The following is a 57,671-nucleotide window of genomic DNA, read 5'->3' on the forward strand; positions in this document are numbered from 1 at the left end:
CTCGAAACCGACATGACGGTTTTTGAAATCGCACTCGACATGGGGCTGACCGACAGCAAGAACATCGCGCGCCAGTTCCGGCAGGTGAAAGGTTGCACCCCCATTGAATTCCGAAACCGCTACCTGGCGGGGAAATGAAAAGCGAAGTGGAATGACGATTTACGGTATACGGTTTTCAGTGTACGGTAGCTTTGTTAGAGCCCTAAACTCCGTGAAAAGAGCTTTATATCTATTTCATAATCGTAATCAGAGCCACCGTAAACGCTATTCCTGTTTCAACAACCACACGTCCGAGATTTTCGAGCGTTTCCGCCAGTTCAGGTGCGACTCTTCGGGTTCGTCGAAAGTGACGGAAAGGCGACCGTCCTGCGTGAGCGACAGCGGCACAATCCACTCTTTGAATGTTTCCAGTTCTTTGTGGTAAACCGTCGGATGAATGCGTTGGCCATCGACCCGTAGCAACGCATCGCCTTCACCCGCAACGCGGATAATGTAGCGAGCGCCGGGGTCGAGGTTGTCGTACTCCAACGTGGGGTTGTTCTGAAACGTCTGCGTTGAAAGGCGCGCGCGGCTGGAACCGTTGTCCCACCAGGCGATGTCAGTGGCATCTTCGGAAATTGTTTTAACCCGCGGACTTTTGCTGCCACTGGAAACATCATCGTAAAAACTGCCCAAGCCGGGGTCCTCCCAGTTGCCGATCACCGATAGCCGTTTCAGCTTTTCTTCCGGCGTTTTCATCGCCCGAACTTTCTGGAATTCGTCGGCCAGCCACCAGCGGTTGTTGAGCGGATAGTCGACAAAATCGAGCAGACAACCGCGTTCTGGCCCTTTTGCGCGGTATTTCGGAACGCTGGTCTGCAAACCGATGGATGCGAACAAATCAGCACACAACGTTTCAATTTTTTTTCGCAATTCGGGCGAAACAGGTTTCGTGTCGGCCCGGTTGATGGTTGCTAGCGCCTGGGTCATCGCTTTTTCCAAATCCGCTTCGCGGGCGGTGGTCAGGATAGAATTGGCTTCTTTTTCAAGTCCTTGTTCGTAAATCAGCCGACGGCGCGTGTAGGCGTCGTAATAAGCGCGCAACAGCAGCATTTGCCAGCGCCAGTTGGCTTTCAGTTGTGGCTGAGTGGCTTCCAGATTTTTCCAGAATGCCAATGTGGCTTCTACGCCCCCGTTCTGGGCCAGGGGGCCTTTCCAGTTGTTCTCGAGGGCCAGAATGCCGTCAGCCGCTGCGTTTTCGAGTGGCCAGCCAAAGAAAAACCGGGTGTATTCGTTCAGAATTTCGTTGACGTTCTTGGTCGGGTCCCAACCCCGCATACTCCAGACAGCCTTGTTGATATCGTCGTGGCACCCATCGGAATACGATACAAAACCGTCGGTGAACGGGGCATATTTGCCGTGGATTTCCGCAAAGAAGAACGGACGCGGGTTGATGGCCTCGCGACCTAGCGTCAAGGCATACGCCTGGTCCCAGCGCTCAACCGGAAACTCGCAACGGACGTTGTGTGTAATGTCGGGATATTCGCGGTGCTGGTAGTTTTTGGGCAGACGGTACCGGGTCTCGGCCATTGGGGGGCTGCTCGGCCCCGATACCACGCCCTGCAACCAGCTGGGTTTGTATTCGGTCAGGTAACGATAAAAGTAGTCGATTTGCTCGGTATCAAATCCTTGGAGCGAAATCCAGATTTTGGCTTTGGGGTGGTGTTGAACCAGTTTGCCGTGCAGGTCTTTGAGAAATGCCATCACCTCGCGCGGATGGTTGTCGCCGGGATCGCCCCCGGGGAAGAAAATATGATCCAGGCGGGGACAGGCACGGTAAAAATCTTCGTGCCGCTGGAGTTCCGCCTTTCGTTTGGTTTCATCGGTCAGCTCAAATGTGGCCGGCGTCCAGACCCAGTAGTCCATGTCATATTTCTGACAAAGTTCGCTCATGCGAATCTGCATTTCTTTCGGCGCAACCGGAAAGTGTGGACTTTTGGCTTCGCCTTCATGAAAGGGAATGCCTTCCACCGCGTTGGAGCCGAAAATGGTGAGGTCGCGGTAATACTGCTCAAACTGCGCAACCGTCCAGGCATCGTAGGAGTTGGCGGTGGTCCGATAGCCCAGCTGATGACCGCGAATCGGATACGCCGGTGCCGTTGCCACCTCGACCGGTCCGGCTAGTTCCAGCTGTTTGGAATCCATTTTCAAATTCCGCAGCAACCAGCCCGAACCAAACAGAATACCGCGGGCATCGGCCCCCAGAATCCAGAGCGTATTGCCCTCCGAGACGATTCGAAAGCCTTCCGGTTTCTGCTCGGGTGCATGGGCGATGGTTCGGTGAGGAACGGTTTTTCCGGCCAGGTCTTTATCCGAAGCCAGCGCCAGGGCAATCGTGACGGTTTTGGCGTTGGGCCAGTTCGGCACCTGCTTCAACGTTGTGTTGGTGCGTTTCGCGATTTCTTCCGTCAACATCTGGGGCGCCGTTGTCCGCATTGGAGCCGGAACAGAAGGCGACACCAGAATAACCGCGTTTTTCAGGTTGATGGGCTGCGCGTTAAGGTGTACCGTAACAAGTACGAGTAGGAGGATAGTTAAAAAACGATAAGTCATTGGGTTAGGGGAGAGGAGTTGTTTGGCAGCGTTAATCAGAAAATCTCTGGTTAACCGCCGGGCGGCCCCGCCTGATAGGCCAAGGATCAACTTTGTGTAACAACCCGTTGAATTTTGCGAATGGCTTCGGCAAAGGATTTCATGTCATCCCGACTGCCCAGCATGGCGTGCTGAAAAATCCAGACTGCTTCCTCGCTACAGGCCCGTTCGGCGACGGGGCAATGGACCAAGGTGTAGTCTACCGATTCTGGAATAGCGTAACACATGAAGTTCTTGTTTTGAAAAACCGGCTGTTTGTAGAGCGGGTGCGGATAACCCGTCGAACAGGGAACCCCTTCAGCGGCCAGCCGGGCCACAAAATCTTTGCGGGAAAGTTGTCCGAACGCTGCGGCATCGTACTTGAACATGTAGAGGTGGTAGCAATGTCGTACTTCATCCTCACCCTGGCTCAGGGGCGTGATACCGTCGATGTTGGTTAGTAATTCGCTTAGATACAGGCCATTGTTGTTTCGCGAAACCGTTTGGTCTTCCAGGCGGTTGAGTTGCTGAGACAAGAGAATGGCCTGCATTTGGGTGATGCGGTAATTGCAGCCGGGGTTGAAATGGTCGTACCACTGGTGACCTTCCATCCGCCCCACGTTGCGCAGTGATGCCATCATCCGGTACAGCTTCTCGTCGTTGGTTACCACAATACCGCCTTCGCCACTCGTCAGGTTTTTGGACGATTGAAAACTGAAGCTTCCGGCATCACCAATGGAGCCGAGCTTACGCCCTTTGTACTCGGCGCCGTGCGCGTGCGCGGCATCTTCGATAACTTTCAGGTTATTCCGGCGGGCAATATCCATAATAGCGTCCATGTCGCAGGCCAGCCCGGCAAAATGAACGGGAATAATTACTTTGGTCCGCTCCGTAATGGCGGCTTCGATGGCGTTCGGATCAAGGTTGTAGGTTTCGGGATCAATGTCCACAAAAACCGGCACGCAGTTGACTTCCAGAACCGTAGAAGCCGTTGCAATAAACGTGTAGGGCGGCACGATCACTTCGTCGCCGGGCTTTACTCCGCAAGCCATCAGGGCCAGCCGAAGCGAAACCGAACCGTTGACGCAGGTAACGGCGTACTTAGTACCGCAATAGGCCGCAAACTCCTGTTCGAAAGCCGCCACATAATCTCCGCAGTCGGGGTTGCCCCAGCGTCCGCTCCGCACCACCTCGGCGACGGCCTGTACGTCGGTTTCATCGTAAATGGGCCAGGGGAAGGTTTTTTGAACGGCTTTTTCGCCACCGTCGATGGCCAGAAGGTCACTCGCTATTGTTTTTTTCATGTTGGTCGGGGATCGGGCCGGAAATACGATTGAGAAGTTTGCAGGGCATGAATTCATCAACCGAAAACCGTATGCTGGCTTTGGTACAGTACGATCAGCAGCGAGTTTCAGGCTATTGGATCGTTGTAAAATTTCTGACGAATAGCCCGTTTTGCGCCCTGAAACGTATTACGCCCAAACCCTTATACCATTATGAATACCAAGTCATTATATGGCAGTTTGCTCGTCGCAGGCATGGCGATGGGAACGGCCTGGGCCATCCGTGGCCAGTTTGGGCACGAACAGGGAGCCGCCTGGGCGGGTGCCATTGGTTCATTGGCCGTCTTGCTGGTGTCCAAACGGGGCGATTGGTACGCCCGGGTGTTTCGTGTCGCCCTGGCCGGTGCCATTGGCTGGGGAATCGGTGGCATTATGAGCTACGGCGTGGTGGTTGGCTATGGTCGCGGCAACGATTTTGTGAATGTGTATTATGGGTTGCTGATGCTGTTTGTGATTGGTGGGTTGTATGGTTTTATCGGGGGCGGTTTGTTCGGACTGGCCCTGGCCGACTCGCCCAAAAAGCGCGTCCGCTGGAATCAGCTTATGGTGGAGATGGTGACTGGCGCGGTGATTACCTATTTTTTTCTGATTGAAGAATGGAGCTGGCTGATGACGCCCCCGCGTTCGGAAATGTGGGCCGCCTGTTTGGGAATGGCCCTGGCACTGACCTGGTTTCTGTACCGTACCGAGCAATATTCGGCCTTGCGGGTAGCGGTTTTTGCCGGCCTGGGGGGCGGTTTTGGATTTGCCTTTGGCAATTTTTTGCAGGTAATGGGCAACGTCGCTCAGATCAAGTTTAATTTCTGGAACGTTATGGAATATACCCTGGGTTTCTGCGGGGGGGTGGGGATGGCCTATGGTACATTTACCTCAACCTGGGAACCCGTGGAAGACCGGCAACAGCGCAGCAGCGTCTGGTTCCCGCTTCTGGTGCTGACCCTGTTTATTCCGTTTGTGGTCTGGGACCAAACCTTTACGTGGAAAAAGCTACAGGAAACGTATTCCCAGCTAGTTTTCGGTGACATTCAGAACCTGGTTCGCAGCGTTCAGTTGCTTGCACTGGCTTTGATTCTGCTCACCAGTACGGTCTGGTTTGTATGGTTCTATCGAAACAAACCGACGAAATTGGTCAATTACGATTACCGTGAAATCCGGACGTTTTTTATCGGGCACTTGGGATTATACACGGTCCTGAGTTTTTTGACAACCGGTGCGTTGCTGAGCACCTACCGAATCGAGCAATATTTATATGCGGTTAATCTGCTGGTGATTTCGGTGCTCATGGGCCGCGCCAAGCCGGATTTTGCCGGGCGAGGTCTGTATGCCAAACGGTGGGCAATGGGGTTCGCTCTGGTCCTGGTATTCATGGCGCTCATCACGCTGGTAGCCATCAATTCCCACGGTGAACTGAAGGGCGCAAATCGGCGGTTTGAATAAGGCAGAGGTAGCCGAAAAGGAGGGCGGCAGATCTGTTTGTGAGCAAGCGCGCTTGTCTTTTATCGCTTCAGGTCCCGGGGCAAATACCCGAATTTTTTCTTGAAAGCAACCGTAAAATGCTGGTGATTTTTGTAACCGATCAGGTTGGATACTTCGGCGATGGTTTCAAATCGGCCATCCAGGATAAGTTCTTTGGCCTGTTCCATTCGCTGGTCGGTCAGGTAGCCGAAAACCGTGGCCTGAAATAATTCCTTAAAGCCTTCCTGGAGTTTCGTGCGATTTAGCCCCACCATTCGGGCCATTTGTTCAATGGAATACGGGTTGGTGAGGTTTTGATCCAGCAGCGCTTTCACTTCGTAGAGTTTGTCCACGTCGTTTTTCTTTAAGCTCAGTTGCGTGGCTTTATCGGCCGTGATCTGATCAATTTGCAGCGTAAGCAGTTCGCAGATTTTGGCCTCCAGAAATATTCGCTTCAGGGTTCCGGCGTACGTGCACGTGCGCATATCGGCCAGAATTTCCTTCATACGGGGCGTAATCGGAAAACTTCGGTTGCCCATGAGGGCGGGTTGATTTTTTTCGATCTTCTCCCCAAACTCACCCAGCAATTCGAGGTCCTGATGGAACAGCTGGCGCAGGTAATCGAGTGATAATTCAATTTCAACGCTCGCAGCCAGCGACGTTTTAAAGTACGTAAGATTCCCGTTGAGAACCGGGTAGAAAAGCAACGAATGCTGACCGGTGGTAATGTGCGTTTCCGGCTCAAAACGGTCCCGGGGTTCGTACAGACAGCCGCCGGTGGTGAGTTCAAAATGCATTTGCAGGTACGGAAAGTCGCTTTCGATGAACTGCGTAAAGCTGCTTTCGTGCTCAACCTGAAACATCGCCATGTAAATACCATTGAGATGAATCCGGTGTGAGCGGGCGTAAATACCGGGATACGTCGCTTCGCCTTTGTATTCACTCATTCCAATTTCAGCCGGAACGTTATACCCATCGGTATACTCCCGGACATGCTGGAATTCGAGAAGGTCGCCTGATTTAAATACAATTTTCATAAAATTCTGCTTCTGGCGTCATCAATATTGCAAATGACGTTAGTTTCCGCCCACAATTAACGGCTACTTTTGCCAATTATTAAGAATTAGTCTTAATAATTCAAAGATAATGATCGCTACTTTATTGACAGACAATGAGTAAAAGATTTTTCTTCCTCCTTCTTTTGCTTATTGCTCACATCGCTGCTGCACAAACGCGCTTGACCGATTGGAGAGGAACGGTTCGGACTGTGAAAGGGGAGGCTTTGCCCGGGGCCACAGTCCGTATTGTGGAATTACAAAAATACACCACAACGGATACGGACGGAGGTTTTGTGTTTTCTGGGGTGACGGCGGGAAATTACCGAATTCAGGTCACTTATATGGGCTACCGGCCCTTGCAGCAGGAAGTGAATTCAGGGGGTCAGAAAGCGATTCGTTTGAATCTGGTCCTGGAAGAAGAAAGCAGCGAGTTATCGGAAGTGCAGGTTCGGGGCAAATCGGAAACCCAGCAGGCGAAGGAACTTCCCATCAAAGCAGAAATCATCAACGCCAAAGCCATTCAGGAACAGCCGTCTACGCTGGTTGAGTTGATGAATCGTTCGGCGGGTATCCGCATTCGGCAAACGGGAGGACTGGGGTCCAACGCCGGATTGATGATGAACGGTTTTCAGGACCGGGCCATCAAAAATTTCAAGGACGGTATTCCGCTGGATTACCTGGGAGCCGGTTATAACATTGGGCTGGTTCCGGTCAACATGCTCGAACGGGTTGAAGTTTATAAAGGCGTGTTGCCAACCGGACTGGGGGCTGATGCGCTGGGCGGGGCCGTCAACATGGTGACCAAGAAATCGCTCTACCGCTACGCCGAAGCTTCCTACGAAATTGCGTCGTTCAATACGCACCGGGCGTCGCTCAACGTATTTTATTCCGACACCACCCGCAAGTATTTCGTAGGGGCCGATGCTTTTATAAACCGTTCTGACAACAATTATAAAGTTAATGTAACCGTAACCGACCTCGAAACAGCGGCTCGCAGCAATGCTACCGTACGGTTGTTTCACAACCGGTTTACCAACTATTACGCCGAAGCGTACGGCGGAGTTGCCAATACCCGCTGGGCCGACGAACTGCGCCTGGGTGTGACCTGGTTCCGGATCGACCGGCAAAATCAGTACGGATCGACCATGGCACAACCGTTTGGGGCCTCGGTGAGTCAGCAATATTCGGTTATTCCGACGCTGCGGTACCGCAAAACGTTTCGGAAAGTTAGCGTCGATCAGTTCCTGACGGCTAGCACGATTCACGTTGCGCAGGTCGACACGGCCCGCGGAATTTACGACTGGTACGGTAATTTCCGCCCCAGCCCGTCGCGCAACGGAGAAGCTTCCACGCGCGGTTCGCTGGCCAACATCGGTTTTTCGTACTTCACCGCCCGAACCAATCTGGCGTACCAGTTGAATAACAGCAATAAGCTGGAATTGAACATTGTATCGGCCAAGATGACCCGCCAAGGCAATGACCCGCTGGGCCTTACGTTCAAAAGTGGCGTGGATATTCTGGCACCGACGGCCCACTACTACAAGCTGATTTCGGCTCTGGGGCTGGAATCTAAATGGTTGGACGACCGGCTCGCCAATACCCTGATTGCCAAGTTTTATCACTCCAGCGTTCGCGCAACGGACACCGATTATTACGGAGCTGAACTGCCACGCTCGTCAACCAGTAACCGGTTGGGCGTGGCCGAAGCCGTCAAGTTTTCGGTAAGTGCCCATTCGTTCGTTCGGGCGTCGGCGGAGGTGGCTACGCGGTTGCCGGAACAGGACGAACTCTTTGGCGACGGGAATTTTCACCGCTCCAATTTTGAACTAAAGCCCGAACGGAGTACGAACTTCAACCTGGGTTTCCGCACCGAAAAACCGGGGCGTTATACCGTGGAGCTGAACACCTTTTACCGCATTACCCGGGATTTGATTCTGCGCGTTCCGATTGATATCTTTTTCACGCAGAACCAGAACGTAAACAACGTGCGGGGGCTGGGCGTGGAGGCCGATGCCGGTTTGTCGCTGACGCGCTGGCTGCGGGCGAATGGGAATTTTACCTGGCAGGATTTCCGGCTGTTTGCGACCAATAACCAGAATCTGGAAGGATCGCGCTTACGCAACACGCCATACTTTTTCGCTAACCTGGGATTTAACGCCACCTTGCCGCGGGTGTTTGCGGGCCACGACCGGCTGAACATGTATTATTACTTCATGTTTGTCCGGGAATACTACCTCGATTACATCCCGAAAGCACTGGAACCGTCGGGCTTTCTGGGGTTGTGGGGGCGGGCCCGCTTCGACGCGCCAAACATCATTCCCAACCAGCAACTGCATTCGTTAGGACTCACTTATAACCCGGTGAATGACCGGTTTTCGATTGGTTTGCAACTTAAAAATATCTTCGACAAACCCGTGTACGACAACTTCCGGATTCAGAACGCCGGTCGGAGTATCCATTTGAAACTGAATTACATCCTGAAATAAATCGCTTACTTATATTGAACCAAATCATGAAGAAAGTACTCACCCGAATTGCATTTTCCTGCCTGACAATTGGCCTGTTGGTCGGTTGTTCAAAAGACAATACCGACAATACACCAACCCCAACCGAGGAGGCTAAATACGTGTTGATGACCGATGTGGTGCAATTTCAGGCACCGGGCTACCTGACGGCTTTCAGCGGAATGCCTTCCGGAACCATCACCGACATTCAGCCGAAATCCTTGCAGTTGACGCAGGCATTCGGGTTCCGTACGTTTGGAAAATGGCTGTTTAACCGCGCCAATGCAGCGGGTGAAGTAGGCTTGCAAAAATACACCGTAACCGCCGACGGAAGCATGAAGGACGAAGGCTTCATTGCCGGTTCGACGCAGTATCTGGTGGTTTCGGAAACCAGCGGCTATTACCTGGACGAAACCCGGGGAACGCTCAAATTGCAGAAATTCAACCCCACGACCATGCAGCGCACGGGCGAAATCGATCTGTCTTCCCTGCAAAAAGCGGGCGTTGAATACCAGGCCATTGGCAAGCATACCATCGCAGCCAAGGAAGGCAAGCTTTACGCCGGTATTTCGTACGGAACAAAAACGCAGCAGGGCTTTGGCGACGATCTGTACAACTATGTGGAGTTCGCGGTGATCGACATGGCCACCGACAAGCTGGAGAAAACCATCAAGTACGAAGGCCAGCGGGGTATCGGCTGGGGGTCGTCGGGCAACAAAATGTGGACCGTCGGTGATGATGGGGCGCTCTATCTGTACAGCTCCGGCCTGGCCGACGGGTTCACGAACGCGGCTGTCATCCGGATTAAAAAAGGAGAAACAGATTTTGACCGTACCTGGAAATTGAAAGGCACGGATTTTCAGAAATCGACCGCTATCTCGACGGCTCTGGTGAAGGGCGGAAAAATCTACATGGAATTTCCGTCGGAACCGCTCAAAGCCGATTATAGCAACCTGCAGTCAATCATCTGGGAGTATTACGTGGTGGATATGGCAACGATGCAGAAAACAAAAATCGAAGGCATGCCGCTCCACCATTACAGCTTTGCCAATGAACAGGCTATTACCGAAATTGACGGCAAGATTTATTTTTGGGTAAAGAATAAAGACCAGAAAATCGACGGGTATTACGTGCTGGACGGCACCAAGGCCACGCAGGTCTTCAACAACCCGCACGCAGGCTTTACCTGGGGCTTTGCCAAATTGCAGTAGCCAGCTTCCCTCATGACGCGAATCCGGGCGGGATTGGCCCGATCGTTGACGGTTTTTGTAGAAAGCCGGTGGGCAATTGAAGCAGACGAAAGCGCCAATAACGAGTAAATCTTTTACACAATGAGCAACGTAAAAACCATTCAAACCTGGTTCCAGATTCACAAATGGACCAGCCTGATCTGCACGGCTTTTCTGCTGATGCTCTGTCTGACGGGGCTGCCGCTGATTTTCCACGAGGAAATCGAAGAGCTGGAAGGCAAGCAATTGGCCGCGGAGATGCCCGCCAACACGCCCAAAGCAAGCCTGGATAAACTGGTGGAAACGGGGCTGAAGGCGAACCCCACGAAGGTGATGCGGTTTTTGTTCTGGGACGAACACCAGCCCAATACGGTTTCATTGAGTTTGTCGGATTCCGTTGATGCCCCGCCGGACAACTACAAAATCGTCATCATGGACGAACGAACTGCCCAAGTACTTGAAGAACCGAATTACCAGGAAGGATTCATGTACGTGATGCTGCAACTGCACATCGATATGTTCATGGGCATCGGCGGGAAGCTATTTCTGGGTCTGATGGGCATTCTTTTCGTGGTTGCGATCATTTCCGGGATGATGTTGTACGGGCCAATCATGAAACGGTTTGATTTCGGAATGGTCCGGACGGAAAAATCAACGCGGCTAAAATGGCTCGATCTGCACAACCTGCTCGGTGTGGTCACCATTGCCTGGGCAACGGTGGTTGGTTTTACGGGTGTCATCAACACGATGTCAGAAATCGTGCTCGGTCTGTGGCAACTGGGGCAATTGTCGGAAATGACGGCCCCTTACAAAGACGCGGCTCCGCTGACCGGCAAGCTCAGCTCGCTGGATCAGGCGTTTGCGGTAGCCCGGAAAGCCGATCCCGACATGGAGCCGTACCTGGCGGCCTATCCGGGCACCGGATTTAGCAGCAAACATCACTACGCTATCTTCGCTAAAGGTAAAACGCCCCTGACCGAGCGGTTGATCCGGCCCGCGCTGGTAGACGCCAAAACCGGTAAGCTGACCGACATGCGCAGTATGCCCTGGTATGTCAACGCGCTGTTTATTTCACAACCGCTGCACTTCGGTGATTACGGTGGTTTACCCCTGAAGATCATCTGGGCTATTTTCGACATCATCACCATTGTGGTGCTTGGTAGTGGCCTGTATCTGTGGTTTGCCCGCAACAAAGCCACGAAAGCCAAAATTGCCCGGTTGGAAAAGTCTCAGATGGCGAAGAGTACCCAGAAAATGGAAGAGTCCGAGATTTTGACGCTCAGCGAGCAGAAAGGAGAGGGTTATGAATCGTAGTTTCTGGCATATCTGGATTATTCCGCTGGTGCTGGCCCTGCTGAGCATGATTGGTTTGATTGCCGCGCTGGTCGGCGACGGGATGATGGATTTCGTTTCGTGGCTGACACTGGGCATTCCGCTGGTGGTCATTGGCTGGTTTGTCAGCCGTCCGCAGGGGCCAAAGCGAAAACGCTAGAGTCTGGTTGATGCATTATAGTACTTAGTGCCAACGATTAAAAACCGTTGGCACTGATTTTTTTGAAGGGGCTAGATGGGCGAAGTAGTGGAAGAACTGGTCGATGCAGTTTTGGAGTTACCCGATCCTCACCCGATTGGGAGATTGAAACGGGTTTCTGCACATTGACAATTTCATTCCGACCACACGACAGAAAATTCTGAAAAGGGGACTAATTCTCCTGATTATTTTGGCCCTATATTTGTCTGAGAAAACAGAAAAGGGGGCAGGTTTGGAAGTTGGTAAAAGAACGTTAGAAAAACTGATTGGCAATCCGGAAGAATATTCGCTTGAAGGGCGAATATTTAATTTCGTCTGCGTCATCACCATTCTGGTGATGGGATACAATGTCGTGTTCAGTTTTCTGGTCGGGTTACCACAAACCGGCTGGATCTGCCTGGGGCTTTTTCTAATCGGCTTTTACATTTACTACCTGGCCCGGTTTCAGAACAAATTTGTGCTGGCCCTGACGATTGCCGGAATTGTGGTGAGTGTCATGTTTGGGTTAGGCTTTTTTTACAGCTCCGGGATGATTGGCTCGTCGCTGCTTACGTTTACCATCATCCTGTTTCTGCTGCTGATTACAGCCCCTTCCCGGCATTTGGTATACTGGGCGGTATTCAATACGTTGCTGGTATTCGGCCTTTTAACGGTTGAGTATCTCTACCCTGAATCCGTAGTTGAATTCTACCCGAATCGGTTGGCCCAAACGATTGATCAGGCGTCGACCTACCTGATCAACGTCCTTTTTCTCTATTTTGGCACGCTCTTTTTCACCAGAGCGTATAAGCTGGAACAGAAACGGGTGGAGGAGCGGTCGGTGGTGCTGGAGCGGCTGAATCAAGAGAAAGACAAACTGTTTTCCATTGTTTCGCACGACTTACGCTCCCCGCTGGCTTCAGTGCAGCAGTATTTCCAAGTGCTGAAAGCGGTTGAGCTGGATTCGGAGGAGCGAAAAAAGATTGAAGCGGAATTGCTGGACGGTATTAGTCATACGCAGGAAATGCTGTTTAATTTGCTGTCGTGGTCGACTACCCAGATGAAAGGAACAAAGGTTTCGTTGTCGTCGGTAAACATCTACCATTGTCTGGAATCGATCATTGAAATTTATAAACCGCTTGCTTCCAACAAAGACATCCGGCTGGATTTTCGGGTGGATCCATCGCAGCATGTCCTGGCAGATGCGGCCATGCTTCAACTGATAATCCGGAACCTGGTGGGGAACGCGGTTAAATTTACGACCCCTGGCGGTTTGGTTACGATTGCGGCCGGCCGGACCGATAAAAATTACCTGATTACCGTGAAAGACACGGGCCGCGGCATCAACGACGAAGACAAAGAGCACGTTTTCTCGCTCAAAGCGCAGCCAACCTACGGCACCAACAAAGAACGGGGTGTCGGACTAGGGCTTTTCCTCTGCAAAGAATACGCTGAAGCCCAACACGGTGCCCTCTGGTTTGAGAGCCGCGTAGGGGTGGGAACAACCTTTTTCTTACGGTTGCCCGTGGGCGAAAGCGTTTTTTCAAAAGAAATCGTGCAAACCGCTTTTTAACGACCGGTTCCGGGTTTGCTTAAAGTATTGGGCAAAAAAAGCCGGTCCATTTCGATGCGACTTTTTTTCATTTTTTTACGAGTTCCACCCGACGGTTTTGTGCTTTTCCATCTTCTGTGGTATTATCGGCGATCGGTTCTGCGGAGCCGAAACCATTAGAACTCAGTCGTGATTTGTCGATGCCCGCCGAAACAATGGCATTCAGAACGGCCAACGCACGATCCTTCGACAGTTGCAGATTATGAGCATTGTCGCCAGTCGTATCGGTATACCCGTTGATAGCCAGTTTCAGAGCGTTGTCACCCTGTAGCACTTTTACGATTTCGGTAACAGCATCTTTCCCTTCCGGCTTTAGCGTGGCTTTGTCGGTATCAAAATTGATGTGGAGGATGGATTTGCCTTTGTCGTCCAGCTCTTTCTTGATTTCGTCGGATTTGAGGATGCTGATGGTTTGCTTGAATCCTTCGAGCTGAATAATATTCAACTTGCCACTGGCGTTGTTTCCGGTCAACTGGATGTAAACATCACCATCTTTGGGCCGGTGGATTACATAGGTTTTGATCGTTTCTTCCGTGTAGCCGATCGAACCATCTTCACCCAGGTAAGGCGCCTGTGGGCTGTATCTTTTGTATTCATCCGCGGTGATCGTGCCGTCAAAAATTTTGACGCCCCCTACGGCTTTGATGGCTTCGTCGTAGCTTTTCTCAAAAAAAGGAAGTGACCACTCCGTTCCGGATGCTGCTGAGACGTAGGTTTTCCAGACGTGTCCTTCCAGGGGCATCATTTTTCCATCTATCGCAAAAAAAAGCCGGTCAAATTTTCGTTCCACGGGCTTGTTTGTGGCTTCCAACCCGGCCGGGAAACTGAAAAAAGGAAAGTTGCCCAGGTCCTGGTCGGATACGGGAATGTTTTCAATACGAAAGGATGACGCCGATTGATCTGTTTGTGGGGTTGAATGAGCATCGGCCTGCTGATCCGTAGTCGCTTTCGATTCATTTTGCTTTTGTTCTCCTCCGCAGGAAGTCATCAGGGCTACACTGGAAAGAAGACAGATTGCCACTCTAATTTTCATGTTGATACAGGTTGTTGTGCTGAAATGGCCAAAGATAGAAAATGTCGGACAATGACCCCTATTCTGAGGAATTTGTTGGGATGATCTCCGGCTTTTCAGCCACGAAATAAAGCGAGTAAATTTCCGTCATTGAGTGACGGCTGTTGTGTTTGATCCAAAAAAACGCTGCCCATAAAGCCGAAGAGAATAGGCCTGAATTTTCAAGACTATCGCAACGCCTGATTGACCCGCATGACGTAATCCGTCTGAATGACATCGACACCCATCGTGGCGGCTTTCTGGTATTGCTCCGCATTTTCAAAAAAGCCCAGGGCATCCGAAAAGACCCGAATACCGTGGGCGTGAATTTGTTGCACCAGGTCGGTCGTGAGCGACGACCAGCGTACGTCAAACGCGTAGGGGTGCAGGGTTTGGACTTTAACGGCTAGCTCTTCGGGAGTGCGCAGCGAAGGCATCAACCGGGCGCGGGGAGCCACCTGTTTCAATGACATCAGCAATGCATCCGAGCCGTAGAAAACCGCATCGTCCAGCAGCCCAAACGCGGCTAATTCATCAACCAGCGGTTTGGGGGCCACGGCTTTGCAATCCACATACAGGTTGACTTTTCGGGTCTGGCTTTTATTCCAGTCACGCAGTAACTGGCAGACTTCTTTGAGCGTCGGGATGCGTTCGTTCCCATACGCTTCATCAAAGCCTTTTCCGGCCGAGAGCTGTTTTAGCTCGGCCAGGGTGTGGTTTTCGAGCGGTCCCGATCCGCTGGTGGTTCGGTCGAGTTTTCCGTCGTGGAGAATCACCAGTTGTCCGTCCCGCGTGGTTCGCACGTCAATTTCAAGGTAGCTGATCGGCATTTTCAGCACCGCCCGAAACGTTGCGAGCGTGTTTTCGGGTAAGCCGGGCACTGAACCCCGATGAGCGGAGATAAGGGGTTGGGCGATAGCCGGAAACTGGCATACCGCCCAGACGAAAAATACAAAACAATAGCGCATCCGGTTACTTGCTAATTTTCAGCGTGTCTTTCACTTGACCATCCTTATTGTAAACGGTATAGGTCAGCGTTTTGCCGTCGATGTTCATGTGCTGGTAAAAGGGGCCGTTTTTGTACCGAAGTACGGCATAGTCGGCATCCGGCCAGTGCTCATGGTCACTCGGAATGCCGATTGAAATCGTGTAAATCGTGCCTTGTGCCGGGGAGGAGACGGGCTTTTCGGCGAACATCGGTTTGGTGCGCTGGTAGTAGTGAACGTGGCCGCTCATCACCATATCGACGTGATACTGGTCGAACAGGCTGCACCATTCCTTGCGGATATCGGCGTAATCTTCCTCGAAGTTGTAAGGGGGAAAATGAAAGAAGGCAAACTTCCAGTCGGCTTTCGATCGGGCCAGTTGTTCCTTGATCCAGGCCGTTTGTGCTTCAATGGGCGACGTGGCGTCGATCATCAGGAAGAGGGCATTCTGGTACGTAAAGGCGTACGTTTGTTCCGTTGGCACGTCGGCGGTTTTCGGGCCGTTTTTCGGCAGGCTAAACATCTCCTGGTACATCCAGGCTCCCAAACCGTCCTGGCTGTCGTGATTGCCGGGAATGGGCATCAGCGGTTTTTGCGCAAAAATACCGCCGGAATGGTGCCAGAGCTCATCCCACTCACTGCGGTGTAAACCCGTACTGACCAGGTCGCCGGCAATGGAATAAAAAGCAATTTCGGGGTGTCGGCTGAGGGTCTTCTGGGCCATTGCCCCCCAGTCGGGCGATTTGTGGGTGTCGCCAAACCAGATGAATGAAAAACCTTCGGGCGTCGCAGACTGGGTTTTAAACGTCGCCGGTGCTGACCAGCTACCGATTTTGGAGCCCACGCGGTAGCCGTACGAACGGCCGGGTTTCAGGCCGGAGAGCTGGGCTGTAAACCGGTTCACATACCGATCGTTCTGTAACAAGCGGTCTTCCATCCGAAAAGCCGTTGCGTTTGCGGAGGCTGTATCGGTGGTGCCGACTGGCCAGTATTGCACAAGACCGTCCGAAACCGTTGCCGCCGTTCGCCATTGAATGTCCTGGGTTGTCGACGGATCAGTGCTCCAGGTTTGCAGAATCTGGTCGGGTTGGGGCGATGAGGGGGTGATGGTTTTTCGGAAAGCGCCCACCAGATGAGCTTCGCGTGCGCGGCCCCGAATGGTCTGGATAAGCGTCTGTCCGCGCAGCGATTCCGGTACTTCGGTTAGGGTGAGGTCGCTCCAGTCGTGGTAGGTAAAGGCCCCCAATCGAACGGTACTAAGGGTTTGGTGGGTGGGAAATACGTTGGTAATCTTGACGTTGTTGCCCGGTTTCTGAGCGGCTACACTGACGAAATAAACGGGGCGATGTTTGTCAAAACCGTTGATGCCCAGCTCCACTTTTCCGGCTTCGAACGGTTTTTGCCAGACTTCGTAGGTGTATTCTTCGTTTTTGACAATCAGATCCGTTTTTTTGAAACCGCTGTTTTCCAGCCAGAACGGCAACACTTTCTGGTCCTGATGCCGCATGAGCGACACGGTAACCGGTACATCAACGTCAAACGTCAGGTATTGAGTGGCCAGTACCTTTTTTTCGGGTTCAGTCAGAAATTGAAGCACATACGCCTGGCTAATGGTGTCGAGTTGTGCGGGTTGGAGGGTTTCGTAAAGGCGCGTTACGGCTCCGTCCATGACGTCTTTGACGGTTTGGCCGTTGGTACTGGCATCTTTCTGGCAGGCGGCACTACTAAAGAGGAGACCTAGGCTGAGCGGAATAAGAGGATTAAAAAGCGGGAACTTCATGGGTTGTATTCAAGCGGGGTTAGTGTCTGGCAAGGGCCGAAGCCCCTGCCAGAATTAGGCAAAAGAAATTAAAAGGAACTGGGTTTGAGGAAAACCTCATCGTTGTCGGTGACAAACATGCGGGTGCTTTCGGTGTAGGTACCGCCGTTGGGGGCGGCGTATTTCAGGTCCACATAAAAGGCGCGGTACCCGGAGGCCGGGTAGGTTTCGGAAACGTTGACGCTGGATTTGTTTTTTACGCCCAGGCTCCGGCTGGTCCAGGTTTCGTTCCGGAAATCAGAGTCGGTTGAGTTGGCCGACCAGACGATCACATCAACCAGCGCGTTGGCTGTGGTGCTGACTGCAACGTCAACGCCTTTTTTGGTGCTTGTCGTCTTCCAGGTACAAACAGGGTACGGTTTTTTGGCCATTGTCATTCCAAAAAAAGCCCCCAGCCCTTCAAACGCCGATTTGCCATCGCCCAGGCTGTGGCCCGCGTTCGGAACGTAGTGGATCAGGTTTTGGCCCGGAATGTCGTCGTAGTAATTTTTGATGTTATCAACCACCCAGTATTCGTCGTTGGTGCCCATGAAAATCATCTTGGGCATCGTCAGATTCTTGCGGTACATGTACGGATCGACCATGGTGCTGATGGCCTGGCCGCCCGTTGTGCGGGCGGTTTGCGGAATACCGAGTTTGACGTAATCCTCAATCTGCACACTGTAGTCTTTCCAGACTTTTACCTGATAATCTAGGCTGACGGGCATGTTCAGGATGTCAATAACCATTGGTGCAATAGCAGCCACCCGCTTGTCGCTGGCCCCGGTCAGCCAGGTGGTCCAGCCGCGTTTGGATGCGCCCGACACCACAAACCGGCTGAGGTTGTGGTTGAGCGTTTGCTTCGCGAATTCCTGCGTAGCATCCATTGCCCGTACCGCGCTTTTCACCATCGGGAACAGCAGTGGCCAGCTGTAGTCGCCATCTTTCTTGAAATTGTGAAGGGTGTACGAAATCAGCGCGTCTTCCGTCAGGCCATCGTAAAAAGGCTGGTTGGGCGTTTGCCGCAACAAGGTCACAATTGCTTTGTTTTTCAGCGCAATGCCGGCCAGCCCCTGCACCACTTTGTCGTCTTTCCCTTTGGTATTCCAGTTCGGTTGTTCGTCTTTGTTGGAACCACCGGTGATGAAGAGCAGCGCGCCGTCGTACTTGTTGTCCTGTGGCACCAATACCGTTAGCTGGTGCCGCCAGGTGTGTTCGCGCCATTTCTGCGAGGTTAGCAGCAGATTATACGCTTTGACACCATTCAGATCGAACGAATCTTTCAGCTCCCACTGAAACGATTTATCGCCGTTGTTCAGGTAGGTCTGAAGGGCATTTTCGGGCGTAACCGGGTCTTTTTTCGGGGACTCGAAGGAAAGGAACAGCAGGGTTATAAGTACTAGCAAAGGGGTCGACAGTCGTTTTTGCATAATATTGGTGTTTAATGGTGTATCGCCAGGCCTGGTTTCTTTAGGGCTCGGCTTTGGGACTTTCGGATACGAGCTTTAGGGCCTGATCCATGTAAATTTCGCCGGTCATCTCGCCCAGGCTGGTCTGGCTGATGTAGTCATAGCGTTTGAAACTTTTGAAATCTACTTTGGTCAGCATGTAACCAAAGGCGTCGTTGGTCAGGCCGAACAGGAACGGTAATTTGGTGTTCATGTGGCGTTTGACGTAATACCCGATGTTGGGCAGGGCTTCGCCCGGAATGGTCAGAATCTGGGCCGGACCGATGTTCAGCAGGTTCACCTGGGTCGTGATGCGGTTAGCGCTGGAAAGCTCGTAACCTAACGGCGATTTTCGGATGATGGACTTCATCATCTCCGACTCAATCGGAAATTCGACGGGTCGGGCCACGCAGTACAGCGAAGGGTTGTCCAATACCGGGGCCGAACCAATGATGCGCAGGGCTTCTTCACCCAGCAATTCTCCAATTCGGATGCACTCTTCCCAGGTGTTGGCTTCCTTGCCGCCTTCGCGCCGAACATCTGCCGTGACCATACCGCCCTGGGCACCGTTCATGAAAAGGGCCATACCACCGGTTTTTGACTCAATTTTGTCGTACAACGGGCCGCATAAATCCGGGCTCAGAATCCCGCGGTTGGAACCGATCACTTCCGGGTGAATGGCGTAATTGACCAGCGTTGCGATGGGTTTGCCCGAAACCGTCAGTGCCTGAATCACCCCGCAACGCGGGTCGTACAAGTCATCGGCGTAGTAGTTGAAGGCAATTTTGCCTTTGGCTTCTCCAACCGCGATTTTCAGCCGGGCCGGTTGCAGGGTGGTCACCGCTTCTTCCACCGCTTCGGCAATTTGCTTGACGCATTTTTCCAGGTACGGCAAGTCGGCCAGGGTTTTTCCCGACGGATCCGGAAAACCGTAGGCATCAGGGCCACTGTGGGTGTGCGTGGCACCGATCAGAATGTTTTCGGGTGGAATGCTCTTGATCAAAGCGCGGGATTGGTTGCCCAAAACCGCGGGCCAGCCGAGGTTATCGACACTAACAATGGCCAGGCGGGTGGCACCTTTTTCCAGCACGAACGCCCGAACGAACAGATCGCCCTTTTTCTCCGTCGCTTTTTTGGGGGTGCTGATGCCACCGGAAACGGGTAGCAGCGGGTTGGGCGTAATGACCCGAACAGCCGCGCCCGCCCGAAGCTGCTGTGCCTGGAGCGAAACCGTGCAAAGGACGAAAAGGAGTAGAAAAAAAGGTCTTTTCATGAGCGATTCTTTCCGAAAATCGGATGGCAACGGCGCCGGGCGACCGGCGCCAATCAGTATGCTACTCAAAAAACTACCACGGTTTGCCCGTGCCCTGCAACGCCCACGGTTTTGACCAAGGGCTATTTTTTCCGTCAGCTTCCGAATAAGTTGTCAACTCCAGCCGGTTGAGGGCGGCATCGGCGTTGGCTTTGTTGAGGTTCCGTTCGTCAAGCATGTAGAAAAACCGTACTGGCAGCACCTTGCGTTTGGCATTTGGACCGGCTTTCAGGTCGGGGAAACCGGTCCGGCGGTAATCAAACCAGGCTTCGGTAGCCGCTGTCCAGCTGGCAATCCATTTTTGCTCGATGATCTGTTTCAGTGTACCGTTGTAAGCCACGTCTTTTTGGGCCAGGTAGGCCGCTGAGGCACTGCTGACACCCCAGGTTTCCAGGGAGGTTTTGATACCGGCTTCATAGCGGGCTTTGGCATCACCGGCGGCCCAGCCTTTCAGCGCGGCTTCGGCCAGAATGAAGTTTACTTCCGAGGCCGATAGCAAGCGGGCTTTCAACAAGGGGCCTTTGGCCTGACGATAGATGTCGTTCAGCCACGAAACGTGCGGATTTTTGGCACCCTGCTCACCCGTATTACTCAGGTTGTAGGTTGATCCGCCGACAATGGCAGTGGGCAAACCCACGTAGTTCGGATTGGTGTTGACTTCTTTTCCGGCAACCATATCGGGCGAAAGGTAGCGTTTGCCATCGACGATTTTATCGGTTTTCGCCGGGAGGGTTGGGTCAACCACGAGCGGAATCTGCACTTTGGCGGCCCAGACGGCAAGCCGGGGGTCGTTGATGGCCAGCAGCGCCCGAACGAAGGTGTCGGCCATTTTGATCCGACGGTAGTTGCTCTCACTGGCGTCGTAGGTGGTATTGGCGGGCCATGCATCGTCGTTGCTGTTGCCCGCAAACGGCATCGCGGCATCATCGGCCGATGCCGTAATGATTGGATATTGGGCTGCATTGGCCACGATTTTTTCAATACCCGCTTTGGCTACTTCCGGTTTTTTGGCCGAAAGGCGCATGTAATACCGCAGGGCCAGCGAATTGGCCAGTTTACGCCATTTGGTGGGGTCGCCTTTGTAATACACGTCGGCGGCTTCTGCACTGCTGTTGTAAGCGGCTTTGGTTTTAGAAAGCAAGGTATTGGCTTTCTCCAGATCGGCCAGAATACCCGTGTAGATGGCTTCCTGTGAATCAAAAACCGGAAACGTACTTTCTGAACCACCGGCCTCCCCTTTGAGGGCCTGGCTGTAAGGAGCATCGCCCCAGAGGTCGGCAATGAGGCCAAACAGCATGGATTTCATGACCAGCGCAATGCCCTGATGCAATTCAAAGTTGAGGGCAACGGCACGGTCGTATACATACTGGTTGTTCCGCAGAATGTCATAATAACCGCTCCAGCTTTGGCTGCCGCCCCAGTCGTAGTCGTTGTGACCTCCACTCCAGCCATCTTTCTGGGTGTGTTGCATGACCCCGGCAATGTCCTGATAACCCAGGTTGACAAAAGCTTTCCCGGATTCGGTCAGAACTGTTGATAAAACTAGGTTGGGGTGAGCCGTTGCGGGATTGACGCCGTTGGGGTTGACGTTCAGCTCGGTCAGATCCTTACAGGAAAAAATCGTCAGGGAGAACAGAGCAACGAGCGCGATGAATTTTTTATTGATCAATTTCATGGTGAATAAGAAGATCGGTTAAAAAGTTAAACCAAGCCGAAAGCCGATCGGCATCACCCAGGGCGTTACGTTGTAGCGCTCGATGCCCTGCTTAAACTGAATGCCGGAACCCTGCACCCCTGATTCGAGCTGGAACGCCATTTCGGGGTCGATTCCGATTTTAGCCGCCGTCCAGAGAATGATGTTGCGGCTGTAAACCGATACGTTGGCGTTTTGGAGCCGCAGGCGTTTTACCAGGTTTTGCGGTAGGTCATATCCGATAGAAACTTCCCGTAGTTTCAGGAACGAGGCATCGAATAGTACCGGGCGGGAGAATGCCCAGGATGTCGCACCGGCAAAGGGCAGGGTCAGTGTACCGGGGCCGCCCAGGTTTTCTTTGAAACCCGTTGGGTTGCCATTCTCATCATAGCTGGTGGCAATCACCCCCGGAATGAAGACACCGCCGTGGGGCAGGGTGTAGGGGCCGTATTTGAACGGATAACCGCCGTATTCGGGCGTCGGACCGCCCACAACCGGGAAGTTGTTGCCGTTGAGCCGAATCATTTCGTCCTGGTTTGCCACCAGGTAATTCCGGAGCGCGTCACCCGTCAAACCGTTCGGATTGATGAGTTTGTCGTAATACAGCTGGGAACGACCGTCTTCCTCGCCGTAGCGGTAGGTTTGCGACACGAAATCACCGCCGTTGCGCCAGTCAAACGTCATGTTCAGACTGAACCCCCGGTAGGTGAGGGAGGTCTGCATGCCCAGCAAAAACCGGGGGTTGAAGTTCCCGATTTTGTTTTTGGTATTGATGGCATCGATGGACTGCCATTTACCGGTTTGGTCCAGAATCGGATAGCCGTAGTACGGCGAATTTTTATCCTCAACGGTTACCACCTTGGCGTCATAAATGTCCCCGATTTCGTCGCCCACGTAAGTCCAGGCCCCGCCTTTGGCGTCGGTCCAGAGGGTGAAGTACGGCAGGTCGTCGGCGAGTTTTTCGATGGTTGTCCGGTTGCGGGTCAGGTTGGCATTCACATCCAGCCGCCAGCCATTTTTCTCAAGTGGCGTTCCCCCCAGTGTCAACTCGATGCCTTTGCTGACCAGCAGACCGGCGTTGATGTTTTTGGTTGTGTAACCCGATGAAGGAGGCAGTTTGGTGCTCAGAATCTGGTTGCGGTTTTCGGAGGTATAATACGTGGCACTGGCGCGCAGGCGGTTGCGGAATAGGTTGAAATCCAGGCCAAATTCCGACGAAGTGGCAATTTCTGGCTTCAGATCCGACAGCAGCAGCGTTCCCGGAACGTTCAGGCGCGGAATACCGTCCCAGGTTCCGGCGTTGGTGAGCGTACTCAGCAGTAAATACGGGTTGGCGTCGTTCCCCACCTGAGCCACCCCAGCCCGCAGCTTGAGCAGGCTGATGGTGTTGGAAACGGGGAGGATTTCGTTCAGCAGCACGCTCAATGACGCAGACGGGTAGAAATAGGAGCGGTTGTTGACCGGCAGGGTACTCGACCAGTCGTTGCGGGCCGTCAGATCCAGGTACACCATATCCTTGAAACTCAGGTTGGCCAACCCGTAGAGGCTGTAGATGCCCCGCTGGAATTTCGTACTGTTGTAATCGAGGTTGGCGGGGGCAATGTTCTGGATGGTATAGACGCCGGGCACAATCAGGCCGGTACCGTTGCGGGTGGCGTTGGTGATGTTTGACCCCGTCTGGTAGCGGTAGTTCCCTCCCGCTGAAACCGATAGCCCAAAACTACCAACGTCCTTCTTATACGTTGCCAGAAAATCGGCGTTGCTTTCGTACGAATTGATGTTGATCAAACCGTAGGCTCCGCGCGGGTCGTTCGTGTAGCTGTTGGCAATTTTGGTTTCGCGCTGCTCCTGATACGTATCGAGCGAATACCGTCCCATAAAACTAAAGTCTTTCGTAATCTGCCAGTCGGCCTTCAGGTTGCCAAAAATTCGGTCCCGCGTAAAACCGTTGTTGACTTCGTAGGCCAGAAAATACGGATTGTTGAAAACGCCGTTGTACTGAGAGCGTTGCTGCAGGCCTTCCTGTCCGGGCATCCAGTACTCCTTCATATCCAGAATATTAATATGGGGAGAAGTGTTGTAGGCCGCCTGGAGCGGATTGGCGCCCCGGTTACCAGCCGGGCGGTTGTTGGAGTTGTTGCGGCTGACATCGATGTTGGTACTCAACCGCAGCTTTTCGTTTAGCTTCAGGGACGAGCTGATGTTCAGGGTGTTTTTGAACAGATCCGAGTTTGGAATAATGCCCCGGTTCTGCATGTTAGAGTACGAAATCCGGTACGTAATCTGATCGGTGCTGTTGGCGATGGAAATGCCGTTGGTGGTGGTAATACCGGTCTGAACGAAATTTTTGACGTTGTTTTTGTGCGAAACCAGCGGCATCGGAATGGGTTTTCCGTTGGCATCCAGCGGGCTGTTCCACTGGACTTCCTGATACCCTTTGTCCAGGGCGGCTCCGTAGGTGGCACCAATTTCTTCCTGGATCAGTTTCCCGAAAGGGTTTGTCAGTGGGTTGTTGCTGACCGAAGTCGGAATGGCCGAGAACTGGCCCGAGCCAAAACCGGTCTGCCATTTCAGAAATTTATACGGTTGGTCGAAGACGGTATTGGAGGTAATATTGACCGTCATTTTTTTGACTTTTGAGCCATTCTTGGTCGTGATCAGCACGACGCCATTTCCGGCTCGGGTTCCGTACAGAGCCGCTGCGCTGGGGCCTTTCAAGATGGAAATGTTTTCAATATCGTCGGGGTTTAAGCCCGAGATGGCGTTGCCGTAATCGACGCGGTTGTCATTCCCGACCTGGCTGACGTTGTTGAGCGTGTTGGCAATCGGGACGCCATCGACTACGAACAGGGGTTGATTGTCGTTGCTGAGCGATTTGGCCCCCCGGATAACCATGCTGACGGACGAGCCGGTACCGCCGGTGGCGTTGATGGTGACCCCGGCCACCTTGCCCGCCATGCTGTTGAGCACGTTTTCCTGCACGACGCGGGTGAGTTCTTTGCCTTCAATTTTTCCGACCGAATAGCCCAGGGAACGTTCTTCCCGTTTGATGCCGAGTGCCGTAACCACGGCTTCCTGCAGGGTTTCGGCGCCTTCCGATAGGGTTACATCCAGGACGGTGCGGTTTCCAACGGTCATTTCCTGGGTTTGGTACCCAATGTAGGAATACACCAGGACGGGATTCTGACCGCTTACCTCCAGGCTATACCGCCCATTGTTGTCGGTGGTGGTACCGGTTTGAGTGCCCCTGATCACAACATTGACGCCCGGAATCGGCGAGTTGTCGGTTCCTAACCTGACGGTGCCGGTCACGCGTCGGCCTGTCTGGGCCGATGCCGGTGCCAGGAACAGCCCCAGCAACCATGTGGTGACAAACAAACACCGGAGCATTTGCGAAAAAATAAAGGTTTTGTTCATAGTTTTTGTAAAGAGGTAATTAGTAAAAGGAATTTGTGAGCGGGAAGGTAATATGTTGTTATATAGTGCTAAACTATGAAAAAAGTACGTAAAAAAGGGTGGAATATACTCCACCCTTTTCGTTAACGGTTACTATACGGCCTATTTTACCAAGGCTTGCCAGTTCCCTGAATAATCCAGGGTTTCGCCCATTGGCTGTTTCGGCCCCGAATTTTAGTATGGGTATTCTCTTCGAGTTTGCTGAGGGCGCTTACCGAGTTTTCATTGTTGTAGTTCGTTTCGTTATCACCGTAGATGAAACGAACGGGCAACACGCTTTCGGGCGAAGCGGGGCCTACTTTGAAGGCAGGCAGACCGGTCCGGCGGTAATCCATCCAGGCTTCAATGGCTGACGTCCAGCTGGCTATCCATTTCTGTTCCAGAATCTGGGCCTGGGTGTTGTTAAATTTCACGCCATCTTTCTGAACAAACGTAGCATACGAGCTGCTGGCCCCCCAGGTGTCGAGCGAATTCTTGATCCCGGCATTGTAGTGGGTTTCAGCCGATCCGGCAGCCCAGCCTTTTTGGGCCGCTTCCGCCAGAATGAACGACACTTCGGCCGCAGAAATCAGACGGGCTTTCAGCAAGCCACCGCGGGTTCCACGGTATACCTCGGCCAATTGCGAAACGTGCTGGTTTTGTACCACCTGACCCGGCGTTGGGTTGTAGTTGTACGAGCTCGGATCAATCAACCCGGCCGGAACGCCCACATACTCGCGGGTATCGACGGCTACGGTGAAGGTATTCGGGTTAAAGTGACGCGTGAACTTGTTCCCAGCTTTCGTTTCCGTTAAAAATTGGGCATCCGTCAAGGAAACCGTTCCGGTTTGAATCACGCCGTTTTTCCGAATGAACTGATCCACGGGCGTGGCCAGCGTCGGATCGGCTACCCAGCGCACGTATACGGGGGCAAACCATACTTTCAGCCGGGGGTCTTCGGTGGCCAGCAGTTTGTCCATAAACAGTTTGCCAGGCTTGCGACGACGGTATTCCGACGGGTCGGTATTGAATTCGGCCGCACCCGGCCAGGAATTATTCGACACTCCACCAGCATAGTCCATAACGGCATCTTCACTCGCAGCTTTGATGTAAACACCCGATGAGTAGATGCTTTCAATCCCTGCTTTGGCGACATCCGGTAGTTTGCTTGAAATTCGCATGTAGTACCGCAGCAGGAGCGAGTTGGCAAATTTCTGCCATTTCGCCGGATCTCCGTTGTAATACACGTCATAGCCCGTCCGGTAACCAGTCACATCGCCGGTTGCAAACAGCGCCGAAGCGGCTTTCAGGTCCTCGATGATGCCTTTGTAAATCACTTCCTGGCTGTCGTATTTGGGCCGGATCATCGCATCGGAGACGTCACCTTTCAGGGCTTCCGTGTACGGCGCATCCCCCCAGAGGTCGGTGATGTTACCAAACAGAAAGGCTCTCATGGTGAGCGCAACGCCCTGATGGAATTTGTAGTTGAGCGCCACCGCACGCTTATAGAGAAAGTCGTTGTTTCTCAAGTTGTTGTAATAGTCGCTCCAGTCGGTAGGGCTCCAGTCGTAGCTGTTGTGGCCCGAGAACCAGCCGTCTTTCTGTGTATGCTGTACAATACCGGCGGCATCTCCGTATCCCCAGTCCAGGTATCTTTTGGCCGTTTCGGTCATGACCGTCGGCATGAGCATATTCGGATTGGCCGAGGAGGGATCAACCACGTTGGGGTTTTCGTTCAGCTCCGTGAGCTTGTCCTCGCAGGAAGAGAACGTCAGCAGCGCCATTACGAAAAGAGCTTTGGAAAATAAGGTTATTCGTTTCATGATCTTTCGTTTCTAGTAGCTTAACGATTACAGGCTGAAACCTAGTTTAAAGCCGACTGGAATCGTCCAGGGCATTACGTTTTGCAACTCAATTCCCTGCCGGAACCGGCCACCATCGGCCTGGAAGGCTCTTTCAGGATCGATACCGATTTTCGCGGCCGTCCACAAAATAATGTTACGTGTGTAGACGGAGATGTTGGCGTTGCGCAGACCAAACAGTTTGGGAACGCTGTAGCCCAGCGAAAGCTCCCGCAGTTTAACAAACGAGGCATCGAAAGTAATCTGCTGGTTGTAGCTCCACGGGTAGGTATCGGTAATTGGATAAACCTTCGTACCGGGGCCGCCCAGGTGTTCGGTGTACGAACCATCGGCATTCTGGATCACACCCGGAATAAAACCGCCGTCGTATTCCAGGACACCGTCGCCGTTGGAGTCGAAGCCCATACCACCCGTTTCCTGCGTGTGACCACCGACGCGGGGGAAGTTGCCGTTTGTCGGAATGATGTATTTTTCCGGATCTGATTTGAGCAGAGCCGCCAGGTCAGCTGCTGAGTAGAGTCCACCCGGAATCAGGTTATCCAATTGGCGTTGTGACCGCCAGTCCGACTCGCCGTAGCGGTACGTATAGGACTGGAAGTTACCACCACTCCGCCAGTCGAAGCTGGCGTTCAGCGTAAAGCGTTTGTACGACAGCGACGCCTGCATACCCATCATAAACCGGGGGTTGAAGTTCCCCACTTTTACCCGGGCGTTGCGGTCGTTGACGGCGATCCACTCTCCGTTCTGGCTCAGGATGGGCCAGCGATAGTACGGCGAGTTCGGGTCTTTCACCGTGGCATAGCCCCGGCTGTAGAGGTTCCCGATTTCTTCACCCACAAAAGAGAACGCACCCCCGTTGTTGTCGTCCCATAGTTGGTAGAAGTCAATACCCGGGGCCAGTTCTTTGATGGTTGTCCGGTTGCGGGTAAAGTTCGCGTTCAGGTCGAGGGTCCAGCCGTTGTCGTTTTTGATCGGCGTACCACCGATGGCGATTTCCCAGCCTTTGCTCACCAGCGCACCGGCGTTGATCAGCTTGCTGCCGAAGCCCGACGAAGTCGGCGTGGTTACGCTCAGGATCTGGTTCCGGTTTTCGGCGTTGTAGTACGTTCCGTCAAACCGTACACGGTTGTTGAACAGGTTCAGTTCTACCCCAAATTCGGTTGAGGTCTGAATTTCTGGTTTCAGTTGCGGGTTCAGCAGGGTTCCCGGTACGTTAGTGGTAATCAGGCTACCCCACATGCCCGTTCCCAGAGCCGGAACCAGCCGGTACGGATCGGTGTCGTTACCCACCTGGGCCCAGTTGGCGCGCAGCTTCAGCAAGGAGATTTCCTGCGGCAGGTTGAAGGTATAGTTGGCCAGCCAGCTCAGGGAAGCGGACGGGTAGAAGTACGAACGGTTGGCCGCCGGTAGCGTACTTGACCAGTCGTTACGCGCGGTTAAGTCCAGGTAAATCTGGTCTTTATAGCCTAAATTGGCGGTTCCCATTAAGCTGTAAATGGCTTTCTGGTAGGTGCCGTTGGTGAACGAAAGAGCGGTATTCGGTACGTTCGAAATCCGGTACAATCCCGGAATCGTCAATTGGGAGCCGCCCATGTAAGAGTCGCGGTAGTTTTGCGACATCACGTTACCACCTCCGGAAACACTCCAGTCAAAATCGTTGATTTTCTTGCGGTAGGTGACCATGGCGTCGACGTTGGTTTCTGTGCGGGCCATGTCCTGCAGGTAGTAACCACCATTCCGAACGCGGGAGTAGCTCCAGGGAATTTTGGTTTCGCGGTTTTCAACAAAGTTGTCGAGCGCACCCCGGACGTAAGCCGTCAGCTCGGGGGTAATAGTCCAGTCCAGCTTGATATTACCGAAGATGCGGTCGCGGTTAAAACCGTTGTTGATGCCGTAGGCCAGGAAGTACGGGTTGTCGCCATTGGTTGACGGTGCCCGTTGCTGAATGCCTTCGCTTCCCGGAATCCAGTAGTCTTTCAACTGACGTACATCCACGTGCGGATACAGGTAAACGGCTTCCAGCGGGTTAGCACCCCGGTTGTTGGTCGACGGGCGGTTGTTCGAGTTCGAGCGAACGAAGTTCAGGTTCGTATTCAGCTTGAAGTTTTTGTTGATATCGAACGTCACCGCCGAGGCCAGGGAGTTCCGGTACAGATCGGAGTTGGGAATAAGGCCCTTATTCGTCATGTTGTTGAACGAAATCCGGAAGGTTGTTTTGTCGCCCGAACCCGACAGCGCAATGTTATTGGTCGACGTAATCCCGGTTTCCAGGAAGTTCTTCATGTTGTCTTTATACGACACCAGGGGGGTAGCAATTTTGTTGCCATCCGGCCCCACCGGGCTGTTCCACTGAACGGCGGTATTACCCACATCCAGGGCTGGGCCACCCCAGTACGCCGAGCTTTCGTCGAGCCGGTTGTTGCGGTCGCCATTGCCGTATTTGTAATGGAAATCCAGGTATTTAAAGGGTCGTTCGAACACGTTGCTGGTCGAGAACGTAATACCCAGGCCTTTGCCTTTGGCGCCTTTTTTGGTGGTCACCAGAATAACCCCGTTCCCGGCCCGCGAACCGTACAGAGCCGCTGCGCTGGGACCTTTCAGGACCGAGATGCTCTCAATGTCTTCCGGGTTCAAATCAGAAATGGCGTTTCCGTAGTCAACGTTGTTCCGATCCCCCATCGAACGAATATTGTTCAACCCGTTGGCAACCGGTACCCCGTCGATAACGAACAGCGGCTGGTTGTCGCCCGTCAGGGATTTTGCACCCCGAATCACCACACTGATGGAAGAACCGACTCCACTGGTCTGGTTAATGGCCACACCCGGAACACGGGCGGCCAGGGAGTTCATGGCGTTTTCCTGCGTTACGTGCGTCAGCGCGTCGCCTTTCACGTCAGACACCGCATACCCCAAGGAGCGTTTTTCCCGTTTGATCCCCAACGCAGTTACTACCGCTTCCTGCAGGGTTTCGGCACCTTCGGTCAAGGTTATATCAACGGTGCTGCGGCTACCGATCGAAAGTTCCTGGGTTTCAAAGCCGATGTACGAAAAAACCAGGACCGGGTTCTGCCCCGTTACGTCAATGGAATACCGGCCATCTCCGTCGGTGTTGGCCCCGGTCTGGGTTCCTTTCAGAACCACGTTTACGCCGGGCAGAGCCGCTCCATCTGTTTTGGAAGTGACACGTCCACTGACTTTACGACCCTGTTTTGCGTCGATTGGTTCGGTGGACTGAACGCCCTTTTTTCGGATAACGATGTTTCGGTTTACGGCTTTGAATTCCAGCGCCGATTGCTGGGAGATGCTACTCAGGACAGTTTGTAGAGTTGTTCCATTTTCGATACGAACGCGTTTGTCAAGATCGGTTTTCAAGTTGTCTTCATACAGGAAAACGTAACCGGTGATTTTAGTGATCTTGCTGATGATGGTACTGATTTTCCCTTCTTCACGGGTAAAGTTTAATCTAACATTCTCCAGATCGATTTCTGGTCGGTTGGCCCAGGCTGTGGAGCAACAAATCCCCGCAAGCAGTGCTACTGCGAAGAGGTGCCTCAGCATTCGGTGAAACATAAAATTCGATTTCATATTGGATTTTAGTAAGTAGTTGTACTAGCAGAAAGGTGGTGAACTTTTAACGGTCTCGTCTCTACTTTTCCGGTTCAAAATTACGAGGTGTTATGGGTCGTTTTCATACTTTTCCTTTTTAAGGTTTTGTTAATTTCTTAAAATCACGGTTCGGCCTTTTATTTCGTAGCGGGCATCAATTGCATACGTAATCGATTCCAGCATTGAAACCAGGCTTTCGTTTAGGTGTGTGCCCGTTAATGATGCCTGGTAAAGCGACGGTTCTTCAATAATAATATCAACATCATACCACTTTTCGAGGGTTTGCTTGACCCGGCGTAAGGGGGTGTTATTAAATTGTAAAGCACCGGTTATCCAGCTATTTTCCTGTTCGGCATTAACGCCGATTATTTGGAATTTTTCGTTGGTTTTATTGAAGATTAATTTTTGATCTTTCCGTACCAAAATAGGCGTGGATTGATCTGAACGGAAGCTGACGCTGACCAGGCCCGACCGGACGGTTATTTCTACTTCCTGCTCATCGTCGTAGTCTTTCACGTTGAAAGAAGTGCCCAGGACGTTGATTTTTACGGCATTGAGCGCAATAATAAAAGGCCTTGTTTCGTCTCTTTCGACATCAAAAAAAGCTTCCCCGTTCAGTGAAACAACCCGTCCATCTTGCCCAAAAATGGCTGGAAAGCTTATTTTGGTATCAGAATTTAGTTTGACAACACTTCCGTCGCTCAGTTGTAAATTTTTACGTTTTCCCCTTGGTACGATGGTTTCCTTCGTCGGCGTATGATGTGGAGTTACCGTTGGTCCGCTATGGACTACTCGGCTGTGGGAGGAAGGCTTAGGGGAGGAATAAAAATAGTAGGCAATACCCAATCCGAAAACGAGAACAATAAATGCGGCCAGCCTCCCGTAATGCGTGTTGAATAGATGAAAGTGCTTTTGCGTAGTAGTACCTTGTGCCGAAGCGGTCCCTTTGTCGTTATTTACTTCCCATTCCGATTTATAATTCTGACTATTCTGCTCAATTAAGTCATTGAAATATTGTTCAAGAACCGGCGAATACTCTTGCAGCGATTCGTCTTTATCCAGGCCCTCCAGCAATTCACCTAACTCTTTTTCAGACAGTGTATTGCTGATTAGTTTTTTTATTAAATATTCGGCGCGAGACCGTACCATTCTAGTATTAGTTTGGTAAGTTGTTTATAATACTCGCCCCCCAACTTAAAAGACTATTGGTTAGAGAAATATTTTTTCGGGAAAATTGCTATTCTTCAGACGTTCAAATCGCGGCTCAGGTGCTAACCAAACAGGAAGTCTTTACACTGTAATTGCGTGGCGTTGAAGCTTACAGCGCTGCCAAATCGACCTTTTCGCGCAGGAACTGTTTGGCTTTTACCAGTTGATTCTTGACGGTATTTTTGGAGATCATCAGCATCTCGGCAATTTCCTGATATGATTTCCCTTCTTCGATGTTCAGGAACAGGATTTGCTTTCGCTTTTCCGACAACAAACTAATGGCAGCGTACAGGAGCTGGAATTTTACTTCCCGTTCTTCCTGCTCTTCCTCGCGCGCAGCAACCATTTTTTCGAGGTAGACCTGCTTGAGATGGTTATTTTTCTCCATCTTTTTGAGATGGTCGAAAGCCATGTTTCTCAGGCAGGTAAACAAATAAGATGTGAAATTAAGCGTGGGATTGATCTGATTACGCCGGTCCCAGATTTTGATGAAAACTTCATGAATCATGTTCTCGGCTTCTTCTTCGTCTTTCAGAAGAGTAATGCAGAATTTAAGCGCCGGTGTCCGGTAGTACTTATATAACTCGGCAAAGGCGGCCTGGTCGCCCTGAATCACTTTGCGGAGAATACGTTCATCGAGACAATCCATTTTCGTGGGTGATTAGGAATCGTTAAAGTTACGGGTGTCTGGTACTCGTATTTCTTCTAGGTATGTATGGCGCAGTGTGGATCGGTTGATACGTTAAAAATAGGGCATATTGTCAAGAAGAACGTCGCAAAATGCGTAAATAAGTCCTCATTTTGCGTAATGTAATTATTGGGTGAAATTATTTACTTTTTCTGTTTTTGTATTCCTGGAAACGGCGGTTGTATTCATCCAGTTGCTCCGGCTTGAATCGTTTGAGGTATTCGGCGGGCAAATCCAGTCGTTCGGGCTTAAGCGCGGGTGAGCGATCAGTGAGCTGATTCTGGCCTTTGCTGTTTTTGGACAGTTCAAAGGAATCGTAGAGGTCGCCCGTAACCGTAAACGCCTGATAGGAAAGCCGACTACCGTCGATGGAAACAATCTGGTAGAGCTGGGTATTCGAGGCCGCCCGGTCCATCCAATCCTGCAAACCGATGTCGTACATTTTGGGACCACTGACCGAGACCACGTAAATGGGTCCATCGGGGTTTTTACGGTTTTTCCCCAGCGGCATGTTCAGCCCCCGTCCATACGTATGATCGTGGCCCTGCAAAACGAGGTCTACCTTGTATTTTTTATAAATGGGTTCCATTCTGACGCGCCATTCCTTGTTGTCGCGTCCGCCTTTGGTGGAATAAATGGGATGATGGTGGGTGACCACCGTCCAACGGTTCGGGTTCTGGCTGAGTAAATTTTCCAGCCAGCGGGCCTGGGCGTCCATTACCGTCGAATCGAGCAATGCACCCTGCGAATCCAGAGAAATGAATCGAGTTCCTTGGTAGTCAAGGTAGTAAGCGGTTTCCTTTAAGCGGTCCGGGCCGTTTTCGGGCAGCACAAAGGAAGGGCGCCAGTGTCGGGAAACCTTCCGGATATTGTCGTCATCCTTGAAATACTCGTGATTGCCGGGGGTAGCCAGTGTGGGCACCATTCCGTTTACCCAGCCCCCGGCTTCGAACCATTCGCCCCATTGCCAGTCGGCGTTTGAGGTGGTGATCAGATCGCCCGCGTGGATCATGAATGCGGCTTTGGGCATCGTTGAATACGCTCCGCGAATGGCCCGTGACCAAAGTGAACGGATGTCGTTCTGGGCATCACCGAAATAAATAAAGGAAAACGGCGTGGCATTCTCGTGGGCCGTGGTAAACTGAAACCATTCCGTCCAGTGGGTGCCATCGCCCACGCGGTAGTTGTATTTCGTGCCCGGTTTCAGGTTTTTGAAATGGACAGTATGGTACAATTTCGTGGCACCATCGAGGATAATCCGCTGCGTGGTGGCCTGAACGGTGGCGGCTTTTTTCTCCAGTTCGGGCGAAGGATCGGCTTCGAGGATTGCTCCGACGGCGTTGCTAACGGTAGAATCGGTGCGCCAGTTGACGGACTGAGACGTAGTGGGAGAATCCTGCCAACCCAGCGTAAGCCGGTCTGGATAAGCCGAAGGAAGGTAGTCTTTATGGGTTTGTGCCCGTGTCGTAAAACCCGGCTTCAACAACGTCAGTATGCAGGAAACCAGGGCAAGTTTCGTCAGGCGAAAATTCATATAAAATTTATTTGCTGCCACAGCAAATACTCGTAAAGTTTTAAAAAGGACTACCGGCATTCGAGGAATCTTTCCGATTTAACAAAACCGTAAAATTGCTCATCCCAATAGCCCGGAACCGTTCTCCCACAGTATAGTAAAGAAAGGCCCCTTACCGTGTTGATGATGGAGTTTCCGTTTACCCGCCTGCTTGTTAGCTGCTGCCTGCTTGCCTTGTTCGGTTGGTCGTGTCGTCAACCGGACGGGGCAGCGGGCGAGCCGATTCGTTATCAGGATCAGGCGTTTTGGCAGGAATACCATGAAGCGTACCCAATCAGCAACGACCCGACCGAAAACCAGGTGCGGAGCGTGGCAGTTGATCGTCAATTGACGGTTTGGGCGGCTACCGGAAACGGCGTATTCCGCAAAAAAAACGGGGAGCGTCAATGGGCCAGTGTGTTTTCGGAAGCGGATAAGGGCCCGGCTTTTGCCGTGGCCGTCGATCAGAACGCAACCGTCTGGATGGGAACCTGGAATGGTCTCTATCGCTATAAAGCGGATAAGCTGGAACGCGTTGCAGGACCGGAAGCGCCCATTTCGGTGCTTTGTGTTGCCGACGAAGGAGTATATGCCCTGGGGCCAAATGGGATCTGGCTGGGGAAGGCTTCCGGGTGGCAACGGGTGAATTTTCCGAATGTTCGCTCCATCCGAAAAGCAATTTCGGACGGTCAGGGTGGACTTTGGGTGGGGACGGATGTGGGCCTATTTCACCGGCAAGCGGATACGACCGAGCATTTTGTTGATACAACCCACCTGATCAGTGCCTACGTGAAAGGAATGGCGCTCCAGGCTGACCAGAAACTCTGGGTGGGTGGTCTGGGTGGGATAACGGTTTTGAATCAAGCCCAAATCGAAAAAACGCTGAAGCCCGAAAACGGCGTACCGTCGATCTATGTTACCTGTGTGGAACGTTCGCCCGACAGCACCATGTGGGTAGGTACGGAAGTGGGCATTGTTCGATATCGACCGGATGGGAGCCACTCGTTGCGCTTCAGTCGCCGTTGGCTGCTGGATGATAAAGTGAACGATATAGTGTTTGATGCCGCCGGAAATGCCTGGATGGCCACTTCCAAGGGCGTTAGCGCGATCAAAAAGCGGAAAATGAACCTGGCGCAGAAGCAGGACTATTTCTATGACGTGCTGATGAAACGCCATATTCGGGAACCGTGGATAGCGGGCCAGTGCAAGCTGACAACGCCAGGCGATACCGCCACGTTTGCACCAGATGACGATGATAACGACGGCGAGTATACGGGCAATTACCTGGCAATGGAGTGCTTCCGGTATGCAGTTACCCAACGCCCGGAGGCAAAGGAAAAAGCCCGAAAAGCGTTTCGGTTTCTCCAGTTGTTGCAGGAAGTAACCGACACCGACGGTTTTTTTGCCCGAACCATCGTACCGGCCAACTGGACGGAAGTGGACGACGCAAACCGTACGTTTTCGCCCCGCCAACTGGCCGACGAGCGGGTAAAGGAGCCACGGTTTAAGCCCGTTGAGGTGCGCTGGCGCAAGTCGAAGGATGGGCAATGGCTTTGGAAAGGTGACACGAGCAGCGACGAACTATGCGGGCACATGATCGGGTATTACCTCTACTACGAACTGGTGGCGGATGAAACCGAGAAGAAAACCGTTCGGCAGCACGTAGCCCGGATTGTCGATTACCTCATAAAGCATAACTACAACTTCGTGGATGTCGACGGAAAGCCGACGCGTTGGGCGGTATGGTCGCCGGATCAGTTGAATCGTGACCCCGAATGGGCACCCGACAGAAGCCAGAACTCGATGGAGCTGCTGGCGTTTCTGAAACTGGCTTACCACATGACGGGGCAGGGTCACTACGAAAAGGAATACCGACGGCTCATCGATCAGGAGCATTACCTCGATAACATGGCCAACGTGCCGAAGCAGAATCCGGCCTGGTTCATTTATTTCGATGTGATGCTACAGGCGTATATCTACCCAATATTGATCCGGTGCGAGAAAGATCCCAAATTGCGGGAATTCTACGAAAAACACATGGATGCCTGGATGGAACGCCGGAAAGCCGACCAGAATCCGCTGGTGAATTTCTTTTACTGTTACGCCCGCAATAAGCAAACTAATTTGCCTGCTTCGGTGGCGTTTCTAGTGGATACGCCGTTGGACCTGGTGAACTGGGTGTTTGACCACACCAAACGGGAAGATGTGAAAATTAGCCGCTCGCCCGTGCTGGATGAGTTGCAGATTGATCAGTTGCCGCCCGCCAGCATCCGGACCGTGGTTCGGTGGGACAAAAACCCCTGGGCGGCCATCAACGGAGATCCGGGCATCGAACGCGAACCGGTATTCTGGTTGCTGCCGTATTGGATGGGACGGTATTTGAAAATGATCGAATAAGTTGTGGTGTTAATTTATTGTTAATCAGGGGTTTTGTGGATTTTTAGGAGTGTTCTGATTGATTCCGATCAGCGCTGATAAGCGCTGTGTAACAACAAAATAGACCTATGAAAAAATTAAAAACTATTTCTTTATTTCTGACGTTTTCGGCGGTAATGTCTACCACCTACGCGCAGCCCAAAACCACCTACGCCGAGCAGCTCGGGTATCCAAAAGGTAAAAAAGTTGTCATTTTTCACGTCGACGATGCCGGAATGTATCTGACCGCCAATCAAGGCACGATCAAGTCCATCGAACAGGGTGTCGCTACGTCAACCAGCATCATGATGCCCTGCGCCTGGGCGGCCAGTTTTGTCAACTACGCCCTGAAAAATCCGACGATCGACGCGGGCATTCACCTGACGCTGACTTCCGAGTGGAAAGATTACCGCTGGGCACCGCTAGCCGGTATCAAGCAAGTGCCCAGCCTGACAGACAAGGAAGGCGCGCTGTGGCCGTCGGTTGCGGAGGTGGTCAAAAACGGTAATCCCGACGAACTGGAGTTGGAAATGCGGGCGCAGATCGACCGGGCGTTGAAAATGGGCCTCAAGCCAACACACCTCGATTCGCACATGGGCACGTTGTTCGCAACCCCGGCTTTTGTGGAACGCTACATCAAGGTAGGGGTGGAGTACGGTATTCCGGTGATGTTCCCCGGTGGTAACAACACTTTACTGGTTGATAGCGAAATCCAGCCCGTCATCGACAAACTGAAGGCCGAGGGTAAATGGAAAGAGGGCATGAACTTGCCCGTACCCGAAGCCATCAAACAGGCACCGGCCATCGGGGCTAAACTCTGGAAAGCGGGTCTTCCGGTGCTGGATGATCTCTACGCCGATACGGGCGGCTGGAAGCCGAAAGACAACCCGAATCCGAGCCCGGAAGAATGGGGGAAATACAAAACGCAGCGCTTTAAGGAAATTCTGACCAAAATGAAACCGGGCGTTGCCATGATTATCATTCACAGCAACGAACAGAACGAAACGTTCAAATACATCAGCGGTTCGGGCGGTTCGCGGTATGCCGACATGCTGTCGATGATGGACCCGGATCTGAAAGCCTTCATTCAATCAGAAGGCATCATCTTAACGACCTGGCGGGAAATGATGGAACGCCGGAAAGCTGTCAAGTAATCACATGAAGAATTATTGGATCATTGGCCTGCTCGTAGGGTGGGTTGGGACCGGTCTGTTTGCACAATCCAAACCGCCCCTTGTTCGCGACGAATTACTCTTTCCGTATCAAGCCGACCACGTACACGGCAGCAGTCTGGTGGCGTTACCCAACGGCGATTTGCTGGCGGCCTGGTTTCAGGGCAGCGGAGAACGGACGGCGGATGACGTGAAAATTATGGGAGCACGGCTGGCAAAAGGTCAGAAGGAGTGGAGCAAACCGTTTCTGATGGCCGACACTCCCAATTTGCCCGATTGCAATCCCGTGTTGTTTCTGAATCGGCAGAATAAACTCTTTCTGGTCTGGATTGCGGTGCAGGCCAATCGCTGGGAAGAGTCCATTCTCCGTTTTAAAACCGCCACGGATTATTTGAAAGCCGGGGCACCGGTCTGGAATTGGCAGGATAATATGTTGCTCAAACCGGGCGAATCGTTTGAGAAGGAGGTAGCCGCCCGATTCAAACAGTTGCCTGAAAATACATCCGGCTGGGCCGAATACGCGCCCAAATACGACGACATGATTCTGGAAGCCAGCCGCGATGCCCGAAAACGCAGCACGGGCTGGATGACGCGGATTAAACCGCTCCAACTGGAAAGCGGACGGATTTTGTTGCCGCTGTATTCCGACGGACTGAATTTTTCGATGATGGCCATTTCAGATGATGACGGAACCACCTGGCGGCCGAGCCTGCCCGTCGTGGGGCGTGGGCCTATTCAGCCCGCACTGGCCCGCCGGAATGACGGCACCATCGTGGCGTACCTGCGCGACAGTGGCGACAAACCCAGTCGGGTGCACGTCAGCGAATCAACCGATCAGGGCGAGAGCTGGACGGCCACGGTCAAGTCCGATATTCCCAATACCGCCAGCGTCGAACTGCTCCGGCTGCGGGATGGCCGCTGGGCTTTTTTCGGGAATGATATTGAAGATGGCCGGTATCGACTTAGTCTATACCTATCGGACGACGAAGGGAAAACCTGGAAGTGGAAAACCCGGGTTGAAGACAAAGCCAAAAACGAAGGCGGTTTTTCGTACCCATCCATGATTCAGACGGCCGACGGTTTTTTGCACATGACGTATTCTTACCACCTGGCGAAAGGGCAAAAATCAATTAAACACATTGTCGTTGATCCGGGAAAAATAACCCAGTAAGGCAAGGTCGTTCCGGACGATCAGCACGTTAACACCGGCTTCTGTACCAAAACACTTTTCAAACTTTGACTAATGAGAGCACTTCTTTTTCTATTCCTTACCACTTTTGTTTTCCAACTGCACGCGCAACCTGCGGTTTACCAGGATAAACCGTTCTGGCAGGACTACAGTGTGAAATTTTACGCGGATAAGTCGAACGGGGCACTCCAGGCGGCTTACACCGACCGAAACGGTTCCATTCAAATCATCAACGGCGATGGCGACCTGCTGCATCCGCACGATGGCCAATTCCTGTATCCCGGCAGTCTGAAGCCCGATAACACGTATCGGTTTACCAAAGACAAAAACCTGACGGCACTGGATGTGTACGACCAGCAACTGGTCTACCTCACCGACAAAGTGGTGTTCAGCAATGCCTGGGCCGGAAAGCTATTCTCCGAGCACTCGCTCCCGAAAGCCCGGTTTTTTGCCGGAGCACCCGCGTTTACGTTTCTGGTTTCGGACGGGTCGTCGCTGGTGCTGGTGAAAGATTCCAAAAACCTGTGGAAGGGCAGTTTGCCGGATGATGAGGTCATTGGTATTCGGTACCAACCCGGTGCTAACCAGTTCTGGGTGCTGGGAAAAAAATCGCTGTCGACGGTTTCGGTGGGCAGCCCCAAGCTGACGAAAATGCTGGACGGGTCGAATTTTACGGCATTTGATCTAAGCAGCCAGGGTAAGAAAGTGATCGTCGGTACCCGCAATGGCTACCTGGAATTTGACGTAGCGACGAAAAAACAGCTAGGTGGTATTCGCCAGAAATTGCCCTGGACGGAGATTACGTCCGTAGCCGATGTGGATGGCAAGCTGTGGTTTGGCTCAACGAAAGGCGCTTTTGCATTGCGCCCGGATGGCAAGTTTGATTATTACCACGGTGAGCGCTGGTTGCCGGGCAATGAAGTGGTTCATATTGCGAAAGGTCCCGAAAAGTCGGTGTTGGTGCTAACCAAGTCGGGCTTAGGTCAATTGGTTTTCAAGCAGATGACGCTGCACGAGAAAGCGGCTTTCTACGACAAACAGGTACGCAGTCGGCACATTCGGGTCGGCTTCAACGCCACTTTGAGCGGAATGGACAAAGGAGATCTGTCGACGGGTTTTCTGGACGATTCGGACAACGACGGTTTGTGGACCTCCATGTATCTGGGTGGTGAAATCTTCCGGTATGCAGTGACGAAAGATCCGGCGGCTTTGCAGAATTGCCGGGAATCGCTCGACGCCATGGAACGCCTGTATACCATCAACCCCGTTCCCGGTTTTCCGGCCCGTTCGTTCGAACGCAGTGGTCATATCAAGGAGCTGTCGGACCCCGAGCGCTGGCAACATGCCAAGGATAAAGAATGGGACTGGAAGTCGACGACGAGCAGTGATGAGGCTATCGGGCATATTTTTGCCTTTGGTGCCATGGCCGAACTGGTGCCCGACAAAGACCTGAAGAGTCGGGCCATTACGTTGATTGATACCCTGATGAGCCACATCGTCAAGAACGATATGTACATGGTGGACTTTGATGGCAAACCGACTCAGTGGGGCCGCTGGAACCCGGAATACGTCAATGCTTTTCCGACTAACGTGGGTGACCGCAAGCTGAATTCGTCGAATATTATTGCGATGCTGCAAACGGCTTATCACTTCACCAAGAAGGAAAAATACAAGAAAAAAGCCTTCGAATTGATGCAAAAACATGGTTACTACGCCAACATGATGCGGTCGATGAAGGAAATTGGGCGGGCGGCTGCTGATGCGGACGAACACAGCAAGCATATGTCGGACGGCTGGAATCACTCCGATGACGAAATGTACTTTGTGGGCTATTGGGGCTTGTACCGGTATGCGCTGAATGATACCCTGAAAGCGAGCTATAAGAAACAGATTCTGGACCACTGGCAGGCCGAGCGCCCCGAAAAAGAAGGAGCCTGGAACATTTTTACGGCCCTGACCGGCGTGAAAAACTTCGACCTGAATGAAGCCATCTGGTATTTGCAGGAACACCCGCTGGACATGATCGAATGGGGCGTTGAAAACAGCCACCGGAAGGATATTGAGCTATTACCCGAGAACTTCCGTCGCCAAACCACGAAGGAGGTTTTGCCGCCCGACGAACGGCCCGTGCAGCGGCACAATGGCAATACGTTCAGTCTGGATCGGAAGGACAAAAAGGGGAGCACCGAGCTGAGCGCGGGCGACGTGTGGCTGTTGCCTTACTGGATGGGCCGGTATCTGGGAGTCATTTCGGCCCCGGCTAAGTGATAAATAATGTTTCGCCGTGTTTAGCGAAGACTCCGCTAAACACGGCGAAACAAACCGTAAATCATGAGATTCGTTCTTCTTCTTTTTCTTGTAGGAATTGTCTGGCAATCGACCGCGCAGACGACGGTTTATCAGGATGTGCCCTACCTTCAGGATTACAGCGTAAAGCATTACCTGAAAGACACCACCGTCCAGGTTTCTCAGGTCTACGCCGACCGAAACGGGAGCATCCAGATTTTGTCAGCAAAGGGTCTTTTGCAACCGAAAAGCGGTCAATTCCAGCATCCGGGTATGCTGGAACCGGTGCGTGCCTACCGTCCGATGGCCGACAAAAGGCTGGCGGGGCTGGGGCTTCATCAACGCCAGTTTGTGTATCTGGACGATCAGGCGGTGTTGAGCAACGCATGGGCCGGAAAACTGCTGGTCAAACACGGAATGCCAAAGGCCCGGCTTTTTTGCCCCGCTGCCGACCGCTCCACAGTTCTGGTATCGGACGGAACCGAGCTGAAAGTACGGCGGGATTCGACGGTCATCTGGTCCGGCAAAATTGACAACGACCAGGTGATTGCCGTTAAGTTTGATTCGGTTCAAAACCGTTTTTGGTTATTGGGGACTCAATCGCTGAGTTTGTTGTCGATGTCTGACAAAAGGTTCAAGACCGTTCTTCGCCAGCCGAATCTGACCTGTTTCGAAATCGTTCACAACCAGTTGTACATTGGCACCCGCAACGGGTATTTCGTTTTTGATCCAGCGGGGAATAAAACCGTTGGATCGATGCAGACCAAGCTGCCGGTTCCGGAACTAACCGCGATGGCGTACGTGAATGGCAACCTTTGGTTTGGGTCGAAGCTGGGCGCATTTATGTTGCGTCCGGATGGTCAATTCAACTATTATTACGGCGAGCGTTGGTTGCCCGGCAATCGGGTGGTGCATATTGCCGAAGGCGAGGGAAAAACCGTTTTGATTCTGACCAGCAAAGGGTTGGGCGAAATCCGGTTTCGGGAAATGACGCTGCACGAGAAAGCCCTGGCGTATGAAAAACAGGTGCGGCAGCGGCACATTCGTTACGGTTTCAACTGCGACGTTTCGACGCTTAAAAACGGCGATTTGTCGACGTTTGAGATGGGGTTGCGTGAAAGCGACAACCTCTGGACGGCGATGTACCTTGTCAGTCAGTTGTATCGCTACAAAGTAACCGGTGATCCGGAAGCCTTGCAGAACTGGATGGAGTCGTTCGAAGCGATGGAGCGGCTTTTCACCATAACCCGTATGCCGGGTTATTTTGCGCGGGGATTCGAACGGCGCGGTTATGCCAGGAATAAAACCTCCGGTGAACTGACCGCAGGCTGGACGCACGCGAAAGAGGAGAATTGGGACTGGCGCGGCACCACCAGCAGTGACCAAACCGTTGGCCAAATGTTTGCGCTTACTCAAGTTGCCGAACTGACCGAAGGTGATACCAAGAAGCGGGCTATCGACCTGATTGACAAGTTGATGACCAATATCATTAACAACAATTGGTATCTGATTGATTTTGACGGTAAAATAACGGTTTGGGGGAAATGGAATCCGGAGTACGTCAACGGTTTTCCGGCGATGGTGGGCGATCGGAAAGTTAATTCATCCAATATCATCGCGTTTTTGCAGGCGGCTTATCACTTTACGAAAAAACCGGTTTACAAGGAAAAGGCGTATGAACTGATGGAGAAATACGGCTATCTCGAAAACCTGCTGCGACCGATGGGCGAGGTTGGTAAAGCCCCGGCGTCGGCCAGTAAACTGGCGCAGAATCTCTCCGAGGGTTGGAATCACTCCGATGACGAAATGTATTTCCTGGCTTACTGGTGTCTGTACCCGTATGCTTTCGACAATGACCTGAAAGCCAAATTTGGCGCCACCATCAAGGAACATTGGGAGTTTGAACGGCCCGAAAAAAACAGCCTCTGGAATTTGTGTTACGCCATGACCGGTGCCAAAGCGTTTGACCTGAACGAAAGCGTCTGGCATTTGAAGGAATTTCCGTTGGATATGATCGAATGGAGCCTGGTGAACAGTCATCGGAAAGACATTGAGTTCGTTCCGGACAACTTCCGTGGTCAGACGACCAAAACGGTGTTGCCACCCGACGAGCGGCCCGAACTCAAGCACAACCGCAACCTTTTTAAACTGGATCGGAAGGAGGGCAATGGCATGAGCGAACTCAGTGCGGGCGATTCGTTCCTGCTGCCGTACTGGATGGGGCGGTATCTGGGGGTGATTTCCGGACCCAGTAAGTGAAATGAGGTATTGAATGACCGGCCTTTGTTAGCTAGTTGTTGTTTAACAATCGCTAAAAGCCGAATGCTACATTCAGCCGAAAACCGTTGTTGAATTCAAAAACCGGATTGCCGGATACCGGATCGTTTTCCGCATGTTGGGTGATTTGGTTGAGGTAACCGAGTTCGAGCTGAACGTTATCCCGAAACTGATAACCAACACCACCCAGTAGGCGGTTTTGATTGAAGATGTTCATGCCCGCATTTTTGCCAAAACTGATAAACAATTCGTCAAAAAAAGTCAGGTAAAATTCGCTGTCGTCAATCGTTGCTCCCTGCAAGGGAACATGGGCGGTGATCTGGTACCGAATCCGGTTTTCGTAGTCCCAGCGGCTGATTTGTCGGGACCCTTCTTCGGCAAGTTGACTGAGCCAGCGTTCCTCAAACCGAAACCGGTGATTCAGGAAAAACCGTCCAACGGTATCATCCAGCTGAATATCCTGGTACAGCCGGTGTTCCGGGGTTGGAACGTTCTGATCCGCTACCGGATGCTTGCCGTACGGAAAGGTAACAAAATAGGTGTAACCACCGCCCAGTTCAACGTTTTCGCCGAGCTTGTAATTGACGCCCAGCCGGGCGAGTGATTGTTGCCAGGTTCGAACAAAACCGATGCGTCGCCATTGATATTCCGTATGCAGAGACCACTTTTTACTCAGTTGGTGATCGCCGTCGTACACAAACCAGCCAATTTGATTATGATCCAGAATGCGTTTGGACTGGCCAAAAGAGCAAACAGAAAGTAGACACAGAACCCATATCCATCCATAATGTCGTCGATTCATTCTTGCCTAACTAATGCTGAGCCAAAATGGCTGCGATGTCGCAGCCATTTTTACGCAATTAATTGCCGGATTAAGCGGTCCAACTTTCAGGTCTCTCTGAGCGCCAAAAATCTTTACACCTTTTCGGATTTTATGGTCTATCGGCTGGCCGAAACGTACTTGCTCCGCGCAGAAGCCCATCAGCGGAAAGGTAATGCGCTACAGGCTGCCGACGATATCAATGTGGGCCGAGTATGCGCCAACGCGAAATCGATTGCCGCCAGTCAGGTTACCATCGATTTTATTCTCGATTCCGCAGTCCGCTATCGACGCAAATTTCAGTGCCAAACTTGAGCAGAATCAGGCTACTGAGGATTGATTTTCTACTAAATTCTTACTTTTCATTTTATTCCTGACCGTATGAAATTGACCCATTCATTCCGATCCCTATATTTTACCTTCCTGTTTACCGGGATAGTAAGTGTAACTCAGGTGATCGCCCAGCCCGATTTAAACCGCACCGATACCCGTCGGGCCAATGCGGGTATCATTCTTGAGCAGCCGGTTGATGATCCTCGCGTCAAAAACCGCCAACACGAGATGGTCTCCTCCATAGCGGCCTCTGCCGATGGCAAAGAACTCTTTCTGGTTTGGTATACTGGCGGGAAAGGCGAAGGGCCGGGCAATTACGTGACCCTGGCCGTTAGTTTGGATAACGGCAAAACCTGGAAAAATGACCAGTTGGTTATTTTTCCCAAAGACTCATCGATCCGTTTTTTTGATCCGGTTCTCTGGCGCGACAAAAAGGGTCAGGTCTGGCTATTTTATGCCGTCTCAATGGATAACAAGCACTGGGATTTGAAGGAAGGTGTCAATGCCATTCCTGTGTCGTGGAATGGGTCGAAGGTCGTCTACGAACAACCTAAGTTGATCGCCTACGGGGTTATGATGAATAAACCGGTTTATATTCCCCAAAAAGATATGGCGTTGTTTCCGGTTTCGGTTTGGCAGTTAGGAAAGGACCATTCGCAGGAACCCGGTTATATTCCGGATGGAACGTTTATTCATCGGTTTGATTTTAACAAAAAGAAAAACCGGATCAACACCCTGCAAACACACGGTTTTGTGCCGGTTTTAGCCGACAACCTGCGAACGTTTGACGAACATCAGGTTGTGCAGACTTCCGACAAGGGTGACTTGCTTTGCCTGGTTCGGGCCAAACATGGCGTGTATAGTTCGAAGAGCAACGACTTCGGGAAAACCTGGTCGACGCTTGAACCGTTTACAGCTACCGGCCCGACCACCTCAAGCCGGTTTTACATTGGTAAACTTCAGTCTGGAAAATTGCTGCTTGTGCTGAATAACAGCCGAACCCGGAACAACATGACGGCTTTTTTGTCGGAAGACGGCGGAAAAACCTGGCCGCATAAACTCCTGCTGGACAGCCGCGAAAAAGTTTCGTACCCGGATGTTGACCAGACCAGCGACGGTACGATTCACGTTACGTTCGACCGCGACCGAACCGGCGCGAAAGAAATCCTGTACGGTCGATTCAGCGAGGATGATATCCTCAAAAACGCAACCCAGAATCTTTTCCTGACCCGGGTGAATCCTTAATATTAACAGAATTGAAGCAAGATGAGGTGACCTCACCGCGTCTTGCTTCCTGAATAACATCGATTCTTATGCGGTTTTACTCATACGCTTTTTTGCTGGTTCTGATTTTAGGATGCAAAGCGTCCAATCCCCCTAAGGACCCATCCGGCTGGGTGACACTTTTCGATGGAAAGACGCTGAATGGGTGGCATAGCTACCTGAAACCGGAAGCTTCGCCAAAATGGAAAGTCGAGCGGAAGTGCCTGGTATTGACGGAGAAAGGTGCTGGAGACCTGCTGACGGATCGGGAATACGGGGACTTTGAATTAGCGTTGGAATGGAAAATTTCGGAAGGGGGGAATAGCGGGATTATTTACCACGTTCACGAATCCTCGGCGTTTAAAACAGCCGACCAATCGGGGCTGGAAATGCAGGTGCTGGATAACGAACGGCACCCGAACGCCAAACAGGGGGCTGACCGGACGGCCGGTTCTCTGTTTGATTTGTTTGCTCCAAACCATACAGCCGTCTGCCGCCCGGCCGGGCAATGGAACAAGGTCCGGCTGGTGGTGCGGCAGGGCAAAGCCGAGCACTACCTAAACAACCGAAAAATTGTGGAGTACGTCATCGATGGACCCGAGTGGGAGCGCAGGATCAGCAACAGCAAATTCAAAAACTGGGCTAATTTCGGGACGTATTCACGGGGCCATATTGCGTTGCAGGACCACGGGGACCGCGTATGGTACCGCCGAATTCGAATCAGGGAGCTATAGTCAAGTACAACCGTTGAGGTATCCTACAACGAACTGTGTCCGTAACTGGCGCTGAAAACTTTGCCGGAACTCAAGTGAACACTGATCAGCACATCGCTTTGGGTAGCCTGATCGTCGATGATCATGGGCCGCCACTGGGGCATATCGCGCAAGGCATTGACCACCTGGCTAGCCAGCTTCTGCTCAGCGTCGGGGCGATGCCGGAGGTAGGGGAGCGGGCGGAGGTTAAACAGAATACCGCTTTCTGATAAGGTCCCTTCCAGGGTAATCAAAACCGTTGGTTCAGACGACTGAATTTTTTGGAGTCGTTCTTTCAGAAAGAAGGCAAACTTCCTTTGTCCACCCTCAAATTCCGCGTTTTGCACGAGCGGTTGGCAGTCAACGGGTTGTCCATCCGGACCGTAACAATGCCCCCCATGCCGGGCCTGTCCCTGGCGGTATAACTCGCGCCGTTTTAGGGTGCCGTCTTCGTAATAGGAAAAAAAAGGGCCACTAAGTTGGTTGTCTTTGAAATCACAGGCCCAGTGGAGCTGTCCGTTCGGAAACCAGGAACGGGAACGTCCGTGCCGGATGCGTTGCTGGTAATCCCGGTAATGTTCCTCGGATATGCGTCGGTTTTCTTTATCAAAAGTGCGAACGGTAGCTACTTTCTTCCACCGGTCGTGGTAGGTGATTTCTTCGGTTGCGTTTCGATATTCCCGGCGTTCGACACGGTTTTTTAACCGACGATTTTTTTTGTGTTCGTCATCGGGTGAATGAACAAGAAGGCTTGTCAGGAATAGTAAAATAAAACTGTTCATCGTTCCTGGGTCTTCAGGGTGACTTATAATGAGAAGTCGTCGATTGCGCTGACCTACTGTAGATTACCGGAAAATTAAGGCGTAACGACGATCTTTAGAGATGATTAGAGCCACTAATCACTACTTTTGTTACCTATAATAACAGAAACTCATGAAGTTTGTTGCCGTCGGTTTTCTTTTGATCCTGCTTTTTTCTCCGTGCATCGCGCAGCGTTCTTCTCTGGCTGTACCAACGCCAACTGTAACTTACCGCAATCCCGTTATTGGGGGTGATTTTGCCGATCCATCGGTTATTCGGGTGGGGAATACCTATTACGCGGTGGGAACGTCGTCAGAATGGGCTCCGGCCTATCCCATCTATTCGTCAACCGATCTGGTGAACTGGCAATCCGTCGGTCCGGTTTTTTCTTCTCCGCCAGACTGGACGATGGGAAGTTACTGGGCACCGGAGCTGTTTCATCGAAATGGTCTCTTTTACGTTTATTATACCGCTCGCCGGAAGTCCGACAAACGCTCCTTCCTGGGCGTGGCCACAACCCCGGACCTTCGCCAGGGCTTCACGGACCACGGTTTAGTCCTTGAATGGACCTCCGAAGCGATCGACGCCTTTGTCATCGAAGATCAGGGCAAACTATACCTTACCTGGAAAGCCTATGGATTGGACAAAGGCAAAGCCATCGAGCTGCTGGGGGCTGAGCTATCGCCCGATGGACTGAAGGTGACAGGAAAAGCCTTTACACTGCTGACGGCTGACGCCAACAATTGGGAAGCTGGCGGGGCTGAAGGGCAGGCCATTTTCAAACGGGGCCGGTATTTTTACATGCTGTATTCGGGCAATTCCTGCTGCGGGGCCAATTGCAATTATCAGGTGGGGATGGCACGGGCCGAAAAGTTACAGGGGCCGTGGGAGAAATTTGCCGGAAACCCGGTGTTGGTAAGCGATGAGGTTTGGAAATGCCCCGGTCACGGCACCGTCGTTACAACGCCCGACAACCGTTATTTCTACCTGCATCATGCCTACAACGGCGTTGATTTTACCCAGACCGGACGGCAGGGCGTTTTGAGTGAACTGGTTTGGAACGACAAAACCGCTTGGCCGGTCTTCCGGTACGGCATTCATACGCCCGCGCAAGCCGAATCACCCAGCCCGATCGTTCAGAAAAATAGCCGGAACAGAAGCGTTGACTTTGCCAAATCACCCACCGCGTTGCCCTGGGTGTGGGATGTGAGCCAATCCAAACCAACCTTTACCGTCAGCGACGGCGTGCTAAAGCTACACACAACCGGTACGCAGCCCGCCGGAAACTTTTTGGGGTTGGTGCTCCAGAAAGGAACGTATTCGTTCTCAGCTACCGTCGATCCGCAAGCCGATGTGTTACAAAGTATTACGCTATACGGCGATGCTCAGAATGCATTGGGCCTGGGTGTTCGGAACGGATCGCTGGAGCTTTGGCAGGTGAAAGACGGGAATCGGAGTGTGCTGAAATCGCAAGCTATACCAACGGCCGCGAAGCCGGTAACGATTCAGCTCAAAAGCCGGTTTGGCCAGTTTTACCAGTTTTTCTGGTCATCGGACGGGGGGAAGCCCGAACCTATTACTACCACGCCGGTTGACGGAGCGTACCTGCCCCGCTGGGACCGGGCCCCGCGAATTGGCCTGACGGTTTCGGGGAGTCAGTCGGGTCACGGATCGGTTCGGGCTTTGAGCTTACAATACGATTAAACCCCATACTGTCAGGGTAAACTACCGGTTATTTCTTTCAGGTAATCGAAAAACGCTTTTTTGCGCGGGGAGCTGATCTGCCAGTTGATGGGGGGCGACTGATAGCCATCGTTGAAGCCTTCGTCTTTCATACGGTAATCAAAAAGTCCCCAGGATGCGTAGGCGCTGGTAGCCGCTTGAAAATGGTTGGCCGGTTTATCAAAATCGAAATGGTCGTCTTCGTTAAAGACAATCGGTAGGTTTCGGTTGCCGGCCAGTGCGCGGGTTTTCTGCACCAACTCGGCGATTTTAGCCGGTTCTTTCACCCCGTTTCCGTGCAAAAGCAGAAAATCAGCTTCGCGTACCACGCTCTCCCGGGGAAGTGTGCCACCGCTGAAGCTGGTACTGACCAAAAAACGTTGCCCCCGGATTTTCTTTGCTTTTACCCGTTGAATGAGTTCGTGCACACGCTCTGGTTTCAGAATGTCGTGGTCGTAGCGGATGTCGCATTCGTTGTTGATTTCGATGATGACGTTTCGGTAATTGCCGTCAGCCAGAATTTTTAGGGTGTTGTCAACAGCGTTAATAACAGCCGCTTCGTTTTTTAGATACTGATCCTGACCGAAATAGAACAGCCCGAGAATCACGACCATGCCGAGTTCGTCGGCTTTGTTGAGAATCCGGTGAAGCCGGTGGGAGTAAAAAGGATTGTAAGAGCCGTTGGGGTTAAACATCGAATTAATCCACGGCTGGTGTTCGACGGAATAGCCTTCCGGGCTGCCACCCTGCAAGTTAAGCGTAAAGGCCAGCAAACCGTGGGCTTTCCAGAGGGGCATGGCGGCAATAAATTCGTCGGTATTGCGGTTGGGGTCCCAGGTTTTGGTGTCGGGGTAGGCCCAGCGCGACCGGCTTGTGGTGTTCTGGTCATCAAAAATGCCCTGTACCATGCGGGAGTTTGGGAGCAAGCCTTCAATTTTATGGCCGTTCCAGGTGCGGCCCGGAAACGTTGGCTTCCCATTGATGTAAAACTGGTTGCCAACAATCGAAACCGTCGTTTTTCGTTCGGGTAGTTTGGTCGACTGTCCGTAAACCGTGGTATGGAAAAAGAAAAAACCGGCCAGTAGCGCCAGCAAAGAAGGGCGAAATGGATGCATGGTATCGGGAATAGGATTGAGCTGGCAAGGTATTCATTTCCCGAAAAAAGAAAAAGGGCACCCAAAGGTGCCCGGTATATAGCCATTAGCTTCGTCGGTCGTAACGCTCCAGCTGGTTGAGCTTGTTGCGTTGCCGGTTGTTCAGGACGGACAGCAGATCCCGGCGTTTTTGCTGTTGCAATTGCCGGTATTCCCGCCGGTTATTGCGTTCAGCGCGGGTAATGCCCCGGCGTTCGTACCGGTCCTGGATATCACGAATCTGGCGTTTCTGGCGATTGCTCAGATTCAGCTCTCCCTGCCAGCGTTCCAGTTTATATTCGAGGGGAATGTCCCGGACATTCGGATTGTCATAGCGACCATACGGGTCCCGGCGGTCGTACCGTTCAGTGGTTCGTTGCGTTGTACAGCCGCCAATGGTTAATCCAAGAGCAGCTACAAGGATCAGTATCTTTTTCATGTTGTATTTATTGTTGATGCGGGTTGGACCATTCTCTGGGGGAGAAGTTTAACGAAGACCCACAAAATGACTGAAAAAGAAAAGGCCCGGGAGTTCCTGGGCCTTTTCTGTATAACTTAGTTGATGTGTCTTGCTTACACGACCCGGTCTCCTCTAATCAATCGTAAGATGATGGCAATTACGGCAATGACCAGCAGAACGTGAATGATATTGCCCATACCAAAACTACCAAAGCCTAACAATCCGACTAACCAAAGGATGATTAAGATCACCGCAATGACATAAAGCAAATTTCCCATGACGTTTCCTTGTTTTGGTTGAATGAACTCTTGTACGGTTAATCAATTAGAAAAATGCGTGCCAAAGCTGAAAAGCCTTTAAATTTCCTTAAAAAGGCAGTTTTTAGAATAGAGTTGTACCGAATAGTGGAACAAAACCGTACTCAATTGTAGAATTTTTTGCCCATCCGCCCACAAAAAAAGCCCCGACATGAATGCCGGGGCTTTTGAGTGGAAAGCAAGACCGTTGCTTCAGCGGTTGGATGATTACATCATGCCGCCCATGCCACCGGGGTGACCGTGTCCGGCTCCACCAGCGGGTGCTTCTTCGGGTTCGTCGGCAACAACACACTCGGTCGTCAGCAACAGACCAGCGATTGATGCGGCATTTTCCAGCGCCAGACGCGTTACTTTCGTCGGGTCGATGATACCCACACCAATCAGGTTTTCGAATTTGTCTTCGCGGGCGTTGTAACCGTAGTCAGCCGAACCTTCTTTCACTTTATTAACGATTACGGAACCTTCGCCACCGGCGTTGGCAACAATCGTCCGCAGGGGAGATTCGAGGGCAACGCGAATGATCTGCACACCGGTTTTTTCGTCTTCGTTTACGGTGTTTACGCTGTCCAGTGACTGGATAGCCCGGATCAGGGCAACACCACCACCGGCTACGATACCTTCTTCAACGGCAGCGCGGGTTGCGTGCAGGGCATCATCAACGCGGTCTTTTTTCTCTTTCATTTCTACTTCCGTAGCAGCACCAATGTACAGGATGGCTACACCACCTGACAGTTTGGCCAGACGCTCCTGCAGTTTTTCACGGTCGTAGTCCGAAGTCGTGTTTTCGATCTGTGATTTGATCTGGTTAACCCGACCCGTAATGTCTTCTTTCTGTCCAATACCGTTAACAACAGTTGTGTTGTCTTTGTCGATAATGATTTTTTCAGCCTGACCCAGGAATTCGATCGAGGTGTTTTCCAGTTTGAAACCACGCTCTTCACTGATAACCTGTCCGCCCGTCAGGATGGCGATATCCTCCAGCATGGCTTTCCGACGATCGCCAAAGCCCGGAGCTTTTACGGCGGCTACTTTCAGCGCACCCCGGATTTTATTGACCACCAGCGTAGCCAGTGCTTCTCCGTCAACGTCTTCTGCGATGATCAGCAGCGGACGGCCCGTTTGAGCCACCTGCTCCAGCACCGGCAGCAGTTCTTTCATCGACGAAACTTTTTTCTCGGAGATCAGGATGAACGGACGCTCCAGTTCCGCTTCCATTTTCTCGGTGTTGGTTACGAAGTATGGCGACAGGTAACCCCGGTCGAACTGCATCCCTTCTACGGTTTTTACTTCCGTTTCGGTACCGCGTGCTTCTTCAACCGTGATAACACCTTCTTTGCCTACTTTCTCCATCGCGTCGGCAATCATGTTACCGATTTCTTCGTCGCTGTTGGCCGAGATGGTCGCTACCTGAGCGATTTCTTTTGACGTTTCGATGGCGCGAGACTGCTCTTTGAGGTTGTTAACAACCACCGTCACCGCTTTGTCGATACCGCGTTTCAGATCCATCGGGTTGGCACCAGCGGCCACGTTTTTCACACCGATTGAGTAGATAGCCTGGGCCAGAACCGTAGCCGTCGTCGTACCGTCACCGGCTGAGTCCGCAGTTTTGGAAGCAACTTCTTTCACCAATTGAGCGCCCATGTTTTCCATGGCGTCTTTCAGTTCAATTTCTTTGGCTACTGTCACACCGTCTTTGGTGATGGCCGGTGAGCCGAATTTTTTATCCAGGATAACGTTCCGGCCTTTAGGACCCAGCGTAACTTTTACGGCATCCGCCAGCGTATCAACGCCCTTCTTGATTTTATCGCGGGCTTCCGTGTCGAAAAATATTTTCTTAGCCATTTCTAAAAATGAATTAATGAGTTAACGTAATAGGAGTAAACGGGTTCACGATCAGTTTGTTACCTGAGTGGCACCGGCTGATCTAGCCATTAGATGATGGCGAAAATGTCTGACTCGCGCATAATCAGGTACTCTTTCCCTTCAACAGTGATTTCGGTACCGGCATATTTGCCATACAATACCGTGTCACCTACCTGAACCGTCAGCGGCTCATCTTTTTTACCCGCTCCAACGGCCACGATCGTTCCGCGTTGGGGTTTTTCTTTCGCCGTATCAGGGATGATGATACCGAATGCGGTTTTTTCTTCAGCAGGAGCCGGTTCAACCAGCACCCGGTCAGCCAACGGTCTTACGTTTACTTTACTTTCCGTTACTGCTTCCATAATGGGCTTGTGTTTTAGAAGTTTAAATTGTGTTGTGCTTGATAGAGGTTCGATCGCAACGGCAGCCGCCGAAATGGCGCACCCGTTATGCCGAACTGACGGTCGATTTTTGGCATTTATTGTGCCAGAACGGTTTTTGTAACGAATACTGACAAAATTTCCGGTTTACAGTGTCAGTTTGGTAGTCAACAGATTAGGGCAAATACTTTTTTGTTAAAGAAAAAATGCGCCAAACACAATTTGGCAGAACGTAAATTTTTGTTAACTTACTTAGCAACAAAACGGATTGTTCTTCCTTGCTGGTGTCTATGAAAAAACTTCAGAAAGACTGGTTAACACAAGGCCTGATTGATTTGGAATACAAAAAATTTGTCGTTCTGGCATATCTGAAACACGTTCAGCAACATTTTTCTGACAGAAAGCTCTATCCTGACCTGACGGAACTGCGTGATCATTACGAGACCAGTCTCCGATTTCGGAACCGCAAAGGTACGCTTTCTGCTTCGTTTCCCAAGGACGCCACCGGGATTGATCCTGAAAGTCTTACGGTGCGGTACCAGCCCCGGCTGGAAGAAGATACCTACATGGCCGAAATTGACTCAATTATCAACTTTGCGCTACCGCGGTTCGGTCAGACCCTGACGAAAGGGCAGGAAATGGCCAAAGAGCTGGAAGGCAACCTGACGCTGACACCCGTGGGAATGTTACCGCTGTGTCGCGATGAAGGCTACCTGTTTCTGCATTGGACTTCTCATTCGCAGACGCATATTTATTACTTTAACCTAACCTGGACAAAACGGGCCTTGTCCGCTCTGACAGACAGTCCGACTCAATCTTTGCCCATCCGGACCCGGTACATCGACTCGGTTCGAAAAGGCATTGGAACCACCTACGAAACCCTGAAACTGGAACTGATTCGCCGACGGCCTTGCTTACCCAATCCCGCTACGTTCATGGTGGAATCCAAGCGCCGGTTACCGCTGGAAGAAACCCTGCTTCCGATGGCCGAGCGGCTGGTGGAGCGCGAGGCTCTTTCTTAGCAAGACCTAATCGATTTTTATCATCTTTTCCGGTAAATGTTTCCAGTAGCGCTTGGGCATGTGCTGCATGTGAAGGCGCATATTTTTACGAGATTCGATTGTTACGCTTTTGAAATAACGGCACCACAGCTCCTGATAGACTTCTTCGCGAGCATCGCTGATCTCTTTAATGAGGGTGGAAGTAGGCTGGTTACGGGAATCGTGAAAATCGAGCGTGACCGTAGTAACGTTATCCAGGTTATAGTAAATGCCGTATCTTCGCCTAGCATCGTAAATCAGCCAAAGCTGATCCGCATAACGGCTTGCAAAATGATGACTGATCAGGGGTAAGACATCGCATTCCGGTTCGATGATTGCGTAGTACAACTGATCTTTGGTGAGCTTGAACCGAACAAAAGCCTGCATGCGGTGGCGCTCCTTTTTGACTCGTTGGGCGGCTTTTTTTACGTCCCAGACCGCCCGGTTGCTCAGATCTTCTTCTACATTTTGCGGACTATCCAGCACGTGTTGGGCAAAATGCCACATGGCATCCTCGGGTCGATCCATGTCAGACAGAAAAGTCCAGACGATCCACCGCAGGCCTTCCATCGAAAGACGCTTTTGTAATCCGGCCAATACCCGCTTTGCTTTCTCTTCATCGGTTGTAACTGAATGGATGCTGGTAAATAGCCCAGTAGCAGCGTTTTCTTTTTTGGCAAAGGATACGTTCTGAAGCTTGTATTGATAAATTTCAAAAACGGCCGTCAGCCAGCCCTCAAAAGTTCCGTCGTACGATACCGTTGTCATTTGATCAGAACAGGCTTAACTGGGACGAAAAATTAGTCTTGTACTTGCTGTTCTGCATCATCAGAATTTTCTGTTTGAGCTGGGCGGGCGTGTAGTCGGGCTGCCGTGAAAAGGGGGAGCTAAAGGCCAGGAAGTATTTCGCCCGATTGTAAGCGATGCCCATCGTCTGCAAGTGTTCGGGTTGCAGCCTTCTGAACCGGCGGGCGGCTACGATTCGTTGGGCATTTTTAACTCCAATGCCCGGTATGCGCTGAATCAGCTCAAGGTCCGCCGTGTTGATATCGACCGGAAACTGATCTAAATTTCGCAGCGCCCAACCCAGTTTTGGATCAATATCCAGGGCCAGGTCATGCTGTTCCGATCCAACCAGTTCATGGACCGTAAAACCGTAAAAACGGAGTAGCCAATCGGCCTGGTACAGCCGGTTTTCGCGAATGACCGGAACCGGTGTGCCGATGACAGGCAGCCGATTGTCCTCGCTGATGGGAACATAACCCGAGTAATAAACCCGTTTTAAATTCATCTGGCGGTAAAAATGATCTGCAAGTTGCAGGATTTGCAGGTCGCTCTCCTGGGTAGCCCCGATCACCATCTGAGTACTTTGACCCGCTGGCGCAAAGACCGGCGCTTTTTTATTCTGCTTTTTTTCTTCCAGATGGCCCGTGATCTGTCCTTTTAAATACGTCATCGGGCGAATCACATCCTGATGGTTTTTTTCCGGAGCGAGTAGTTTCAGGCTTTGTTCCGTTGGCATTTCGACATTGACACTCAGTCGGTCAGCATACAACCCGGCCTCTCTCATCAATTCATCACTGGCACCTGGAATCGCTTTCAGATGAATGTATCCGTTGAAGTTTTGCTCCAGCCGCAGCTTTTTGGCAATTTTGACCAGACGCTCCATCGTGTAGTCTGGGCTGTCAAAGATGCCCGAACTTAAAAACAAGCCTTCAATGTAGTTTCTGCGGTAGAAACCAATGGTTAGCTCAACCACCTCTTCCACCGTAAAGGCTGCCCGTTTGACGTCGTTACTTTTGCGGCTCACGCAATAGGCACAGTCGAAAATACAATGATTGGTTAGCAGAATTTTGAGCAGCGATACGCACCGCCCATCCTCCGTAAAAGAATGACAAATGCCGTAACCTTTGGAATCTCCCAATCCTTTATCTTTATTAGCTCGTTTGCTTTGTCCTGAGGCACACGATACATCATATTTTGCGGCATCGGCCAAAATTTCCAGTTTCTCCGTTATTCGGTCATCCCTCATCCCTCTACCTTTTTAATTGTACTTGAAAGTAATACCGCCTACCCTGACTGTGGTCCGGCATACGGTTCTGGCAGGTTCTGCCAAGCCATTTTTCAGCAGAGGTTCTCCCGAATGCGCTCCGATTTGCTCATTTTTTTGCAAAATTTCGCTTTCCCAGGTTTCTTAACCAGCTTCATCAGGAACAAGCTGATCTAACCTTTAATCGTCTAATCATCCGGAATTACTCATGCTCCTCCATGAATAAAGTTGGAAGATGGCTAATTTATTTATATTGTCAAAGTGGTAGTTGATAATATTTAATAATTATGTTTTTGGTTAATATGATTATTAAATATTATAAGTATGTTATAGAAAGCAACTTGTCTCTATTTTGAAGAATTGCTTTTGGATAAAATGCAGGGGATCAGTTTTCTTTCGAACCTGTCTCGGGGACAAAAAAGAATAATACTCCGAGGGCTACGACGGCCAGGGCGGCCAGTGTTAGAAAGGCAACATGGTAACTAGTGTGTTGCAGCAGAACCCCGGCAAAGGCGTTACTGAGTGATGCCCCCAGTCCTACGGCGGTTGCAATGGCCCCCTGGGTCGTATTGAAAAGTCCGCTGCCCCGCGTGAGATCGGCCACTATCAGGATGGATACCACGCCAAAAATCCCGGCACCAATACCGTCCAGAATTTGAATGGCAACCAGCAGACCCGGGTCGCCCGTAAGCGTATAAAGCAACCCCCGAATGGGCAAAATCGCAAACCCAACAAGTAAAAGTCGCTTCCGTCCCTTCGGCGCGAGCCGCCCCGCCCAGAAACTAACGGGAATCATCACCACCTGTGCCACAATAATACAGGCCGACATATAAGCCGATGAAGTTCCCGCATCGATACCCTGAGCCAGCCGCTGGCCGAGCAGTGGTAGCATGGCCGCATTCGCGAAATGAAAGAGCACGCAGGCTAGAGCAAACAGCAAAATCGAACGGTTTTTGAGTAGTGCTTGCCAACCTGTTAGTGGATGAGTAGAACTATTCGGCTGACTCGGAGCCGGACAGCCCCGGGCCAGTTCATGATCAATATCGGTTTCCCGAATGGCCCAGATCGATAAACTACTGCATACGGACATGATGGCCAGTAAAACGAAAATGCCTTTGCTGCTCAGGTAGTAACCAATAAGCCCGGCCAGGAGGGCAGCAAATACATTGCCGGCATGATTGAAGGTTTCGTTGCGGCCCACGCGTCCGTCAAGGGCTTTAGGCCCAACCAGTCCCAGCGTGATGGCGGCCACTGCGGGGGTGAACCAGGCCGCTGCAACCCCCATCATAGCCTGTCCTCCCAGGATGATGCTATAGCGCGGAAAAGCAATCGTCAGCAAAGCCGCCAAAGCGATGAGCAGAGACGCCACAATGGAAAAAAAACGCTTGTGGACGGTGCGGTCGACAAGGATCCCGGCGGGCGTTTGCGCTACAACCG

At 51.8% G+C, this 57,671-nt stretch carries 42 protein-coding genes (2 of these 42 running past the window's edge); 17 read left to right on the forward strand and 25 right to left on the reverse strand.

All coding sequences use genetic code 11. The features are described from left to right. Positions 1-138: the 3' end of a DNA-binding transcriptional regulator gene (locus ACYVH9_RS10160; protein ID WP_460636199.1), read on the forward strand. 1,026 nt of this gene lie to the left of the window's left edge; the window shows 138 of its 1,164 coding nt (coding positions 1,027-1,164); its start codon lies off the left edge, out of view; its stop codon occupies positions 136-138. A gap of 126 nt (positions 139-264) precedes the next feature. Here the strand turns inward: ACYVH9_RS10160 and ACYVH9_RS10165 are convergent, their stop codons facing one another. Both ACYVH9_RS10165 and ACYVH9_RS10170 read right to left on the reverse strand, forming a co-directional pair. Beyond that, positions 265-2,592 (reverse strand): hypothetical protein, encoded by a 2,328-nt coding sequence (locus ACYVH9_RS10165; RefSeq protein ID WP_460636200.1) that lies wholly within the window; start codon positions 2,590-2,592, stop codon positions 265-267. Positions 2,593-2,678: 86 nt separating this feature from the next. After that, complete coding sequence (locus ACYVH9_RS10170) at positions 2,679-3,914, reverse strand: DegT/DnrJ/EryC1/StrS family aminotransferase (protein WP_460636201.1); 1,236 nt, start codon at positions 3,912-3,914, stop codon at positions 2,679-2,681. 192 nt (positions 3,915-4,106) lie between these two features. On the opposite strand from ACYVH9_RS10170, the gene ACYVH9_RS10175 reads away from it, so the two are divergent. Continuing rightward, on the forward strand, positions 4,107-5,390 hold the full coding sequence (locus ACYVH9_RS10175) for a hypothetical protein (RefSeq protein ID WP_460636202.1): 1,284 nt from the start codon (positions 4,107-4,109) through the stop codon (positions 5,388-5,390). Positions 5,391-5,449: 59 nt separating this feature from the next. Here ACYVH9_RS10175 and ACYVH9_RS10180 read toward each other — a convergent pair whose 3' ends face one another. Beyond that, positions 5,450-6,445, reverse strand: coding sequence for a helix-turn-helix transcriptional regulator (locus ACYVH9_RS10180; protein ID WP_460636203.1), 996 nt, complete (start codon positions 6,443-6,445; stop codon positions 5,450-5,452). Between the two features lie 134 nt (positions 6,446-6,579). Here ACYVH9_RS10180 and ACYVH9_RS10185 point away from each other — a divergent pair, with 134 nt between their 5' ends. The 5 genes from ACYVH9_RS10185 (at position 6,580) to ACYVH9_RS10205 (ending at position 13,282) form a co-directional block, all read left to right on the forward strand. Then, positions 6,580-8,952: a TonB-dependent receptor gene (locus ACYVH9_RS10185; RefSeq protein ID WP_460636204.1), complete on the forward strand. Its 2,373-nt coding sequence runs from the start codon at positions 6,580-6,582 to the stop codon at positions 8,950-8,952. 26 nt (positions 8,953-8,978) lie between these two features. After that, a complete protein-coding gene (locus ACYVH9_RS10190) occupies positions 8,979-10,181 on the forward strand; it encodes a hypothetical protein (RefSeq protein WP_460636205.1) in 1,203 nt (400 codons plus the stop codon). Positions 10,182-10,301: 120 nt separating this feature from the next. Then, positions 10,302-11,513: a PepSY-associated TM helix domain-containing protein gene (locus tag ACYVH9_RS10195; protein ID WP_460636206.1), complete on the forward strand. Its 1,212-nt coding sequence runs from the start codon at positions 10,302-10,304 to the stop codon at positions 11,511-11,513. After that, positions 11,503-11,691, forward strand: coding sequence for a hypothetical protein (locus ACYVH9_RS10200; RefSeq protein ID WP_460636207.1), 189 nt, complete (start codon positions 11,503-11,505; stop codon positions 11,689-11,691). Before ACYVH9_RS10195 ends, ACYVH9_RS10200 begins: the two co-directional genes overlap by 11 nt. A gap of 271 nt (positions 11,692-11,962) precedes the next feature. Next, a complete protein-coding gene (locus ACYVH9_RS10205; protein WP_460636208.1) occupies positions 11,963-13,282 on the forward strand; it encodes a sensor histidine kinase in 1,320 nt (439 codons plus the stop codon). Between the two features lie 67 nt (positions 13,283-13,349). On the opposite strand, the gene ACYVH9_RS10210 is transcribed toward ACYVH9_RS10205, so the two are convergent. From ACYVH9_RS10210 to ACYVH9_RS10265, 12 genes are all read right to left on the reverse strand, one after another. Further along, positions 13,350-14,354, reverse strand: a complete 1,005-nt coding sequence (locus ACYVH9_RS10210) for an OmpA family protein (RefSeq protein ID WP_460636209.1) — start codon at positions 14,352-14,354, stop codon at positions 13,350-13,352. 206 nt (positions 14,355-14,560) lie between these two features. Next, a complete protein-coding gene (locus ACYVH9_RS10215) occupies positions 14,561-15,340 on the reverse strand; it encodes a glycerophosphodiester phosphodiesterase (RefSeq protein WP_460636210.1) in 780 nt (259 codons plus the stop codon). 4 nt (positions 15,341-15,344) lie between these two features. After that, the gene (locus ACYVH9_RS10220) at positions 15,345-17,138 is read right to left on the reverse strand and encodes a purple acid phosphatase family protein (protein ID WP_460636211.1); all 1,794 of its coding nucleotides are present in this window, start codon (positions 17,136-17,138) and stop codon (positions 15,345-15,347) included. Between the two features lie 68 nt (positions 17,139-17,206). After that, complete coding sequence (locus ACYVH9_RS10225; protein WP_460636212.1) at positions 17,207-18,586, reverse strand: PhoPQ-activated pathogenicity-related family protein; 1,380 nt, start codon at positions 18,584-18,586, stop codon at positions 17,207-17,209. Between the two features lie 40 nt (positions 18,587-18,626). Next, the gene (locus tag ACYVH9_RS10230) at positions 18,627-19,877 is read right to left on the reverse strand and encodes a hypothetical protein (RefSeq protein WP_460636466.1); all 1,251 of its coding nucleotides are present in this window, start codon (positions 19,875-19,877) and stop codon (positions 18,627-18,629) included. A gap of 73 nt (positions 19,878-19,950) precedes the next feature. Continuing rightward, positions 19,951-21,591, reverse strand: a complete 1,641-nt coding sequence (locus ACYVH9_RS10235) for a SusD/RagB family nutrient-binding outer membrane lipoprotein (RefSeq protein WP_460636213.1) — start codon at positions 21,589-21,591, stop codon at positions 19,951-19,953. Positions 21,592-21,609: 18 nt separating this feature from the next. After that, entirely contained in the window at positions 21,610-25,026 is a 3,417-nt protein-coding gene (locus ACYVH9_RS10240; RefSeq protein ID WP_460636214.1) for a SusC/RagA family TonB-linked outer membrane protein, read from the reverse strand. Positions 25,027-25,172: 146 nt separating this feature from the next. After that, on the reverse strand, positions 25,173-26,867 hold the full coding sequence (locus tag ACYVH9_RS10245) for a SusD/RagB family nutrient-binding outer membrane lipoprotein (RefSeq protein WP_460636215.1): 1,695 nt from the start codon (positions 26,865-26,867) through the stop codon (positions 25,173-25,175). Between the two features lie 27 nt (positions 26,868-26,894). Beyond that, a complete protein-coding gene (locus ACYVH9_RS10250; protein ID WP_460636216.1) occupies positions 26,895-30,491 on the reverse strand; it encodes a SusC/RagA family TonB-linked outer membrane protein in 3,597 nt (1,198 codons plus the stop codon). 129 nt (positions 30,492-30,620) lie between these two features. After that, positions 30,621-31,661, reverse strand: coding sequence for a FecR family protein (locus ACYVH9_RS10255; protein ID WP_460636217.1), 1,041 nt, complete (start codon positions 31,659-31,661; stop codon positions 30,621-30,623). A gap of 169 nt (positions 31,662-31,830) precedes the next feature. Further along, positions 31,831-32,370 (reverse strand): RNA polymerase sigma factor, encoded by a 540-nt coding sequence (locus ACYVH9_RS10260; protein WP_460636218.1) that lies wholly within the window; start codon positions 32,368-32,370, stop codon positions 31,831-31,833. A 178-nt stretch (positions 32,371-32,548) separates the two neighbouring features. Then, a complete protein-coding gene (locus ACYVH9_RS10265) occupies positions 32,549-33,943 on the reverse strand; it encodes a purple acid phosphatase family protein (protein ID WP_460636219.1) in 1,395 nt (464 codons plus the stop codon). Between the two features lie 165 nt (positions 33,944-34,108). Between ACYVH9_RS10265 and ACYVH9_RS10270 the strand changes: the two genes are divergently transcribed. The 5 genes from ACYVH9_RS10270 (at position 34,109) to ACYVH9_RS10290 (ending at position 43,282) form a co-directional block, all read left to right on the forward strand. After that, positions 34,109-36,358 carry a ligand-binding sensor domain-containing protein gene (locus ACYVH9_RS10270; protein WP_460636220.1) on the forward strand — a complete coding sequence of 750 codons (2,250 nt, stop codon included), beginning with the start codon at positions 34,109-34,111 and terminating at the stop codon, positions 36,356-36,358. 107 nt (positions 36,359-36,465) lie between these two features. Continuing rightward, entirely contained in the window at positions 36,466-37,530 is a 1,065-nt protein-coding gene (locus tag ACYVH9_RS10275) for a polysaccharide deacetylase family protein (RefSeq protein ID WP_460636221.1), read from the forward strand. 4 nt (positions 37,531-37,534) lie between these two features. Continuing rightward, on the forward strand, positions 37,535-38,719 hold the full coding sequence (locus tag ACYVH9_RS10280) for a sialidase family protein (RefSeq protein ID WP_460636222.1): 1,185 nt from the start codon (positions 37,535-37,537) through the stop codon (positions 38,717-38,719). Between the two features lie 72 nt (positions 38,720-38,791). After that, entirely contained in the window at positions 38,792-41,005 is a 2,214-nt protein-coding gene (locus ACYVH9_RS10285) for a hypothetical protein (protein ID WP_460636223.1), read from the forward strand. Between the two features lie 63 nt (positions 41,006-41,068). After that, positions 41,069-43,282 (forward strand): hypothetical protein, encoded by a 2,214-nt coding sequence (locus tag ACYVH9_RS10290; RefSeq protein WP_460636224.1) that lies wholly within the window; start codon positions 41,069-41,071, stop codon positions 43,280-43,282. A 52-nt stretch (positions 43,283-43,334) separates the two neighbouring features. Here ACYVH9_RS10290 and ACYVH9_RS10295 read toward each other — a convergent pair whose 3' ends face one another. Further along, positions 43,335-44,102, reverse strand: a complete 768-nt coding sequence (locus ACYVH9_RS10295; protein WP_460636225.1) for a DUF2490 domain-containing protein — start codon at positions 44,100-44,102, stop codon at positions 43,335-43,337. Between ACYVH9_RS10295 and ACYVH9_RS10300 the strand changes: the two genes are divergently transcribed. The 3 genes from ACYVH9_RS10300 (at position 44,088) to ACYVH9_RS10310 (ending at position 46,450) form a co-directional block, all read left to right on the forward strand. Next, positions 44,088-44,435, forward strand: a complete 348-nt coding sequence (locus ACYVH9_RS10300) for a RagB/SusD family nutrient uptake outer membrane protein (protein ID WP_460636226.1) — start codon at positions 44,088-44,090, stop codon at positions 44,433-44,435. The two genes, ACYVH9_RS10295 and ACYVH9_RS10300, sit on opposite strands and share 15 nt — an antisense overlap. Before the next feature lie 66 nt (positions 44,436-44,501). After that, positions 44,502-45,698, forward strand: a complete 1,197-nt coding sequence (locus ACYVH9_RS10305) for a sialidase family protein (RefSeq protein WP_460636227.1) — start codon at positions 44,502-44,504, stop codon at positions 45,696-45,698. A gap of 68 nt (positions 45,699-45,766) precedes the next feature. Beyond that, complete coding sequence (locus ACYVH9_RS10310; protein ID WP_460636228.1) at positions 45,767-46,450, forward strand: 3-keto-disaccharide hydrolase; 684 nt, start codon at positions 45,767-45,769, stop codon at positions 46,448-46,450. Positions 46,451-46,473: 23 nt separating this feature from the next. Here ACYVH9_RS10310 and ACYVH9_RS10315 read toward each other — a convergent pair whose 3' ends face one another. Then, on the reverse strand, positions 46,474-47,250 hold the full coding sequence (locus tag ACYVH9_RS10315; RefSeq protein ID WP_460636229.1) for a toxin-antitoxin system YwqK family antitoxin: 777 nt from the start codon (positions 47,248-47,250) through the stop codon (positions 46,474-46,476). A 151-nt stretch (positions 47,251-47,401) separates the two neighbouring features. Between ACYVH9_RS10315 and ACYVH9_RS10320 the strand changes: the two genes are divergently transcribed. After that, positions 47,402-48,973 carry a family 43 glycosylhydrolase gene (locus ACYVH9_RS10320; protein ID WP_460636230.1) on the forward strand — a complete coding sequence of 524 codons (1,572 nt, stop codon included), beginning with the start codon at positions 47,402-47,404 and terminating at the stop codon, positions 48,971-48,973. A gap of 11 nt (positions 48,974-48,984) precedes the next feature. Here the strand turns inward: ACYVH9_RS10320 and ACYVH9_RS10325 are convergent, their stop codons facing one another. The 5 genes from ACYVH9_RS10325 to ACYVH9_RS10345 form a co-directional block, all read right to left on the reverse strand. Further along, positions 48,985-50,106 carry a hypothetical protein gene (locus tag ACYVH9_RS10325; RefSeq protein WP_460636231.1) on the reverse strand — a complete coding sequence of 374 codons (1,122 nt, stop codon included), beginning with the start codon at positions 50,104-50,106 and terminating at the stop codon, positions 48,985-48,987. An 85-nt stretch (positions 50,107-50,191) separates the two neighbouring features. Next, positions 50,192-50,563 (reverse strand): hypothetical protein, encoded by a 372-nt coding sequence (locus tag ACYVH9_RS10330; protein ID WP_460636232.1) that lies wholly within the window; start codon positions 50,561-50,563, stop codon positions 50,192-50,194. A gap of 134 nt (positions 50,564-50,697) precedes the next feature. Further along, the gene (locus tag ACYVH9_RS10335; RefSeq protein WP_460636233.1) at positions 50,698-50,862 is read right to left on the reverse strand and encodes a lmo0937 family membrane protein; all 165 of its coding nucleotides are present in this window, start codon (positions 50,860-50,862) and stop codon (positions 50,698-50,700) included. A gap of 246 nt (positions 50,863-51,108) precedes the next feature. After that, positions 51,109-52,743, reverse strand: a complete 1,635-nt coding sequence (groL, locus tag ACYVH9_RS10340; RefSeq protein ID WP_460636234.1) for a chaperonin GroEL — start codon at positions 52,741-52,743, stop codon at positions 51,109-51,111. Positions 52,744-52,832: 89 nt separating this feature from the next. Continuing rightward, positions 52,833-53,126: a co-chaperone GroES gene (locus ACYVH9_RS10345; protein WP_460636235.1), complete on the reverse strand. Its 294-nt coding sequence runs from the start codon at positions 53,124-53,126 to the stop codon at positions 52,833-52,835. A gap of 308 nt (positions 53,127-53,434) precedes the next feature. Between ACYVH9_RS10345 and ACYVH9_RS10350 the strand changes: the two genes are divergently transcribed. Further along, positions 53,435-54,166 (forward strand): hypothetical protein, encoded by a 732-nt coding sequence (locus tag ACYVH9_RS10350; RefSeq protein ID WP_460636236.1) that lies wholly within the window; start codon positions 53,435-53,437, stop codon positions 54,164-54,166. A gap of 6 nt (positions 54,167-54,172) precedes the next feature. On the opposite strand, the gene ACYVH9_RS10355 is transcribed toward ACYVH9_RS10350, so the two are convergent. The 3 genes from ACYVH9_RS10355 to ACYVH9_RS10365 all read right to left on the reverse strand — a co-directional run. Continuing rightward, positions 54,173-54,952, reverse strand: a complete 780-nt coding sequence (locus ACYVH9_RS10355) for a TIGR03915 family putative DNA repair protein (protein WP_460636237.1) — start codon at positions 54,950-54,952, stop codon at positions 54,173-54,175. 4 nt (positions 54,953-54,956) lie between these two features. Continuing rightward, positions 54,957-56,216, reverse strand: coding sequence for a putative DNA modification/repair radical SAM protein (locus ACYVH9_RS10360; RefSeq protein ID WP_460636238.1), 1,260 nt, complete (start codon positions 56,214-56,216; stop codon positions 54,957-54,959). Between the two features lie 403 nt (positions 56,217-56,619). Next, on the reverse strand, positions 56,620-57,671 hold the 3' portion of the coding sequence (locus tag ACYVH9_RS10365; RefSeq protein ID WP_460636239.1) for an MFS transporter. Its footprint extends 142 nt past the window's final position; the window shows 1,052 of its 1,194 coding nt (coding positions 143-1,194); its start codon lies off the right edge, out of view; its stop codon occupies positions 56,620-56,622.

The sequence above is a fragment of the Larkinella harenae genome, from assembly GCF_054780515.1.

What these genes read in the sequence shown, in the direction of transcription:
- ACYVH9_RS10165 (WP_460636200.1), bottom strand. Translation starts at nt 2,592, where the DNA reads ATGACTTATCGTTTTTTAACTATCCTCCTACTCGTACTTGTTACGGTA.
- ACYVH9_RS10170 (WP_460636201.1), bottom strand. Translation starts at nt 3,914, where the DNA reads ATGAAAAAAACAATAGCGAGTGACCTTCTGGCCATCGACGGTGGCGAA.
- ACYVH9_RS10175 (WP_460636202.1), top strand. Translation starts at nt 4,107, where the DNA reads ATGAATACCAAGTCATTATATGGCAGTTTGCTCGTCGCAGGCATGGCG.
- ACYVH9_RS10180 (WP_460636203.1), bottom strand. Translation starts at nt 6,445, where the DNA reads ATGAAAATTGTATTTAAATCAGGCGACCTTCTCGAATTCCAGCATGTC.
- ACYVH9_RS10185 (WP_460636204.1), top strand. Translation starts at nt 6,580, where the DNA reads ATGAGTAAAAGATTTTTCTTCCTCCTTCTTTTGCTTATTGCTCACATC.
- ACYVH9_RS10190 (WP_460636205.1), top strand. Translation starts at nt 8,979, where the DNA reads ATGAAGAAAGTACTCACCCGAATTGCATTTTCCTGCCTGACAATTGGC.
- ACYVH9_RS10195 (WP_460636206.1), top strand. Translation starts at nt 10,302, where the DNA reads ATGAGCAACGTAAAAACCATTCAAACCTGGTTCCAGATTCACAAATGG.
- ACYVH9_RS10200 (WP_460636207.1), top strand. Translation starts at nt 11,503, where the DNA reads ATGAATCGTAGTTTCTGGCATATCTGGATTATTCCGCTGGTGCTGGCC.
- ACYVH9_RS10210 (WP_460636209.1), bottom strand. Translation starts at nt 14,354, where the DNA reads ATGAAAATTAGAGTGGCAATCTGTCTTCTTTCCAGTGTAGCCCTGATG.
- ACYVH9_RS10215 (WP_460636210.1), bottom strand. Translation starts at nt 15,340, where the DNA reads ATGCGCTATTGTTTTGTATTTTTCGTCTGGGCGGTATGCCAGTTTCCG.
- ACYVH9_RS10220 (WP_460636211.1), bottom strand. Translation starts at nt 17,138, where the DNA reads ATGAAGTTCCCGCTTTTTAATCCTCTTATTCCGCTCAGCCTAGGTCTC.
- ACYVH9_RS10225 (WP_460636212.1), bottom strand. Translation starts at nt 18,586, where the DNA reads ATGCAAAAACGACTGTCGACCCCTTTGCTAGTACTTATAACCCTGCTG.
- ACYVH9_RS10230 (WP_460636466.1), bottom strand. Translation starts at nt 19,877, where the DNA reads ATGAAAAGACCTTTTTTTCTACTCCTTTTCGTCCTTTGCACGGTTTCG.
- ACYVH9_RS10235 (WP_460636213.1), bottom strand. Translation starts at nt 21,591, where the DNA reads ATGAAATTGATCAATAAAAAATTCATCGCGCTCGTTGCTCTGTTCTCC.
- ACYVH9_RS10240 (WP_460636214.1), bottom strand. Translation starts at nt 25,026, where the DNA reads ATGAACAAAACCTTTATTTTTTCGCAAATGCTCCGGTGTTTGTTTGTC.
- ACYVH9_RS10245 (WP_460636215.1), bottom strand. Translation starts at nt 26,867, where the DNA reads ATGAAACGAATAACCTTATTTTCCAAAGCTCTTTTCGTAATGGCGCTG.
- ACYVH9_RS10250 (WP_460636216.1), bottom strand. Translation starts at nt 30,491, where the DNA reads ATGAAATCGAATTTTATGTTTCACCGAATGCTGAGGCACCTCTTCGCA.
- ACYVH9_RS10255 (WP_460636217.1), bottom strand. Translation starts at nt 31,661, where the DNA reads ATGGTACGGTCTCGCGCCGAATATTTAATAAAAAAACTAATCAGCAAT.
- ACYVH9_RS10260 (WP_460636218.1), bottom strand. Translation starts at nt 32,370, where the DNA reads ATGGATTGTCTCGATGAACGTATTCTCCGCAAAGTGATTCAGGGCGAC.
- ACYVH9_RS10265 (WP_460636219.1), bottom strand. Translation starts at nt 33,943, where the DNA reads ATGAATTTTCGCCTGACGAAACTTGCCCTGGTTTCCTGCATACTGACG.
- ACYVH9_RS10270 (WP_460636220.1), top strand. Translation starts at nt 34,109, where the DNA reads ATGGAGTTTCCGTTTACCCGCCTGCTTGTTAGCTGCTGCCTGCTTGCC.
- ACYVH9_RS10275 (WP_460636221.1), top strand. Translation starts at nt 36,466, where the DNA reads ATGAAAAAATTAAAAACTATTTCTTTATTTCTGACGTTTTCGGCGGTA.
- ACYVH9_RS10280 (WP_460636222.1), top strand. Translation starts at nt 37,535, where the DNA reads ATGAAGAATTATTGGATCATTGGCCTGCTCGTAGGGTGGGTTGGGACC.
- ACYVH9_RS10285 (WP_460636223.1), top strand. Translation starts at nt 38,792, where the DNA reads ATGAGAGCACTTCTTTTTCTATTCCTTACCACTTTTGTTTTCCAACTG.
- ACYVH9_RS10290 (WP_460636224.1), top strand. Translation starts at nt 41,069, where the DNA reads ATGAGATTCGTTCTTCTTCTTTTTCTTGTAGGAATTGTCTGGCAATCG.
- ACYVH9_RS10300 (WP_460636226.1), top strand. Translation starts at nt 44,088, where the DNA reads ATGTCGTCGATTCATTCTTGCCTAACTAATGCTGAGCCAAAATGGCTG.
- ACYVH9_RS10295 (WP_460636225.1), bottom strand. Translation starts at nt 44,102, where the DNA reads ATGAATCGACGACATTATGGATGGATATGGGTTCTGTGTCTACTTTCT.
- ACYVH9_RS10305 (WP_460636227.1), top strand. Translation starts at nt 44,502, where the DNA reads ATGAAATTGACCCATTCATTCCGATCCCTATATTTTACCTTCCTGTTT.
- ACYVH9_RS10310 (WP_460636228.1), top strand. Translation starts at nt 45,767, where the DNA reads ATGCGGTTTTACTCATACGCTTTTTTGCTGGTTCTGATTTTAGGATGC.
- ACYVH9_RS10315 (WP_460636229.1), bottom strand. Translation starts at nt 47,250, where the DNA reads ATGAACAGTTTTATTTTACTATTCCTGACAAGCCTTCTTGTTCATTCA.
- ACYVH9_RS10320 (WP_460636230.1), top strand. Translation starts at nt 47,402, where the DNA reads ATGAAGTTTGTTGCCGTCGGTTTTCTTTTGATCCTGCTTTTTTCTCCG.
- ACYVH9_RS10325 (WP_460636231.1), bottom strand. Translation starts at nt 50,106, where the DNA reads ATGCATCCATTTCGCCCTTCTTTGCTGGCGCTACTGGCCGGTTTTTTC.
- ACYVH9_RS10330 (WP_460636232.1), bottom strand. Translation starts at nt 50,563, where the DNA reads ATGAAAAAGATACTGATCCTTGTAGCTGCTCTTGGATTAACCATTGGC.
- ACYVH9_RS10335 (WP_460636233.1), bottom strand. Translation starts at nt 50,862, where the DNA reads ATGGGAAATTTGCTTTATGTCATTGCGGTGATCTTAATCATCCTTTGG.
- groL (WP_460636234.1), bottom strand. Translation starts at nt 52,743, where the DNA reads ATGGCTAAGAAAATATTTTTCGACACGGAAGCCCGCGATAAAATCAAG.
- ACYVH9_RS10345 (WP_460636235.1), bottom strand. Translation starts at nt 53,126, where the DNA reads ATGGAAGCAGTAACGGAAAGTAAAGTAAACGTAAGACCGTTGGCTGAC.
- ACYVH9_RS10350 (WP_460636236.1), top strand. Translation starts at nt 53,435, where the DNA reads ATGAAAAAACTTCAGAAAGACTGGTTAACACAAGGCCTGATTGATTTG.
- ACYVH9_RS10355 (WP_460636237.1), bottom strand. Translation starts at nt 54,952, where the DNA reads ATGACAACGGTATCGTACGACGGAACTTTTGAGGGCTGGCTGACGGCC.
- ACYVH9_RS10360 (WP_460636238.1), bottom strand. Translation starts at nt 56,216, where the DNA reads ATGAGGGATGACCGAATAACGGAGAAACTGGAAATTTTGGCCGATGCC.